Origin of the sequence: Stenotrophomonas nitritireducens, assembly GCF_001700965.1 — a bacterium.
Classification (GTDB): domain Bacteria; phylum Pseudomonadota; class Gammaproteobacteria; order Xanthomonadales; family Xanthomonadaceae; genus Stenotrophomonas; species Stenotrophomonas nitritireducens_A.
Genome location: NZ_CP016756.1, coordinates 2,624,512 through 2,680,986 on the forward strand (window position 1 = coordinate 2,624,512; position 56,475 = coordinate 2,680,986).

A 56,475-nucleotide genomic window follows, 5' to 3' on the forward strand; every position below is an offset into this window, starting at 1 on the left:
CCGATCCGGGGGAATCCCAGGTTGGTAATGATGGTCATGTTGTTTCCTCATTGCTTGGGCATTGAGGAACGAAGGAACCGCGCGGTGCCGCGCGCCTTGCAGCCGCTTCCACCCCGCCAGCGACCTTCGCCCCCGCGGGCGAACCGGTCTCTTGCGTGGAGGCAGCGCAGCACCCGACCGCCTGCCTGTGGCAGACGGCGGCACCGGCAAGCTCCCCGCGGAGATTCCAGGTCGAAACAGGGGACGACACATCCCCTGGCCCAGGCCGGTATTCGGGCTGATGGACACGGGTGCGCCTGCACCCACCTAGTAGCCGTCGCTTCCCGGGTATCACCCCAGTGCTGTTGACGGCGGTCGTTTCCATTCACCGCTGCGGGGCAGCTCCGGAATGGCAGCCATGTGGCCTGCGTCACCGGATTCCCGTTTAAATACATCCCTTCATTCGGATAAAGAGATGTATACCTTGGCGACGCACAAAATAGGCCGCAACCACGGGCAGGTCAAGTGCGGCGCTGCATACCGCCGCTGTATCGCGCTGCACCAGTACCCGGCTGCGTATCAATGCGCCGATGCGCGCGAGAACAGGTTGATCACCAGTACCCCGGCGCAGATCAGGCCGATGCCGATGATGGCGGCCAGGTCGAGCTTCTGTTTGAACACGAACAGCCCGATCAGCGAGATCAGTACGATGCCGACACCGGACCAGATCGCGTAGGCGATGCCGGTCGGGATGGTTTTCATCACCAGCGCCAGCAACCAGAAGCACAGGCTGTAACCCAGCAGCGCGCCGACCGTAGGCCATAGCCGGCTCATGCCGTCGGAGGCCTTGAGCAATGAGGTGGCGGCCACTTCCAGGGCAATGGCGCAGGCCAACAGGACATAGGGATTCATCGGGCAGGCTCAGCGGGGCAGGGGGCATGGATTCTAGCGGGCACGCGCTCGCGCCCGGGTGAGGCGACCACGCTGGCGTCTTACGGTGCGTGGCTACACTCCGCGCACATTTGTCGACGCCGTCAGCCGGGCGCGCGAGGCAGGAGGCCATTGTGGAATCATGGAACGTGCGTGGTTGCAGTATTCGTAGCAGGTACTGTCGTGCGTGCTGGCAGTACCTGTCAGCATGATGCCGATGCTGCTGTTTGACAGCCGCGAAAAGGTTTCCTGTGCTCGGCGTTTTTGCGCTGTCTGTCGCCGAGCCTTGCGGAGTGCATGCCACATGCTGCGCAGGCGTTGCATCTTGCAGATGAAGCGCGGCACAGCTCTGAAGTGCCTGAGAACATCAGCCTCGATGCATTGGCCACGTCACTTGCCCCGATGAAAGTATTGCGGCTTGCCCACGAGACCAACATCGACATGTGCATCGGCGCCGCCAGCATGGCGTACTGCAATGCGCCGGTGGATATCTACACACATGTTGAACGCCTGGCCAAGCATTGCGGCATGACGTTGAAAGCGAGCGGAGTAGTGCACGCCGAAGCGGCCGACCTGGCCTGTATCGAAGTGGACCGCGTATATGTGTTCGCGCGTAGAGCCACTGCAAATGCATGGGTTGCCAGGTGATGCGCGGCCTGCGCAACAGGCTGAGCTCGCAATGCTGGCGCACGTGTCTACGCTGCACCATGGCGGTGATTTCTGTGCGGCGCTGGATGGGCTGCAGCCGCCGCAAGCGCAGCGCCGTTTCACTTGGCGCACCGCATGCGCTTGATGTGCAGCGACTTGAGCCCTTGATCATACATCCGCCGATGCAAGGGGATGGCATCTTCACGGCGACCTCAAAGTAGTGCCAGACTCCCTCCCAGACTTCAAACCTGCCAGCACATGTCCCTGATGCCGTCGTTGTCCATGTTTGTGCTGCTGATCGTCGGCCATGCGCTGGCGGACTACCCCTTGCAGGGCGAGTTTCTGTCCAGGGCAAAGAACCGCTTCACCCCGATGGCCGGCGTGCCTTGGTACCAGGCACTGGGCGCCCACGCGGTGATCCATGGCGGCGCGGTTGGCTGGGTCACCGGCAGCATGTTGCTGGGTGTGCTGGAAGTGCTGGCGCATGCGCTGATCGACGATCTCAAATGCGGCCACCGCATCAGCTACAACGTCGACCAGCTGTTGCACGTGCTGTGCAAGCTGACCTGGGTGGCCCTGCTGCTGGTGTTTGGCCCACTGCCGTAAGCGCGAAAGGCGCAGTGCCGTCGTCGAGCCCGGGTATCACTTCGCTCTGGCGGGGCCGGAACAAGGGCCGGGTAGGGCGCACCGGCGCGCTGAGCGATACCAAAACTGGCCCGCTTTGCTCCGCTCTGCGGACTTTTTCCTGGGTAAACGGCGAGATTCAAGACAGCGCACTGGCGGCCCCGGCACGGCGGGGTTCAGCCCGGTCGTTTACTCTTTGCAGCCCGTTCCCCCGCCGGCGCCCGTTGCGGCCGCGCAGCCACCTGACTTCCGACCCGATCATGTCCCTGCTTTCCGCCACGCCCGACACCCGCTACGCCGACTCCCTGCGCCTGTCCGTTGCCCCGATGATGGATTGGACCGACAGGCATTGCCGGGTTTTCCACCGGCTGCTGGCGCCGGGTGCGCGGCTTTACACCGAGATGGTGCATGCCAATGCGGTGATTCATGGCGACCGCGAGCGGCTGATCGGTTTCAATCCGGTGGAACAGCCGCTGGCGCTGCAGCTCGGTGGCAGCGACCCGGCCGCGCTGGCGCAGGCCGCGCGGATTGCCGCCGATTGGGGCTATGACGAGGTCAACCTCAACTGCGGCTGCCCCTCGGACCGGGTCCAGGCCGGGCGCTTTGGCGCCTGCCTGATGCGCGAGCCTGAACTGGTGGCCGACTGCGTCGCGGCGATGGTGGCGGCGGTGGATATCCCGATCACGGTGAAATGCCGCCTGGGCGTGGACGAGGACAAGGACTACGAGGTGTTTGCCGGCTTTGTGGATCGTCAGGCCCAGGCCGGTGCCGCGATGGTGGTGGTGCACGCCCGCAATGCCTGGCTCAAGGGGCTCTCGCCCAAGGAGAACCGCGAGATCCCGCCGCTGCGCTATGAATGGGCCTACCAGCTCAAGCGCGAGCGCCCGCAGCTGCCGGTGGTGATCAACGGTGGCATCGCCACGGTCGAGGCCGCCCAGCAGCATATGCAGCACCTGGACGGAGTGATGCTTGGCCGCGCCGCCTACCACGACCCCTACGTGCTGCACGCGCTGGACTGTGCCCAGACCGGCCAGCCATTGCGCGGGCGCGAGGAACTGCTGCTGGCGCTGCGCCCGTACGTGGAGGCACAGCTGGACGCCGGGCTGGCCTTGAAGCACATCACCCGTCACCTGCTTGGCCTGTTCCACGGGCAACCCGGTGGGCGTGGCTTCCGCCAGGTGCTCAGCGAGGGCGCGCACCGGCCCGGCGCCGGCTGGGCGTTGCTGGAGCAGGCACTGCAGGTCACCCGCAGCCACGCCGCGCGGGTGGCCTGAACGCCGCACCCGGATGGCAACAAGCTATTTGTCCGGTCATTTTGCTGAACAAGTGCGCATGGCAGGGGCAGGGTTCAGATCGGATTCACCCCTAAAAATCAAGAATTTGGGTCAATTTCGTAAGGTCCGTGGAAAATCTCTCCGGGCCGCCGTTTACGAATTTTGAACGTTGCCTCGCTGTCCGCTAGGATCTGTCACATGCATTCGTTTTCCCGTCGTCGTCTGCTCGTCGCTCTGCTTGCCGCGCTGGTCGTGGCCGGTCCGGGCGTGGTCGTGGCGTCGGCCCAGCAGCCGCAGCCGCCGCGCGCCGATACCGCCCGCGCTGGCGACGGTAGTGAGCGCTTTGCACGCGCGGGCCGGCAGGGGAATGACCGTTCGCTGTCCGATGCGGTGCGGCGGGTGCAACGAGAGACCGGTGGGCGCATCCTTGGCGCAGAACGCGTGCCGTATGACGGCCGCGACATCAATCGTGTCAAATACATGGATGACCGTGGGCGCGTACGCTACATGGACGACCCTTCGCCTTCACGAGACCACCCGCGCGACCAGCGGGCGGAGCTGCCACCACGCGGCGATAACTCCTGAACAGCGATAGTGGTTGTGGGTTTTTGAATACACACGCTGGCCCCTTGGCCGGCCCAAAGTACTAGGGAGAGTTCATGCGTATCCTTCTGGTTGAAGACGAAGCCCCGCTGCGGGAAACCCTTGCGGCCCGCCTCAAGCGCGAAGGTTTTGCCGTGGATGCCGCTCAGGATGGCGAGGAAGGCCTGTATATGGGCCGCGAAGTGCCGTTCGACGTGGGCATCATTGATCTGGGCCTGCCCAAGATGTCGGGCATGGAACTGATCCGCGCGCTGCGTGACGAGGGCAAGAAATTCCCGGTACTGATCCTGACCGCGCGTTCCAGCTGGCAGGACAAGGTCGAGGGCCTGAAGCAGGGCGCCGACGACTACCTGGTCAAGCCGTTCCATGTCGAAGAGCTGCTCGCCCGCGTCAACGCGCTGCTGCGCCGCGCCGCTGGCTGGTCCAAGCCGACTCTGGAATGCGGCCCGGTGGCGCTGGACCTGGCCGCACAGACGGTGAGCGTGGCCGGCAGCAATGTCGACCTGACCAGCTACGAGTACAAGGTGCTGGAGTACCTGATGATGCATGCCGGTGAGTTGGTCTCCAAGGCCGACCTGACCGAGCACATCTACCAGCAGGACTTCGACCGCGACTCCAACGTGCTGGAAGTGTTCATCGGCCGCCTGCGCAAGAAGCTGGATCCGGACGGTGAGTTGAAGCCGATCGAAACCGTGCGTGGCCGCGGCTACCGTTTCGCGATTCCGCGCAACGAGGGCTGAGCCCCGTAGGGGCATTGCGTCATGACGGGCCGTCAGTGGCTATTGAAGCGTTGGCGGCCCCGCTCCCTGCAGGCCCGCCAGCTGCTGGCTGCCTCGGTGGGCCTGGTTGCCTTCCTTGCGTTGGCCGGCTATGCGCTGGATGCCGCGTTCGGCCAGACCGCGCGCGACAACCTCAGCGAGCGCCTGAAGAATTACGCCACCGCCTATGCCGGTGGCATCGATTTCACCCGTGATGGCTCGCTGTACATCCGCGAACAGCCACCGGATCCACGCTTTGATGTGCCCGGCAGCGGCCTGTACCTGCAGGTGGTGATGCCCGGCCATGTCGCCAATTCGATGTCGGCCGAGGGCCCGATGCTGCCGGACGTGAGCGACCACACGCTCAAGCCGCGCGAGGAAGTGTTCGAAGGCCCGCTGCCCATCACCCAGATCGACGGCACCCCGGGCGAGGTCTACCGCTATGGCATGGGACTGGTCTGGGGCGGTGATGGCGCACCCGAATCCGAATTTCCGTACACCATCTACGTGCTCGAGGATTCGCGCGCGCTGGGCATGCAGCTGCGCAGCTTCCGTGCGGCGGTGTGGTTCTGGCTGGGTGTCACCGGCCTGATTCTGCTGCTGCTGCAGACCCTGGTGCTGCAATGGAGCCTGCGCCCGCTCAAGCGCGTGATCAACGAACTGACCCGCGTGCAGCGCGGCGAACGCGAGCGCATGAGTGAACTGCACCCGCGCGAACTGGAACCGCTGACCGAAAGCATCAACGCCTTCATCGAAAGCGAGCGCGAGAACCTTGAGCGCCAGCGCAACACCCTGGCCGATCTGGCGCACAGCCTGAAAACACCTCTGGCAGTGCTGCGTACCCAACTGGAAAGCGGCGCCAGCAACGACACCGAGTTGCGCGAGGAAGTGGGCGTGCAGCTGCAGCGCATGAACAACCTGGTGTCCTACCAGCTGGCGCGTGCCGCATCGTCGGGGCACAAGCTGTTCTCCGCGCCGGTGCCGATCGAGACCACCGCCGAGGAGATCGTGCGCGGGCTGGAAAAGGTCTACGCCAGCAAGGGCGTGCTGTGCGAATTTGAAGTGACGCCGGGCGTGAGCTTCTACGGCGAGCCGGGCGACCTGCAGGAACTGCTGGGCAACCTGCTGGAAAACGCCTTCAAGTGGGCCAATCGCAGGGTACTGCTGACAGCTCGTCCAATCACCGCAGGCAACGGCAAGCGCGCCGGCCTGATGCTGGCGGTGGATGACGATGGCCCCGGCATTGCCGAGGACAACATCGCCAAGGTGCTGCAGCGTGGCGTGCGTGGCGACGAGCGCGTGCAGGGCCATGGCATCGGCCTGTCGATCGTGCAGGATCTGATCAAGGCCTACCGCGGCCAGTTGCAGGTCAAACGTTCCGAGGAACTGGGCGGCGCCCGTTTCGAAGTGACCCTGCCGCCGGGTATCTGATCCCGGAAGGGCTGGGGTTCGCCGGCTGTGTGTGTGTTCTTTGCGCTGGCTGCGTGAGGGGAGCACTAAAGCAAAAGTCAAAAACAAACCCCTCCCCAACCCTCCCCTTGGCTTGCGCCAAAGGGAGGGGGCGAAAGCGCGCGCACTGCTCTCTCCCTTGCGCAGGTGGTGCGTGGGGGAGAGCTGGTTGGCTACGTCAACGGGAGGAGCGAAACACGTGCTTCTGCACCCTCCCTTGCGCACGTAGTGCGTAGGGGAGGGCTGGAGAGGGGTTGGCCGTTGATCCTGCTCTACCGCAGACCACCGTCAACCGGCCCATAAAACCGCCGCAGGTGCGCCGCCACCTCTGGCATCGTCTGCACCAGCAGTTCCGGCGCGGTGAAGTGGTACTCGCTGACCACCGCGAAAAACTCTTCCGGTGCTTCGGCCGCATACGGGTCGATCACGGTCTCCACATCCGCATCCACCTGCGCGCAGAATGCGTCATAGGCCTTCTGGAAATCCCGCGCCCATTGCCGCTGCCATTCGCGTGGCAATGGCGGGGTGCCGTCGATGGCGCCATCGAGCGCATCGATCTTGTGCGCCATTTCATGCACCGCCACGCAGTAGCCGGCCTGCGGTTCGGCGAGGTCGGCCTGCACATCGGCCCACGACAGAATCAGCGGTCCGCTGCCCCAGGCCTCGCCGATCAGTTCGTCGTCCCACTCATGCAGCACGCCGGCCGCATCGGTATGGCTGTGGCGCACGCGGAACGCATTCGGGTAGACCACCAGTTCGGACCAGCCATGCAGGCCTTTGCGGCCGAATTCGATCAGCGGCAGGCAGCACAGCGTAGCCAGCAGCATGCGCTGGCCATCATCCAGTTCCAGCCCGGCAACCGGGGTGATGGTCTTGCGCTGCAGGAACAGTTCCACCAGGGCGCGCAGCCTGCGTTCGCGCTCTGCCGAGACGCCGTGCAGCCACGGGCATTGCCGGCAGGTCTGCTGCCAGAGAGCGTCATCAAGCGGCGGAGGTGTGCGCTGCCACCAGCGCAACAACGACTGGATCAGCGGAACATCCCGGGCAGCAAGCGGTGCCAGCGCGGTGCGCGCAGGCGTGGCAGCAGGTCGTCGTCGCTGCCGCCACCAGCAGCACGCGGGGTAGCGGTTTTGGCCGGGGCTGGGGTTGCAGGTGGGGTGTTGGCGATGCCAACGGCGGCGGCCGGGGCCGCGACCCGCTCCACTTCGGCCGGCGCATAGCTGCACGCACTTTGGCCAGCGCCACCGAGCGCGTCCGAAGCCTGCGCTGCAACTGGCGCCAGCAACAGGATCAGGCAATGAGCGAGGTGGCGCATCGTCAACATCCAAGAGCGGGCTAATTCTCGATTCTAGCCTGCTTTTTCTTCCGGTTTGGGTGGCCGGTGCTGGGCGGCCTGTGAGCCTTGCCGCATAATTTCCCGGTCTGTCGTGAGGAAACTGCTGTGGATGACCGCCAATTGCTGGCCAAGCTGGGTGCCGGGGCGTTGTCCGGCGACGCGCTGGCGCGCGAACTGGGCCTGACCCGGGCGGCTGTCTGGAAGCGTATTCAAGGGCTTCGCGCCGCTGGGGTGCTGATCGAGGGCCGAGCCGGCGACGGTTACCGCCTGGCCCAGCCGCTGGAATTGCTGGACCCGGCAAAGATCCGCGCTGGCCTTCCGGCGGCAGTGCTGGCATTGCTGTCCGATCTGGAAATTGGCTGGACAGTGAGCTCTACCAACACCGAATTGCTGCAGCGCAGCGCGCCTGAGCGCGGAACCGCGGTCCTGCTGGCCGAACGCCAGACCGGCGGCCGCGGCCGCCGCGGCCGGCATTGGGCCTCGCCGTTGGCCGCACATATCTATCTGTCGCTGTCGCATGGCTTCGGCGGCGGCCTGTCGCGGATGGGCGGGCTGAGCCTGGCGGTAGGCGTGGCGGTGGTCGAGGCCCTGCATGCCTTGGGTTTCACCGGCGCCGGCCTGAAATGGCCCAACGACTTGGTCGTCGACGGGCACAAGCTCGGTGGCCTGCTGGTGGAGGGCGGTGGCGAATTTGCCGGCCCGGCGCGGGCGGTGATCGGGCTGGGCTTGAACGTGCGCATGCCTGCGGCCAACGCCGCCGATATTGGCCAGCCATGGACCGATCTGGATACCCTGGCCAAGGCCGAGGTGTCGCGCAATGCGGTGGTGGTGGCCTTGCTGGCTGCCTTGCTGCCGGCCTTGCAGCAGTTCGAACAGCAGGGTCTGGCACCGTTCCTGCCGCGCTACGCGGCGATGGATGTGTTGCGCGGGCGCGCGGTGCGGGTGGAGGAAGCGGGTGTGCTGCACGATGGCGTGGCCTGCGGGCTGGCCGAGGACGGTGCGTTGCGGGTGAGCATTGCGGGGCAGGAGACCTGTTTCCATGCCGGCGAAGTCAGCGTGAGGGCGGCATGAGCGATTGGTTGTTTGACCTGGGGAATTCGCGGTTCAAATTTGCGCCGTTGCAAGGCAACCGTGCCGGCAGCGTGCAGGCCTGGGCGCATGGCGCCGAGGCCATCACCGCCAGCGCGCTGGAGGCCCTGCCGAGGGGCGACACCGCCTGGGTAGCCAGCGTGGCGGCGCCGGCCTTGACCGAGGACGTCATGCAGATCCTGCAAGGCCGCTTCGACAAGGTGCAGGTGGCCAGAACCTTGCCGCGCTGCGCCGGCGTGACCGTGGCCTATGCGCGGCCGGAGAAATTCGGGGTGGACCGCTTCCTCGGCTTGTTGGCCGTCGCGCCAGCGCAAAAATCGGTGCTGGTGGTCGGTGTAGGCACCGCGCTGACCATTGATCTGATCGATGCGGACGGCCTGCACCATGGCGGTCGAATTGCTGCCTCGCCCACCGTCATGCGTGAAGCCTTGCATGCGCGCGCTGTGCAACTGCCTGCCAGCGGCGGCGACTACGCCGAATTCGCCAACGACACTGCCGATGCCTTGGCGTCCGGCTGCGACGGTGCCGCGGTGGCGCTGGTCGAACGTAGCCTGCGCCAGGCGCAGATCCTGCTGGGGGCGCTGCCCGAGCTGGTGATACACGGCGGCGGCGCATTGCCGTTGCTGCCATTGCTGGCCGATGCCGATTACCGGCCTGCACTGGTGCTCGATGGGCTGGCGCGCTGGGCGGTTCACCATGGCGCGTGCGACCGGTAGGATCACCCCATGCTGACCCGTCTCCTTATCGTCCTGCTGGCCATCCTCAACGTGGGCGTCGCGCTTTGGTGGATGACCCCGCGTGCCGAGCCGGTAGCTGCCGTGCCGCGCGCCGAGCCCGGCGTCGCCACTCTTGAAGTGCTGCCATCGCCGGCGGCGGACAACGCTGCCGTCGCCGCTCCGCCCGCTGCCAATGCGGTGGCCGCAACGGCGGAGGCAGCCGCGCTCATTGCGGCTCCGGTTGCCGCCGCCAAACCGGCAGAAGCAGCACCAGCGCCTGTAGCAGCTGTCGAAACCAGCACTGTCCAGGCACCGCCCGCCGAGGCCAAGCCGGCCGAACCGAAACCGGCTGCCGCCGTGCAATGCGCCAGCCTTGGCCCCTACGCCAGCCAGGCCCAGGCGCAGGCGGCGCTGACCGCGTTGGGCGCGGATGTCGCCCGCCCGCGCCTGCGCGAGGTGCCCGGCAAGGCTGCCAGCAGCTACCGGGTGATGATCGCCCCGGCAGCCTCGCGTGAGGAAGCCCAGGCCACGGCCAAGCGCATCGTCGATGCCGGTTTCAGCGATTACTTCATTGTTTCCCAAGGCGAGGAAGCCAATGCCGTCGCCCTCGGCCAGTACCGCAACCGCGAAGGCGCCGAGCGCCGCCTGGCCAGCCTCACCGCCGCCGGCTTCCCGGCCAAGCTGGCCGCCAGCGGCACCGAAATCGCGCCCAGCTGGTGGGTGGACACTGCTACTGCTGGCACCGCCACCCCGGCCAGCTTGAAGCAGCGTGCCGCGGCCGCCCAGCAACAGTCGTTGGATTGCGCGCGTCTGCGGTAGAATGGCGCGCCCCGCCACGGCAGGGTTCGGGAAGCGCCGGGTTCAGAACCGGCTTCCCACCGGTTGCAGCGCCACCATCGCGCAACCGCAGCACGCAATACGTCTTGCCGCTTTAGCTCAGTTGGTAGAGCAACTGTCTTGTAAACAGTAGGTCATCCGTTCGATTCGGATAAGCGGCACCATCGCCTGATACCAGGGCGTCCAAGCAAGTCCAGAATTCATACTAAGCCCGCAGAAATGCGGGCTTTTTTGTGCGAGTTGGTCCGAACTTTTCCACGGACATCCAGCGACGTTGTGGGTAGAAGTGGGGGTACATTTCGGAAAGTGGCGCGGCCAACGCTAACGCTGCGCTGAGCCTGCCTGGAAAGAATCTGCCGGTAGGTACACGAGCTGTAATCCGGGTCCAGACGGGTAGCCTTGTACTCGTTCAACACATTCCCCGCTCCAGCCGTGATGGCCAGCTTTACGGCCATGGGCGCCCTGACAAAGGTTGGGCGTCCCGGTCATGACTTGGAGCGTGCCGCTGTTACTGCACTCCGGAATGCTGTTCCCCGGTTTTTGAGTATCCCTGCATCTGCAGTCGTGGCGGGGTTGGGGCAGACCGGCATGCCAGCCACTCACTGCCATAGGTCAATTTGCTTGTGCAGGCGGACCAGTAGCAGCTGTCGGCTCCGCTTCCTGCTGATCCCAGTAGCGCCTTATTTTAAGGATTTCCGGCAAGCATTTTCCGAAGGCGTCCACCATGTGCGGATCGAAGTGAGTGCCGCGACCTTCCAGTATCTTCTCGACGACGGCATTCATCGGCCACGGCTCCTTATACGGGCGCCTGCTTGCCAAGGCATCGAACACATCTGCGATTGCCACGATGCGGGCCGATTCCGGGATGCAGCTGCCGGTCAGACGGTGTGGATAGCCTGTTCCGTCCCAGCGTTCGTGATGATTTAGGGCGATCTCCGCTGCCAGTTCGAACAAAGGAGCTGTGCTGCGGCTGAGAATCTCAAACCCGATAAGCGTGTGACGCTGCATGATCTCCCACTCACCGGCGTCCAGCTTGCCCGGCTTCTTCAGGATCGCGTCAGGAATTCCGATTTTGCCGGTGTCATGCATCGGTGCGGCCTGTTCGAGGAGCTTTGCCTTGGGAATCTCCCAGCCCACTGCTTCGGCAAGAACACGGGCATAGGCGGCCATGCGCCAGATATGCGCGCCGGTATCCGAATCGTTGTAGTGTCCGGCCACGCTTAGCATCTGAATGGCATCCTGGTAGCTGCTGCTCAATGCGGAGGCACGAACAAGCGACAGGTGCGTGTTCACGCGCGCGCGCAGGATGAACGGCGAAACGGGCTTGGTGATGTAGTCCACACCGCCACAGGCGAAGCCCGCGCGCTCGTCCACTTCGCGGTTCAGCGCGGTGACAAAGATCACAGGTATATGTTCAGTGGCGGCATTCGCTTTGAGCGCGGCCGCCACTTGGTAACCATCCATGCCTGGCATCTCCACGTCCAGCAATACCAGGCTTGGTGCATGCTTGCCGGCAACATGCAGCGCCTGTTCGCCATCACGCGCAAACACCAGTTTGTAATCGTCACCAAGGATTTGGCGAAGAAGCGCCAAATTGTTGGGTTCGTCGTCCACACAGAGGATGGGTCCGCTGGGCATGTCCATCAATCCTGGGGTGATGATTGGATAGAAGTTGAATTGGGTTTGATGTTCTTCAACAAGGCGCGGACATCATGTTCGGCAGCGCGGTAATCAAATTCCTCGATGCACAGCAGGATGCGCTGCCGGACATCTTCGGGCAGCCCGGCAGGTAGGCCGGTGAGTGCGCGTTCAATCGCTTCGGGGCTGTCGCTGTCCAGTGCAGCAAGCAGTTCCTCAAGCGCGCTGACAGGATTGATATCTGGATAGGGGCTGGAGGGGTGAAGATCGATAGCACCGGCTTGCATGTAGTGCTGCAGGCTTTCCAGTGTTTTTGCGAGCACGGATGCCATTCTCTGTAGCGCATCGGCGGCGTCTGATCTCTGTGCCAGACATTCCTCGACTTCGGCGCATGCGGCAGCCAGGCGCAACATCGCAAGCACTGCGGCCGCGCCACGCATGCGGTGCAAGTCGGCGCCTGCCTGTTGTATGTCATGCCGGGCCAGGCAGGTTTGGACTCCCTCCACCGAATTTTCGTAGCGCCTTGCGAACAACGCCAGATTTCGCTTGTAAGGGCCTGTCTCTCGCCAGTAGGTCAGGCCTTTGTCGACGTCGAGCAGCGGAATGCTGGCTGGATCTGACACCGATCCGGTCGTCAGGTCCGGAACCGCTCGCAGCCGGTCTGGACGCGGCATGCGCAGCTGCAGAGCAGTATGTGTAGATCGCAGGATGGCCGCGATCAAATCAGGTACCTCGAAGGGCTTCGCCACGAAGGCATTCATGCCCGCCGACAGCGCAGCATCCTGCTGTGATTTGAAGGCCCCCGCGGTCAGCGCGATGATGGGCATCCCAACGAGCATGGGCGATGCCCGGATATGGCGGGTAGCTTCATAACCATCCATCACCGGCATCTGCACGTCCATCAGCACGGCGTCGCAACGCTCGGGCCTGTCGCGCAGCAGGTTCAGGGCCTCGCGACCATCGCAGGCCTGCTCCACAACGGCACCCTCGTCTTCCAAGATGCGTTGTGCCACTTCACGGTTGATCTCGCTATCGTCGACGACGAGGAGACGATAGCCCTCCAGTCGATGGCTGGAGGGAGCTGCGCTGTTTCGCGTACGCAATGCGGGATTTCGTAAGGAGAGTGTTTCGTTGATTGTGTTGTAGAGCACCGATGCGGTGACCGGTTTGGTCAATACAACGTCAACCGCAGCACGGTCTACCTCATCATCAACCAGTTTTCGTTCGAAGGCAGTGACCATGATGATGATGGGTTGCTGTGCGGTTTTTACCCGACGGCGAATGTCTGCTGCGGCGGCAAGCCCATCCATTCCGTGCATCTGCCAGTCCATCAGGACGACATCACAGTGTTTGGCGTTAGTCGTCGTGACACGCTCGACTGCCTCTCCGCCGGATACGACCTCCTCGGTTGTCCAGCCGAATCCGTTGATGAGGGTACTCAGGTGCTCCCGCGCCAGATCATGATCATCTGCCACCAGCACATGCCAAGGGCCCTGTATCGGTAGTTTGTCGCCCGGCGCGCTTGCCAGCGGAAAGTCGAGCGTGAAGAAAAAGGTGCTGCCTCGGCCGGGGCTGCTTTCTACTTCGAGAGTGCCTCCCATCAATGTCACCAGCTTCCGGCAGATACTCAAGCCCAGGCCAGTGCCACCAAAACGTCGAGTGGTCGATGAATCGACCTGCGAGAACGGAGAGAAGACCATGGATTGCTTCTCCTGCGGAATGCCCATGCCGGTGTCGAAGACGGAGAAGCGCAGGCGGATCTTGTGTGCGTCACTGCAGGGAAGCCGCGAGACGCGCAGCCCGACCTCGCCGCGCTCGGTGAATTTGATGGCGTTGCTGACCAGGTTCACAAGCACCTGGCCCAAGCGCAGGGCGTCGCCCCGCAGGTAGCGTGCACCCTCCGGCGTCGGCGAAACCAGCATTTCCACTGACCGCGTATCAACTGCAGATGCCATGAGCGTGGCGACGTTGTCGAGCACCTCGGCCAGATCAAAGGGGGCATGCTCCAATTCGATCCGCCCGGCTTCGATCTTCGAGAAATCCAGCACATCGTTGATGATGCTCAGCAACGAGCGCGCCGCCACATTGATCTTGCGAGTCATGTCCTTTGCGGCAACAGGCAGATCTGCGCGGTCCAACAGGTAGAGCATGCCCAGGATGGCGTTCATGGGTGTGCGGATTTCATGACTCATGTTTGCCAAGAAATCGCTTTTGGAGCGATTGGCCTGCTCCGCTGCGGTGATGGCATGGTGCAATGCTGAATCGCGCTGCTTCTGCTCGGTTAGGTCCGAGGCCATTATCAGGAAGCCGGATGCCTCATCCTGGTCGTCCTGTAACGTACTCACATTCAGCGCGACGGGAAGTCGGCTGCCGTCGGCACATACATACGTCCACTCGGCAATGTCGCTTCCCTTGCACGTGGTGAGGGCGGCAATCTGCGCAAAGGAGGCGCTGACTTTGCTGTGGTGCTGCGTCGACAACGCGGAAGCGCGGGAGCGGAGTTCTTCTCGGTCATGCAGCCTATCGGCGTTGGTATCGCTGGAGGTGACTTCGTTGGCTTCATACCCCAGCATGCGTTCTGCGGCGGGATTGAAGAGCGTAATACGACCCCGCAGGTCAGTTGCGATGATGGCATAGCCGGCATGCTGCAGGATGGCTCCCAGACGTGAGGAGTAGGTACGTATCTGCTCGGTTCGCTCCAGCACCTGCTGTTCGAGCGTAGCATTGAGGCGCATGATGCCTTCCTCATGCCGTTTGCGCTCGGTTATGTCGATGATGAAGGCGAGCGCGAAACGACCTTCTGCGGTGTTTATGGGGTTCAGGCCTATCTCGACCGGTACCCGCGCACCGTCGCGCCGGAGCCCGTAGAGGTCGCGGCCCGCGCCCATCGCGCGTGCCTGAGGTTGTTGGAAGTAGCGTTCAATGTAGCCGGCGTGGTGGCCACGCGTCTCAACGGGCAGAAGACGATCCATGGTCTTGCCCAACAGCTCTTCTCGTGGATAGCCAAACAATTCCTCGGCTTTTGCATTAGCCAGTTGGATGCCGCCAGCTTCATTCACCATCAGAATCGCACTGGGGGAGGCCTCCACGACCCGCCTGAACTGCTCCTCCGCGCGAAGATGGTGCGAGATGTCGTGCAGGAAGAATGACGCGCCCTGCATGTGGCCGGCCGGGTCGCGGATGACCGAGAGGCTGGCGAGCACATCGGCCAATCCTAGGTCCTTGCGGCGCAACTGATGCGGTTCACCGATGATGTCCGTGGAAAGATCATCGAAGACGGGGTCACCTGCTTCGTCAACGAGCATGCCGTTGACATTCCGGCCAAGCGCTTCGCCCGGTGTATAGCCCAGGGTTTTCTCTGCGGCCGCATTCCATAAGGTGATGCGTCCGAGAGGATCACAAGCGATGATGGTCTCACTTGAGCCTGACACCAGCGCCAGCAGCTGTGCGTGATCGAGGAACGCCGCGCGTCGACGCACGCGTGCCGTGGTCACCAGGTACCAGACCGCGACGCTCAGCAGCCCCAGCCCGGCGGCCACAAGCGAAACCAGCCAAGGCGTAGGGAGGCCAAGGCCGGGGACGAAGGCCGTTCGCGCCTTGAACTGCACGCGCCAGTCACGCCCATAGATGTTCATGTGGCGTACCGACTGCGGCGCAGCGGAGTCCAGCGAGTCAAAATCGGGGCTGGTATAGAACGGACCGCTACTGGCATTTTCGCCAACATCCGTAAGCGCAATCGCGTAGGGGCGTTCTTCATGCTCCAAGCGATCGAGGACGGCATCTATCGTCAGCGGCGCGACCACCCAACCTCGCACGTCCATCCATCGCTCCTCTGCCGTTCCCGGGGTGTTGTGTGAGGCGTAGATCGGCAGCAGAAGCAAGAAGCCATGCCGTTTCAAGCCTGCCTCCTGCACCAATGTGATTGGCGGAGTGAATGAGGCTTGGCCACTTCTTGCCGCAAGTTCCGCCGCCGCACGTCGCACAGGGTCGGAAGCAATATCCAAGCCGAGAGCAGCCTCGTTGTTCACCATCGGCTCCATGTAACGAATGACGAAGCGTTCGCCATCGTTGGGAGCAAGTGTGTGCACTTTGAAATCCGGCATGCCGTCGGTGCGGGCGGCCTCGATGAACGCGTTGTGGTCCTCCGCTGCTACACGCTGGATGTATCCATAACCGCGTATGCCTGGGAACTCGCGTGCATAGTCACGCGAGGCGCTGTAGGCACGGAAGCGGTCCCGGTCCAGTTGGGGGCCGGCGGCAATGATTGCTCCCCTGGCACCGCGCAGCCCTTGGTCGAACATCGCGAGTTGTGTCTGCAGCATGGCGGTGGCTGCATCGGTGACCTGATCGAACCGTTTGCGTTCGTGTTGCTGGTTATCGCGATGCTGCATGACGCCAACAAGCGCCGACAGTGCAATGCCCAACAGGCCTAAGCCACAGGCAAGCCACCGACGATCCAGGGATCGCCGGGTAAAAGGTTCGTGCGCCTCTCCCTCTTCCATGTACTCCCCCCTCACATGTCTCCAAGACAGTGGCCCTTCTGACGCAAAGGGCGCGGCAAGCACGCTCGGCGCACTCTATGACAGTAAGGAATGAGTCTCAAGGGACCACGGCCAAATACTTCCAATACCGCTGTTCATGCGCAGAAGCCTTGCGAATGCGGGAAGGTATGGGCGGTCCGAACGCCACGGCCGGGGGATGCAGGGGTCCCTTGAGGGCGGGCTCCCCGCGGGTGAAGGCTTCACGGACGGATCAGGAGTCCTGGTTAGCCGCTCCTTGGCCGGCTCTTACGTTGCGAAGCGACGAAACCAAGTCCCCGGGGGCCGTCTCTGGATGTTCAAAGCTGCTCCCTTCCAACCGCAGGCGCCCTGCCGAAGACCGCGCTCTTGTGTATACGCAGTGTTTCGTCGATGAGAGGCATCCATTGTCCGGCAAGGTCCGAACGCATTCATTCAATCAGGCGTAGATGTGGGGTATTTCATTTCCAAAATTAAATATTTATTCAATAGAAAATTTGGTTGTATCGACCGATTTGGATCGAATAAGCGCCATCGCAATCGCGCCACGCTTGAACGCTGCGCCGAATTTCCCTGGCTTCGACATGAGCACTCCGCAAGGCCTCGGCCGGGCTTCTCGCAAGTGCCCGTGAAGCGAGTTGAATCCCTTCGTCAACGGCAGCTCAGCCGCACCCGTTACGCGCCGTGGCTTGCGATAGAACCCGGCGGGGTCGACGCCGGGGTATCAGCTCAGGTCGCTAGCTTGGGTTCTGTTGGCTTGGGAGCGGCTGGCCCATCGGTTGTCGCGGGGTAAGGCATGCGGCCATTGGTCGCGGGCTTCGCAACAGGTGGTTTCCACCGGAAGGGTGTGTTGCCGAGTACTTCAATTTTGCCGCCGGATGTTTGAAATTCCGCGACATCTTCCGCGATGCGGTCGCGGCTTAGATCATTGGTATGGATCTTCGGCGCGTAGACGGAGTCCGATCTTGTAGCAGGGTAGGGGCCTTTAGTACGCTTTGGTGCCGTCATGACGTGTTCCTCCGATGAGTTTCATTTCGATGAGGCGAGCTGTCTGCTGGGCATGTTCATCACGTTCAGCGCGACAGTAAGGCCCGCCTACAGCAAAGGACCTGCAGACGGCGGGTCTGCTGGCGTAAATGCGACAATTCATCTTCTGCCCATCCAGTGCCACGCACCATCCGTCCTGATCCTTGGCCATCACGCGCAAGCCGCCGGCCTGATGGGTTGTCAGATGGGCAGGCACTGAATCTTCCTTACCCAAAATTACGGTGAGCCTGCAGCACAGTGCATCGCAGGAAGTGCATGTGATCTTGGCGTTGCTTTCGCGCTCTGCACGGTTCATGTCGCAGCACAGCTCATGTTGCGCGAGTAGTGCAACAGCTGGCCGCGATAGGGCTCCGGGTCGGCGTCGTGCATTCGACATCTTGTCGATTTGAGGGCGAAGCGTTGCTTGCCCAGCATCCGGCTGAATTCCTCGCTGCTACTCAAGCCCGGGTCTATTATCACCACCTCGGCGCTGGGCTTGGCATGGCGCAATACGACGTTCGCCATGACCTCGGCCTGTGATCGATCCTGTAGAACGTCACTGGCTATGAACAGGTCAAAAGTGCCGAGTGCGGAAAGCTCCTGTCCATGACGAAGCTGATGAAACCGAACCGGCGGCAATCCGTTGAGGGCGGCATTGTGCGCCAGGAAGGGCTCGGCCAATGGATGTTCGTCGCAGGCAATCACCTCGACGCCGCGTCGCATCAGCACAATGCTGGCAAGCCCGATTCCACAGGAAAACTGAAGTATGCGTTTGCCCTCGATGTCGAAACGGCACATTGCCTGGGCAAGCAGTTGGCCCGATGGCCAAAGCTGGCCGAACAAACCCCATTGCGCCGAGGAAATATGGAGACGCTTGCCATGCCCCTCCAGGTCGCTGAGCTGTTGTTTGTCGCTCAGCACGCGTAGCAGGTAGGAGTCGCCACCGATGGTGACTTTCACGTTGCGTGTCTTGAAGCCGGGCATTGCGCACTCCCGTCGAGCGACCACCCATGGATCTGGGCAGGTAACGCATGAGAAGGAGCGATGTGCGCAACCAACGAAAGGGCTGCGCCGAGCGCGAAGCAGGCTGAGCCTGTGCTCCGATCCTAGCACGTCGAAGGATGGCTCAGCTGCCCGCCAAGGTGTTGCAGCACTGAATTCAGCACGCGGGCTCGGCATGGGGCCATTCATTGTCTTTGACGATCACCCCGCTACGCCCTGGTGGATATGGGCGATTCGTGGAGATGAAGGCAGCGGTTATCTCAAGCAGGATGAAGCAGGTTGAGAAATATGCCTGCGGCGCGCTTTCAGCGCACGAAGAAGCTTTGGACCGGCGAAACCAATCTCACCGCGGGTAAGGTCTCAGTGCGCACTGAATTCGTGGCTGATCCGTGCGCGAAGTGCGCGGTTGAGCCGCCGCTGTGGACGCTTTCCAACTTTGCCTGTGTGACGATGTTGGAGAGGGCTGGGCGTCGGTGCTTCCACGACGTCCACGCCTGAATTTTTCGGTTGCTTGTGCGGGAATCGATTTCGTCATGCCGTGGCCCGCGGAAGATTGGATCGAGGCGTTGCGGCGCAGTGCCGCTCGTACCCAATCGCCGACGGACAACCATTACGGAGCTGGCGAGCGTGGTTGCGCTGATGCCCGTGCATATTGTCTGCACGGGTCGGCCTGCACGCTCGCCCTCGGCTCAGTGTGCGGCGGTGTAGATGTCCTGCAGCACCGCTTTCTCGAGCTCCAGATCGCTCAGCAGGTTCTTGACGATATCGCCCAGGCTGAGCACGCCGACCAGCTTTGAGGCCTCGGTCACCATCAGGTGGCGGTGGCGCGAGTACGTCATCAGCGCCATGGCCTGCTTGAGGGTAGCGTCGGGTGAGATGACCTCAAGGCCGGTCGAGGGCAGGCTGGAGATTACCCGGCGTACCGCTTGCGGGCCATCGTCGGCCACGCTGCGCACGATGTCCTTTTCGGAAATCATGCTTACCGGTGCGTCGTCCTTCATCACCACCAGTGCGGCGATCTTGTTCGCACTCATTTTGTGTGCGGCGGCGCCGATGGTGTCTTCAATGTCGATGGTGATGACGGTTTGCTTCTTGGACTGCAGGAGTTCGCGGACGTTCATTGATGTTTCCTGTTGCAGGTTGCTCAATCGGAAAAGTTCGCTTGGCTGTCAGCAGGGCTGGCCGCCGTGATGCCGTGATGTCCTCGGCGCTTCGATTCTACGAGCGGGAAGCTCGCGTGGTATTTGCGTGGTTGGGATGGTTCGTCATGGATATGGGGTGATTGGCAGCATCTCAGTTTCAGCAAAACCGGTGCTGAACGTCGCGGGGCTGTGCCTAGCGGATGGGCTGCGTACGCGCTACCGCCATCGCCTGCATGCCACACGCAAGGGGACAGTGACGGCGACTGGTTGACCTTCCGCGCGCCCGTCGCACCCTGCACCAGGCAGAGTGCTGCCGACTGCAGTTGACGCGGCATCCAAGTGGTTGCACAGAGCACCAACCGGCACGACCACACATGGCGAACGCATCCCGACGCCGGCAGCCGCAACGACGCTGTCCAGCGATGCGGCCAGAGCTGTCAAGGAAGTGCCATGGCTGCGCCGCGCGAGCGGTTCCCTGCTCATGTCACCACCGCGCCAGCCCGCGATGATTGACCCCGGGCACAGCTGGCGTACCTTGCTCGTGTGGGCGGGGCCGGGCTGGGTTGTGTTTGAAAGGGCGCTGGGGCGCTGCATCCGTCCAGCGGGTAATCATCTCTTCGTGCGAGGTGGCAGAACGATGTCCCGAAACAGTCGCGGTGTGCGTGCCTTGTTCCGCCGGGTGGGCTGCAGTGCGCTGGCGCTGGTGGCAATGTGCCTGCTGTGCTTGTCTGCGCCGTTGCCAGCGCGCGCCGCGGACACCGTGGCCACGACCGATGCGCCGGCACCGGCAACCGTGCGCTATTACAACCGTGACATTCTCACCTTCCGTGGTGCCTTCATGGGGCGCTCGCCACTGCAGCGTGCCGACGTCACCGAGTTCAACATCAAGCGGATTGTCGATGAGCCGGGCCTGCCCGGCATCAGTTTCAAGGACACGGTGGACGGCACGATCCTGCTGCTCGGCGGTGAAGTGGTCACCATGATCACGCCTGAGGATGTAGACAGCGCGCAGGGCCAGAGCATGGCGCAGGTGCGTGACGAGGTGCGCCGCCGGCTTGCCGACGCGGTAGCCGCCGCCGAGCGGGAGCGGGCGCCGGGCAGGGTGCTGCGTGGGGTAATGCACAGCCTGATGGCCACCGTGCTGGCGGTCGCGCTGATCTGGTTGATGGCGTGGGGCGCGCGCCGGCTGCGTGCATTGATGCTGGCGTGGGTGGGCGAAAAAGCCGGCACCCTGCGCAGCGCGCCATTGCGGCAGGTGCTGACCGGTGCCAACGCCGTGGCCGACTGGTTGTCCCGTGCAGTGTTGCTGGTGGCGGTATTGGTACTGGCTGAGGAATGGCTGCGCTATGTGTTCCGCCAGTTCGATTACACCCAGCCCTGGGCCACGGCGATGACGGCATGGCTCGCCGCGCAGGCCAAACTGTGGCTGGTGGCGGCGGTGGGGGCGATACCGGGAATCGTCACTGCGGTGATCATCTTTCTGCTGGCAAGGCTGTGCAGCCAGATCGTCGGCATGCTGTTCCGTGGCGTGCAGAATGGCCGCTTCAAGATTTTCGGCATTGACCGGCAGTTGGCCGAACCCAGCCGCAAGCTCACTGTGGCCGGCATCTGGTTGTTCGCGCTGGCGATGGCCTATCCGTATCTGCCCGGGTCCAGCAGTGATGCCTTCAAGGGTTTGAGCGTGCTGCTGGGCGTGATGATTTCGCTGGGCGGGTCGAGCGTCGTCGGTCAGGCCGCGGCCGGCTTCACCCTGCTCTACGCACGGACCATGTCGGTGGGTGACCTGGTCAAGGTTGCCGATGTGGAAGGCCAGGTGCTGCAGATCGGCTTGTTCACCACCCGCATCCGCACCATCACCGGGGTGGAGGTCAGCATTCCCAACATGCATGTGCTCAACGACAAGCTGCTCAACTATTCACGTGACCCGCAGGCCGCCGGCATGTGGCTGGAGACCAGCGTCACCATCGGCTACGACACGCCATGGCGGCAGGTGCACCGGCTGCTGCTGGAGGCGGCCGGCAACACCGCGCACGTGCAGCGCATCCCTGCCGCCCATGTGTTGCAGACCGCCTTGAACGACTTCTATGTTGCCTATGTGCTGCGCGTGCACACCATTCAACTGCCGCTGCGGGCACAGATACTCAGCGAGCTGCATGCCAACATCCAGGATGCCTTCAATGCGGTCGGGGTGCAGATCATGTCGCCCAACTACATCGCCGACCCGGAGCTGCCCAAGGTCGTGCCACCCGACAACTGGGACCCGAAAACTCCGGCCGACTGACGCCGGCACACCGCCATGGGAGTCGCGGTGCGGGGATGGACTGGAAGCGCGCAGGGCTGACATCTGACGGCGGTAAGCTGCCGCCCGGTCGCACCGGCGCCTGCATGAATACAGTGCTGGGTGATGCGCACTGCTGCGTTGCCGCAAGGCCTTTGTGCGGCCGCTCGCTAAACTGCTTTCATTTGCAACGGAGGTGGTATGACTGGTTTTCGTCCGGTGTCGCTGATTGGCGTACCCACCGATGTTGGCGCCGGCGCGCGTGGCGCGCGGCTGGGGCCCGAAGCCCTGCGTATTGCCGGGCTGCCCGAGGCCTTGGCCGGGCGTGGGGTGGACGTGCGCGATGTCGGCAACCTCGATGGCCCGCGCAACCCGTGGACCGGCCCGGTGCAGGGCTACCGCCATCTCGATGAAGTGGTGGCATGGAATCACGCGCTGATGGAAGCCACCTATGCCGAGTTGAGCGAAGGACGCCTGCCGATCATGCTCGGCGGCGACCATTGCCTGGGCGTGGGCTCGATCACCGCCGTGGCGCGCTGGTGCCGTGAGCAGGGCAAGCAGCTGCGCGTGCTGTGGCTGGATGCCCACTCGGATTTCAACACGTCCGACGTCACGCCCTCTGGCAATATCCATGGCATGCCGGTGGCCTGCCTGTGCGGGCTTGGCCCGCAGGGCCTGACCCACCTGGGCGGTTCCGCGCCGGCAATCGCGCCGTGGCAGGTGCACCAGATCGGCATCCGCTCGGTCGATCCGGAAGAGAAGCGGCTGATCAAGCAGCACCGCGTGGATGTGTACGACATGCGCCATATCGACGAGGCCGGCATGAAGCGCACGGTTGAAGCGGCGCTGCACGGCATCGACGCCAACACCCATCTGCACGTCAGTTTCGACGTGGATTTCCTCGATCCAAGCATCGCTCCGGGCGTCGGCACCACCGTGCCGGGTGGCGTGAATTACCGCGAAGCGCAGCTGGTGATGGAGATGATTGCCGACACCGGTTTGATGGGCTCGCTGGACATCGTCGAGCTCAATCCGCTGCTGGATCACCAGAACCGCACCGCCGAGCTGGCCGTGGACCTGGTGGAGAGCCTGTTCGGCAAATCCACCCTGATGCGCGATTGACGCAGCGGCGACATCGCTGAACGCGGGCTGCGCGGCTTCACGCGGAGCACACAGCCCAGCCGCCAGATTCGTCTTCACGCGGAGTGTCTGCCGCCGGTCACCGGCCACGGCAGCCGTATTCAAGGGAGGAGACAAGATGATGAAGCGAGTGATGATGTTGGCCCTGGTGGGCGCGTTCTCGGTTGGCATGCTCAGCGGCTGCAATACCGTCGCCGGCGCCGGCAAGGACATGCAGAAGGCCGGTGAGAAGGTCGAAGACAAGGCCCAGGATTGTAAAGACGGCAAGTGCTGATGAATATGCGGTCCCACGCGGACCGTGTCGATGAAAACCACCACAGGAGAATCCTATGAAGCGTTTGGTCGCCCTGATGTTGTTGTCGCTGTTTTCGGTTGCGGTGCTGTCTGGCTGCAATACCGTGGCCGGTGCCGGCAAGGATGTGCAGAAGGCTGGTGAGAAGGTTGAGGGTGCTGCCAAGGGTCATTGATCCGGCAGCCTCTTGCAGATGAACGAAAAGGCCGGCTTTTGCCGGCCTTTTTCATGCGCGTCTTTCAGCAGCGGCTCAAGCTGAAGCGATGTTCATGGAGGTCAGCACATCTCAACGAAACATGGACCCTGCAGCAACACCCTTGCAGAGATGATGGCCCCACGCGAATCAACCGCGTATCCCACAAGGAGCAACGTTATGAACAAAGACATTATTTCCGGCAAGTGGACCCAGCTCAAAGGCAAGGTACAGGCCAAGTGGGGTGACATCACCGATGACGACATGAAGGTCGCCGAAGGCAATGCCGAATATCTGGCTGGGCGCCTGCAGGAGCGCTATGGCTGGGCCAAGGATCGTGCTGAAACAGAGGTGCGCGATTTCCAGAAGTCCCTGCACGATGAGTATCCGGACTACCGTTGATCAACCTCGGTTGAACGGTGAAGGATTGAGAGCAAAGGGCCGCGAAAGCGGCCCTTTGTTTTTTGTTTTTTCTCAGGTTTCCACGGCCTGTCGGCTGCGGCAGCCTCAAACACCGCCGGCACCGTGCACTCCGGGCGCGACGTCAGTCTTGCATCGGATTGTTTGGGGGTGCTTTGTGGGAGCGGCGTAAGCCGCGAAGCAGGGGAATTATCAGATGGCACAACTGGCTAGGGCCTTGGCGTGGTCAGCTTCGCGGCTTACGCCGCTCCCACAAACACAAACACAGACGCAGACAGTCGGGTCAGCGACCTGCCAAATCAGCGCCCGCGCGCCGGCGGATCCGGCACGAAGCCACTCGGGAACGCTTGCGGCGCGTTATCCACCCGCGGGTAACCGCGCGGCAGGATGCCCATTGCCACCAGCCGCTGCCGTGAGTCATAGCGGATTTCACTTGCCTGCATCGGCGTGCGGCTGGCACGTTCGAAGTTGGTCAACGACGAACTGGACCACTCGCGCTCGCCGTGGCCGGTGCCCAGCCGCTGCCGCGACTCGCTTTTGGCCATCGCGCTTGGCGCCGCGGCTTCGGCGGCACGGCTGCTGGCATTGGCACTGGCCTCGGCGCGGTCTTCATACTGCGGCAAGGGCCGCGGTGTCGGTCGTGGCATCGGCAGCGGGCGCACGTCATACACCGGCCGGCGCGCCTCGTTGAACACCGCGATGCCGATCACCCCCACATTGGCCGGGCGGCCGGTGCGGCTGGCGTAGCTGTCACTGGAACGGGTGAAGACGAACTGCGCCACCTCGGCATTGGATTTGCGCCAGCCGGTGATCTCGCTGCTCTGCCAGGGCTCAAGCACGTAGCCGGACTGGCTGGGCGAGGCGGTCTGGCCGGTGATGGCGTTGACCCCATCCACCGACAGCACCACCAACACCCGCTGGCCGCTGCGGTTTTCCATGCGCACGCTGTAACGGTGGCCCGGCTCGCCGGCCACCCACTGCTGGCCACGGTAGGGATGGGTTTCCAGCTCGGTATCGCGGTCGCGGTCGATCACCGACAGCAGCACCGGGCCTTCATCGGCCGGCCGGACCGGGCTGAACCCGCAAAGCGCAACAACCGACAACACACTGGCAATCAAACGGTACATGGCTGGCTCCTGGGCGGGGTACGAGGCCTTGAACGGCCGGACGCGGGCAACGGGGTTGAGGGCGGGGACAGGCGAGGGCGGTTACACTGGCCCGGTTCATCCGCTCGTCAGCTTGGTTTTCATGACTACCCGCGTCCTTACCGGCATCACCCCTTCCGGCACTCCCCACCTCGGCAACTACGTCGGCGCGATCCGGCCGGCCATTGCCGCCAGCCGCGCCTCGGATATCGAGAGCTTCTTCTTCCTGGCCGACCTGCACAGCCTGATCAAGGCGCAGGAGCCCGAGCGCACCCAGCGTTCGACCCTGGAGATCGCGGCCAGCTGGCTGGCCTGCGGCCTGGACCCGGACAAGGTGTGGTTCTACCGTCAGAGCGACATCCCGGAAACCACCGAGCTGATGTGGTTCCTGACCGCAGTGGCCAGCAAGGGCATCCTCAACCGTGCCCATGCCTACAAGGCCGCGGTGGACAAGAACCGCGAAGAGCAGCTCGACGACGATGCAGGCGTCAGCGCCGGCCTGTTCATGTACCCGGTACTGATGGCCGCCGATATCCTGATCTTCAACGCCAACAAAGTGCCGGTGGGTCGCGACCAGATCCAGCACATCGAGATGGCGCGTGATTTCGCCCAGCGCTTCAATCACGTCTACGGCAAGGAATATTTTGCCCTGCCGGAAGTGGTCATCGACGAACAGGTGGCCACCCTGGCCGGCCTGGACGGTCGCAAGATGAGCAAGAGCTACAGCAACACCATCCCGCTGTTTGTACCGCGCGATGAGCTGAAGAAGTTGGTGTTCTCCATCCTCACCGACTCGCGCATGCCCGGCGAGCCGAAGGAAACCGAAGGCTCGGCACTGTTCCAGATGTACCAGGCCTTCGCCAGCCCGGAGCAGACCGCCGCATTCGCCAAGGCCTTTGCCGACGGCATCAGCTGGGGCGACGCCAAGCAGCAGTTGTTCGAGCGCATCGATGCCGAGTTGTCGCCGCTGCGTGAGCGCTACAACGCGCTGATGGCAGAACCCGAAAAGATCGAAGCCATCCTGCGCAGGCGTGGGCAGCAGCTGCGCGAGCAGTTCGCCATCCCGCTGCTGAAGGAGCTGCGCTACGCCGTTGGCCTGCGCGATCTGTCCGCCGCCGGTGACAAGCCCAAGGCCGCAGTCGCTGCCAAGGCGGCGTTGCCGTTGTTCAAGCAGTACCGCGAAAAGGACGGCCGCTTCTACTTCAAGCTGCTCGATGGCGAAGGCGAACTGCTGATCCAGAGCGAAGGCTTTGATTCACCGCGCGATGCCGGCCAGCTGATCGCCGTTCTCAAGCAGGCCGAGCAGGGCGATGCGCTGCAGAGCGAGCTGTTCAAGGTTGAAGTGGAAGTGGAGCCGGTGCTGGCAGCATTGCGCGAACTGCGCGAGGCTGCGGCAAAGGAATGATCCCCCGGGGAGGAGCACGTCGATGGCCTGGTTGTCGTTGTTGTTGTTTCTCCCCTGGTTCTGCGTGATGGGGGCGCTGTACTGGTGGTTTCCGCGCCAGCCGCGTAGCCGCAGGCGCAGACTGTTTGATACCGCCATGCTGGTGCTGGCCCTGGTGGCCAGCATCGGCTTCATGCTGTGGGGCTATCAGGTGGGTGCAGCCGAGGTCCCCGAGGGCCTGTGGAAGCAGATCCTGGCGGTGCTGTATGCCTATGGCGGCTTCCTGGCGGTGATGGTGCTGGCGCTGCTGCTGCGCCCACGCGTGCTGCAGCCTTAGGCCGACGCGGCTGCGACAAAAGTCCGGGTTGAGTGCGGCGGTGGAGGCTGGCAGGCTGGAAGCCAGTATCTGCCGGAGTTCTTGCATGTCCATTGCCCATGGCATCCACACCATCGATACCGCGTTCCAGCGCGATCACTTCGATGCGGCCTATCTGATCGTGCAGGACGGGCGCGGCGCGTTCGTTGATTGCGGCACCAGCCACTCGCTGCCGCATCTGCTGACCTGCATCGCGCAGGCCGGCCTGCAACCTGCCGACATCGACTGGTTGATCCTCACCCACGTGCATCTGGACCACGCTGGCGGCGCCGGCGCGTTGATGCAGCAGCTGCCCAATGCCAAGCTGCTGGTGCACCCGCGCGGTGCCCAGCACATGATTGATCCGGCCCGGCTGATTGCCGGTGCCACCGCGGTGTATGGGCAGGACGAGATGGCGCGCAGCTACGGCGAGATCGTGCCGGTGCCGGCCGAACGGGTGGTGGTGGCCGAGGACGGGCACAGCGTTTCGCTGGCTGGCCGTACGTTGGTCTGCGTGGATACGCCGGGGCATGCACGTCATCATTTCTGCGTCTGGGATGCGACCAGCCGCAGCTGGTTCAGCGGCGATACCTTCGGCCTGTCCTATCGCGAGCTGGATCATGCCGGTGGTGCTTTCATCATCCCAACCTCCTCGCCGGTGCAGTTCGAACCGGAGGCGATGCATGCCTCGATCGAACGGCTGATGCGCGAGGCGCCCGAGGCCATGTACCTGACCCACTACGGTCGAGTCGAAGGCACGGCGCGCTTGGCGAAGGAACTGCATGAGCAGATTGATGCGATGGTCGCCATCGCACTGCGTTGCAAGGGCGAACCGGAGCGGCATCGCCTGCTGGTGGATGCGCTGGGCGCGTTGTACGTGGCCCGGCTGAGGCTGCAGGGTAGCCCGCTGGATGCGGCGGAAGTGCTGCGTGTGCTGGCGATGGATATCGAGCTCAACGCGCAAGGCCTGGCCTGCTGGCTGGACCGCGAAAAACGTTGAAGGCCGGCGGTTTTCCGGTAGTGCCGAGCCACGCTCGGCAAGAGCTTTCCGTAGTGCCGAGCCATGCTCGGCAGAGGCTTTCCAAGCAATGCCGCAGTGCAATGTAGGAGCGGTGTAAACCGCGAAGCAACGATCAGAACAGAAGCGGTGGAGCTCACCCCTCCCCAACCCTCCCCTTCACCTTCGGTGAAAAGGGGGGGGGGGGCGGTAGTGCCGAGCCATGCTCGGCAAAGACCTTCCGTAGTGCCGAGCCAGGCTCGGCAGGGGCCTTCCAGGCCATGCCGCAGCTCAATGCAGGGGCGGTGTAAGCCGCGAAGCCAACATTGCCGGAATCACGGATTGGCCCGCAATCTGCCAGATCCCTGGCTTCGCGGCTTACGCCGCTCCTACAAGGCAATGCCGGTTAGAATTTGCCATTCATCCTGTCGTTGGTAGTTGCCTTGAATCCGATGCGCATCCTGCTGCTTTCTTCCTGCCTGTTCGTCGGCGGCGTCGCGTCGGCGGCCAATGACCTGCCGGGCGGTGGCATCGATCCGGAAGCGCTGTCGCGGCATGTGCGCATTCTTGCTTCCGATGAGTTCGAGGGCCGTGCACCCGCAAGCAAGGGCGAACAGCGTACCATCGACTATCTGGTCGAAGAGTTCCGCAAGGCCGGCCTGCAGCCGGGCGGCAAGGACGGCAGCTGGGTGCAGGAAGTACCGCTGGTACGCGCAACGGTGAACGGTGAGGTCGCTGCCAGTCTGTCGTTGAATGGCAAGGCCCAGCCGCTGGTCAACGGTGAAGACATCACCTTGCAGAGCCTGAGCCCGTTGGGTGTGGTCGACCAGCAGGACGTGCCGCTGGTATTCATCGGCTACGGCATCTCGGCACCGGAGCGGCACTGGGACGATTACAAGGACATGGACCTCAGCGGCAAGATCGCGGTGGTGCTGATCAACGATGCCGATTTCGAGAGCGAGGCGCCGGGCGCGTTCGATGGCAAGGCCGTTACCTACTACGGCCGCTGGACCTACAAGTTCGAGGAAGCCGCGCGCCGCGGTGCCGAAGGCGTGCTGATCGTGCACGAGACCGCACCGGCCGCGTATCCGTGGGCGACGGTGAAGGCATCCGGTACCTCGCCGCTGTTCGATATCGAGCGCAGCCAGGAAGAAGCGCTGGCGGCGCATACGCCGGTGCGTGGCTGGATGCAGCGGGCCTTGGCCGAGCGCATCTTCAGTGCGGCCGGCTTGGATTTCGAGGCCGAGAAGCGCAAGGCGATGCGCGCCGATTTCCAACCGGTGGCGCTGGGCGATGCGCAGCTTTCCACCAGCTTCTGGGTGGACCGCGAGCGCGTGGTGAGCCGCAACGTGGTGGCCAAGCTGGAAGGCAGCAGCCATCCGCAGGAATCGGTGATCTTCTCCGCCCATTGGGACGCCTTCGGTATCGGCCAGCCGGATGCAAACGGCCAGACCGTGCGTCATGGCGCCATCGACAACGCCACCGGCGTGGCTTCGGTGCTGGAGCTGGGCCGGGTGTTCGCGGCCGGCCCGCGCCCGCAGCGTTCGCTGTACTTCATCGCCCTGACCGCCGAAGAGAAGGGCCTGCTGGGTGCCAGCTATTACGCCGCGCATCCGCTGGCACCGCTGGAGACCACCGCGGCGGTATTGAACATCGAGATGTTCAGCCCGGATGGCGAGACGGCGGATATCGCCACCTGGGGCAATGGCCGCGTCTCGCTGGAGAACGATGTGCAGCGCGTGGCGCAGGCACGTGGCCGACGCTGGTCGCCGGATCCCAATCTGGAAGCCGGTTTCTTCTACCGTGCCGATCATTTCGCGTTTGCCCGCAAGGGCGTACCGGCGATCACCGTCGGCGCTGGCCTGGACAAGCTGGACGGTGGTGTTGCCGCCGGTCGCGCGCTGCGCGATGCCTACTTCGCCAAGTGCTACCACCAGGCCTGCGATGCGTGGACTCCGCAGTGGGATGCGCGTGGCCTGGCCGCCGATACCCTGCTGGTCTACGACCTGGGGCTGGAACTGGCCAACAGCCGGCAGTGGCCGTCCTGGCAGAAGGGTGCGGAGTTCGAGGCTGCGCGCGAAGCCAGCGATGCAGCCCGGCGCTGAGTGATGGGCGACGGGCTGCTCTGTGCAGCTCGTTCCTGCCGATCTGGCGCTGCCGCCTTTGCGGTCTGCGCTCGTTCCCGCATCAGCAGGAACAAGCGCGCAGGCCGGAAATCAAAACGCTGAAGCAGGCCCTGCGGACTTACTGGCGGGTACCGTCCAGCCAGTTTGGTCCCTTGTTCTTCAGGAAGAACACGTAGACCACCAGCGACACCGCGATCACCGCGGTCACGTAGATGGCAAACGTATCCACGTGGCCGGTTTTCAGTGCGCCCTGGTAGAGCAGCGGCGCGGTGCCGCCAAACAGCGAGTTGGCCATCGCATAGCCAAAGCCCACGCCCAGGGCGCGGACATGGGTGGGGAACAGCTCGGCTTTCACCACGGCGTTGATCGAGGTGTAGCCGGTGAGGATGACGAAACCGATTGCCAGCACCAGGAAGGCCTTGAGCGCATCATGCTGCTGCGGCAACGCGGTGATCATGTACCAGCTGTAGAGCACGCCGCCGACGCCGAAGAAAACCAGCAGGCTCTTGCGCCCGACGATATCCGACAACCAACCGCCGACCGGCTGCAGCAGCATCAGGAAGGTCAGCACACCGAGGTTGATCAGCGTGCCGGTCATCACGTCATTGCCGGCGAAGGCACTCTGGATCATCTTCGGCCCGTTCACCGAGTAGGTGTAGAACGCCACCGTGCCGCCGGCGGTGATCAGGAAGCACAGCAGCAGCGGCCGCCACTGGTGTACGAACAATTCATACATCGAGCCGGAGGCCTTGGCGCGGCCTTCCTTCGCGGCCTCGATCTGGTCCTGGTTGAGTGACTCATCCATGCTGCGGCGCAGCCAGAACACCACGATGGCGGCAATGCCGCCGATGCCGAAGGCAATGCGCCAACCCCAGGCCGAGATTTCGGGTTTGTCCCACAACAGCAGCATGGCCAGCAGGGTGAGCTGGGCCAGCACATGGCCGCCCACCAGCGTCACGTAGTGGAAGGAGGACAGGAAGCCGCGGCGGCCGGGGATGGCCGCTTCGGACATATAGGTGGCGCTGGTGCCGTACTCACCACCGGTGGCAAAGCCCTGCGCCAGTCGCGCGATCAGCAGGATCAGGGCCGCTGCGCCGCCAATCTGAGTGGCGGTCGGGGTAATGGCGATCAGGAACGAACAGGCGGCCATCACTGTCACCGACACGGTCAAGGCGCGGCGGCGGCCGTAGCGGTCGGCGAAGCGGCCGAAGTACCAGGCACCGATCGGGCGCATCAGGAAGGTGGCGGCGAAGATCGCCCACACATAGATCGTGGAATTCTTGTCGGCGGCCGAGAAGAACTGTGATTCAAAGTAGACCGCGAACACCGAGTAGACATAGACGTCGTACCACTCCACCAGGTTGCCGGCAGAGCCTTTCAAGGTGTTGGAAATGGAACGGCGCAGCGCGGCGCGATCGGAGGCTGCCGGTGCGGTGGCGGTGGGGGTGTTCATGCAGTCGGTGTCCTCGCGGGGTGGCCAACGGCCCGGCGATGCATGCATCGGGCCTGACGGATGGCTTCACCCTACCGCAGCCAGCGTCTGCATGACGTAGGCGATCTTGCCAGGCGAATACAGCATGCTGTTTTTCAGACTGATCTCTGTGCCTGTGTGGCCTAGAATCCACCTTCCCCCGAATGGTGGCACCGCCTCATGTCCTCCCCCGAATCCGCGCCGGCTGCTCCTCCCAGGGGTGGCCTTGTCGTTCTGGCCCTGTTCCTGGTCTACGTGGTGTGGGGGTCGACCTATCTCGGCATCCATCTGGCGCTGGAAAGCGGCCTACCACCGTTGACGGTGATTTCCGGTACGCGCTTCATCATCGCCGGCAGCGTGCTGTACGCCTTGCTGCGCTGGCGCGGTGTCGCCGCGCCCACCCGTGCGCAATGGAAGACCCTGGCGGTGATGGGGCTGTGCCTGCTGTTCCTGGGCAATGGCATGGTGGTGCTGGCCGAGCGTGACGTGTCATCCGGACTGGCCGCGGTGGCGGTGGCCTCGGTGCCACTGTGGATGGCGCTGTTCTCGGCCATCCGCGGCGAAAAAGTCACCGCCGGCGAATGGCTGGGCATCGCCGTTGGCTTCGTCGGCGTGGTCTGGCTCAATGCCGGCAGCAGCCTGACCGCCACCCCCACCGGCTTGATCCTGCTGCTGATCGCGCCGCTGGGCTGGGCCGCCGGCTCGATCTGGTCGCGCGGCCGTGACCTGCCATCGCCGTTCATGACCGCTGCCGGGCAGATGCTCTGCGGCGGGCTGATCCTGGTCAGCGCCGGCCTGTTGCGTGGCGAACGCATCAACGCCTGGCCCAGCCTGCAGGGCCTGTTGTCGGTGAGCTACCTGACTGTGTTCGGCTCGATCATCGCCTTCACCGCCTATGTGTGGCTGCTGCATAACGTGCGGCCGGTTCTGGCCAGCAGCTATGCCTACGTCAACCCGGTGATTGCGGTGGCGTTGGGTGTGTGGATAGCGCATGAGCACTTCAGTGTTTCCGATCTCGGCGCGATGGCGGTGATTCTTGCCGGCGTCGTGGTCATCACGCTTGCAAGGTTGCGTCGCGCATGAACACCAACAACGACACCCGCAATGGCCTGTGGGCCACCACCCTGGCGTTCGTCATATGGGGGCTGTTCCCGCTGTACTGGCACCTGCTCAAGGAGGTGCCGTCGTTCATGATCATTGCCCACCGCATTGTCTGGAGCGCGGTGCTGCTGGTCGGCGGGCTGGGGATCGTGCGTGGCTGGGGCTGGTTGCAGGAGGTGTGGGCAACGCCACGGCGGTTCTGGCTGCTGGGTCTGTCCAGCCTGCTGATCGCGCTGAACTGGAGCCTGTACATCTGGGCGGTGAATGCCGGCCACGTCGTGGAAACCAGCCTGGGCTATTTCATCAACCCGCTGTTGAGCGTGCTGCTCGGGGTGATGGTGCTGGGTGAGCGGCTGGGCAAGCTGCAGTGGCTTGCGGTGGCACTGGCCGCCCTCGGCGTGGCCTGGCTGACCTGGCAGAGCGGGCGCCCGCCGTGGATCGCCATCGGCCTGTCCATCACCTTTGGCCTGTACGGCTTGCTGCGCAAGGTGGTGGTGGTGGATGCGGTGAGCGGGCTGGGCGTGGAAAGCCTGTTCATGGTGGCGCCGGCGCTGGCCTATGTGATCTGGGCCGAGAACGGTCATGGCGGCGGTTTCATTTCCGGCTGGGGGCTGGGCAACGACGCGTTGCTGGTGCTGGCTGGCGCGGTCAGTGCGATACCGCTGATTGCCTTCGCCTTTGGCGTGCGGCGGGTTCCGCTGACGGTGGTGGGCTTGCTGCAGTACATCGCCCCGACCCTGCAGTTCCTGGTGGGCGTACTGGTATTCCGCGAGGCCTTCAATGCCAATCAGCTGGTCGGCTTCTGTCTGATCTGGGCCGGCCTGGTGGTGTTTGCGGTGGCCGGCGTGCGCAAGGCGCGGATGGCGCGCGCGGTCTCGCCGGCGGCATAAACAGCGCCGCGGTAGCCCGGGTAAGCGAAGCGCACCCGGGGCCGTTGGCGCACAGCTGATCCGTCTGTCCCGGGTGCGCTGCGCTTACCCGGGCTACGCTGCTGTTGGCAGTACAGCGGCCGGCTCAGCGGTTGATGACAGCCTCGATGCGATGGCCATCCGGGTCGATCAGGAACGCTGCGTAGTACTGCGCGCCATAGTCCGGGCGCAGTCCCGGCGCACCGTTGTCACGGCCACCGATGGCCAGTGCCTTTGCATGGAAGTGATCGACAGCCGCCTGATCGGGCGCGGCGAAGGCCAGGTGAAAGCCGGCGCTGGGCGCACTCACCTCGTTGCGCAGTTTCAGGCAGAACATGTCCTGGTCGTCGACCAGGCCATAGCCGATGGCGGTCTCATCCTCGAACACGCGACGGAAGCCCAGGGCACCCAGCGCCGCATCGTAGAACGCACCGCTCAGTGCAAGGTCGGTGACCGGGAAGGAGACGTGATGCAGCATTGGAACCGACCTGCCGATTGTTGAGGATGTGCTGACGTTAGCGGCTCGGCGGCGATGTGTCTGCTGTTGGCTTGCGCAGCCGTGGAATCTCGGTAGCCCGGGTAAGCGCAGCGCACCCGGGGCTTTTGGCGCACAGTCTTAGTGAAATCGTATCGCTGGCTCCTGTAAGCCAACGCCCCGGGTGCGCTGCGCTTACCCGGGCTACGGTGATGCCGGCGGATCCCGCTGGGACCTGCACTTATCTCTGAAGAATCAAAACAAAAACGGCGCCCAAAGGCGCCGTTCCTGTTTGCTACCAGCAGCGGCTTACTTGGCCGCGTTGCTGTCCTTGTTCTTCATCATCGCGTCGCGGTTGGCCTTGAACGGATTGCCTTCATACCAGTTCGGCCAGGCATCGCCGCCGGCCAGTTGCTGGCCAACGCCGTACAACAGCTCCAGGTCTTCGATGGTGCCATCGAGCTTCCAGGTGGCCGGGTCGTACTCATCCTTGGGGCTGTGGTAACGATCCTTGCCATAGGCCTCGGCCGCGCGCTTGCCGGCTTCGACGCCGCCATCGAGCAGGTCTTCGCCGCCATCGGCATACAGCGCCGGCACGCCGGCCTTGGCGAAGTTGAAGTGATCGGAGCGGAAGTAGAAACCACTCTGCACCGAGCTTTCCGCGTGCAGGCTACGGCCCTGCTTGGCGGCCAGCGGCTTGAGCAGGTCTTCCAGCTCGGAGCTGCCAAAACCGGTGACGGTGAGGTCACGCGCGCGGCCATTGACCGACATCGCATCGATGTTGATCACGCCGGCAATCTTGTCCAGCGGGAAGGTCGGGTGGTTCACGTAGTACTGCGAACCGAGCAGGCCCGATTCCTCCAGCGTCACCGCCAGGAACACCACCGAGCGTTCCGGCGGTGTCTGCTGGTGGGTCATGGCGTCGGCCACTTCCAGGATGCCGGCCACGCCGGTGGCGTTGTCGACTGCACCGTTGTAGATGTTGTCGCCGGTTTCACCCTCATGCTTGCCCAGGTGGTCCCAGTGCGCCATGTACAGCACGGCTTCGTCGGCGCGCGTGCTGCCCGGCAGGACGCCGACCACGTTGCGCGACTTCTTCTGCGCGATGGTGCTCTTCAGGTCCAGCGACAGCTTGGCCTTCAGCGGCACCGGCTTGAAGCCACGCTTGCTGGCGTCCTTGTAGGACTTGTCCAGGTCCAGCCCGGCATCGGCAAACAGTTTGCGTGCAGCCTCGGCGCTGAGCCAGCCCTGTGCCTGCAGGCGCGGCTGCTTGTCTTCAGCAGCCGGCAGGTCGTACTGCGCGCCGCCCCACGAGTTCTTCACCACGTCCCAGCCGTACGACGCGCCGGCGCTGTCGTGCACGATCAACGCGGCGGCGGCGCCCTTGCGTGCGGCTTCCTCGAACTTGTAAGTCCACCGCCCGTAATAGGTCATGCGCTTGCCATCGAACAACGTGGCGTCGTCGGTGTGGAAGCCGGGGTCGTTGACGAACATCACCACCGTCTTGCCCTTCCAGTCCTGGCCGGTGTAATCGTTCCAGTTCTGCTCGGGCGCATCCACGCCGTAGCCGACGAAGATCAGGTCGCTGTTGTCGATCCTGATTTCCGGCTGGCCGCTGCGGGTGCCGATCACCATGTCGGTGCCGAACGCCAGGTCACGGCTGGTGTCGCCCTGCTGGATCTTCAGCACGGTGTTCGGATCGGCCGTGGTTTCGGTCATCGGCACTTCCTGGAACCAGCTGTCGCCGTTGCCCGGCTGCAGGCCGATGCGCTGCATCTGGTCGCGGATGTAGTTGACCGTCAGCTCCTCGCCGTTGCTGCCTGGCGCGCGGCCTTCGAACTCATCGGAGGCCAGGTGCTTCACCAGCTCGCCGAAATCGGCCGCGTTGATGCCACCGGCAAAGGTATGCGCCGGGGCCGGTGCAGGGGCGGGTGCGGAGGCCGCCGGTGCCGGGGCCTCCTGCTTGCAGGCGGCCAGGGCCGCGGTAGCGGCCAGGCACAACAACAGTTTGCGTTGCATGAAAACTCCGGGTTGCAAGGTCGAACCCGGATTCTAGGCAGGATTGGCCTGCAATGCGCGTTCAGCGCGGCGCGGTTTCACTGTCGAAACGCTGCGGCGTGGCGCCGGTGACCGGGCCGATCTTGGCCGAGTCGTGCACCAGCAAGGTGACTTCGCGCTCGAACACCAGCTGGCCTTCGACCACGGCGTTCGGGCCGATCACGATGCGCGGCTTGCGCGGCGCGGTCAGCGAGATGCCAAAAGAAGGGCGATTGACCTTGATGCCGCCTTTGACCACCGAGTCGATGCCGACGGTGATGTCGCCATTGACGGTTTCGATGTCGCCGTCCAGCTGTACGCCGACCAGGCCGATGCTGCCGTTGACGGTTTCGACATCGCCGCCGATGCGGCTGCCACGGTCGACATAGATGCCGCCGTTGACGGTGTCCAGGCCGCGCGCCAGCACCAGGTTGCGGCCGGTGCGGATGCCGCCGTTGACCGTCTCGATGTTGCGCGCCTGCACATTGTCTTCGGCGCTTACGCTGCCGTTCACGGTTTCAACGCCGCGCGCCTGTACCCCGGCGGCCAGCTTGATGCTGCCATTGACCGTTTCCAGGTCGCCGTAACTGGCGCCGGCATCGGTCTGGATGCTGCCATTGACCTTGCTGATGTCGTCAGCGGCCACCGCCAGCGGGGGCGCCGCGCTCAGCAGCAGGAGCAGAAATATACGTTTCATGAGATCTCCGGGATGGAAATACTGATGGACAGGCCGGCATAGCATCATGCTTGGGTACAATCCGCATCTGCCTGAAGTCACTGGAACCTCTTTGCGCCAGCCCAGTCACCAGCCTCGCCCCCAGCGGCTTGCGGCCCAGCCGCAATGGCGCGGCAGTTGCCTGCTGGTCCTTGCGCTGCTGGCCGGGCCGCTGTTGGCACAGAACAACCCGCGCGAGGCCGAGAAGAAGCTGCAGCAGCTGCGCGGCGAGCTCAAGAGCGTGGCGCAGGAGCGTCGCCAGCTGGAAGGGCAACGTGGCGAGGCCAGCCAGCGCCTGCGCGAGGCCGACCAGAAGGTGGCCCGCAGCGCCCGCGCGGTGGCCGAGGCCGAGGCTGCCGTGCAGCGCGAACAACAATCGCTGAGCGCCCTGCAGCAGCGCCGGGCCACCCTTGAAAGCGGCCTAGCCCAGCAGCGCCAGCAACTGGCCACGCTGCTGCGCGGCGCCTATCAGCTGGGCAATCACGCGCCGCTGAAACTGCTGCTGTCGCAGGACACCGTGGCCAACGCCAACCGCGAACTGGCCTATCACCGCTACCTGCAACGCGAGCGCGCCCGCGCCATCACCCGCCTGACCACCGATCTGCAGGCGCTGACCACCACCGAGCAGCAGATTGCCGCGCGCAGCCTGGAGTTGCAGCAGGCCCGCGAACAACAACGCCAGCAGGCCGCCGCGCTGGCCCAGGACCGTCGCCAGCGCGCAACCGTGCTGACCGAGCTGGATAGCCGCTACCAGGACCGCAGCCAGCGCGAGCAAGCTCTGGGCAAGGATGCGCGCGCGCTGGAACAGGTGCTGGCCAGCCTGCGCGCGGCCGCCGCCCGCGCCGAGGCCGAGCGCCGTGCGGCCGCCCGTCGCGCCGCCGAGCAGGCACGCCAGGCCGCGGCCGCCAGCAGCGGTTCGACCCGCAGTCCGGCCCGCGCCGCACCGGGCAAGACACCGCCACTGGTCGTGGCCAACGCCCCGGCACCACGGGTAGGCGGGCTGGGCTGGCCGCTGTCGGGCAATCTGCTGGCCCGTTACGGTGGCCGCCTGCCGGATGGCCGCAGCAGCGCCGGTGTGCTGATCGGCGCCCCCGCCGGCAGCACGGTGACCGCCGTGGCCGATGGCACCGTGGTGTTCTCCGACTGGATGACCGGCTACGGCATGATCCTGATCGTCGACCACGGCAACGGCTACATGAGCCTGTACGCCCACAATGACACCCTGCTCAAGGATGCCGGTGCCACCATCAAGCGCGGCGATGCGGTGGCCAAGGTCGGCAATTCCGGTGGCCAGGGCGTGACCGCGCTGTACTTTGAACTGCGTCGCAACGGCCAGCCGGTGGACCCCTCGACCTGGCTGCAGCGGCAGTAACCGCGGCTGAGCGCTGCTGCCGTCGTTCGCGCGGATTCAACGGGAATTTAGCCATGCTTCGCGCATAATCGGGGCCTGCGTGATTGCTGCGCATCGGTTTTCTCATGGAGTGGTTCATGCGTGTAGCCCGTCTTGCTGCTGCCCTGCTGTTGGCCCTGTCACCGGCCCTGGCACTTGCCCAGAGCGCCCCGGACAAGGCGTCCAAGGCAGACGACCCGGATGCCAAGGAATCGGTCACCTCACGCGTGCCACTGGATGAGATCCGGCGTTTTGTCGGCGTCTACAACGCCGTGCGCGCGGCCTATGTGGATCCGGTCGATGACAAGAAGCTGATGCAGTCGGCCGTGCGCGGTCTGCTGCTGGAGCTGGACCCGCACAGCACCTACTTCGACAAGGAAGACGCCGAAGCCTTCGATGAGCAGACCAGCGGTGCCTACGAAGGCATCGGTGTGGAGGTGCTGCAGCAGAAGGACAACACCTTGAAGGTGGTGTCGCCGATCGACGGTACACCGGCGGCCAGGGCCGGGCTGCAGGCCGGCGACCTGATCGTGGCCATCGATGGCACCCCGATCAATTCCATCGACGCCAGCGAACCGCTGCGCGGCAAGGCCGGCAGCGCGGTGGTGCTGACCATCGCCCGTGGCGACCAGAAACCCTTCGATGTCAGCGTCATGCGCGAGACCATCCGCGTCACCAGCGTGCGCAGCAAGATGCTGGAGCCGGGTTATGGCTATATCCGCATCAGCACCTTCCAGGCCGACACCGGCGCGGACTTCCAGAAACAGTTGAACCAGCTGCAGAGCCAGGCCGGCGGCAAGTTGAAGGGGCTGGTGCTGGACCTGCGCAGCAACCCCGGCGGCCTACTGACCGCCGCCGTGCAGGTGGCCGACGACCTGCTGGAGAAGGGCGGCATCGTCAGTACCCGTGGCCGCATTTCAATCAGCGACGCCAAGTTCGATGCCACCCCCGGCGACCTGCTCAAGGGCGCGCCGCTGGTGGTCTTGGCCGATGCCGGCTCGGCCAGCGCCTCCGAAGTGTTGGCTGGGGCCCTGCGTGACAACGGCCGCGCCCGCGTGGTTGGCAGCCGCACCTTCGGCAAGGGCTCGGTGCAGACCGTGCTGCCGCTGGACAACGGCGATTCGGTCAAGCTGACCACCGCCCGCTACTACACCCCCAGCGGCCGCTCGATCCAGGCCACCGGCATCCTGCCTGATGTGGAACTGGCACAGGATCCGGCCGACGTGCCGAGCGATCTGCCGGCCAGCCTGAGCGATTACAGCGAGGCCAAGCTGCCCGGGCACCTGCGTGGTGATGACGAAGCGGTAGGTAGCAAGGCCGGCGTGGTATTGCCGGGCGATGCGCCGATCCAGTCGGCGCTGCAGGAGCTCAAGCAGCCCGGCTCGGTCGCGGCAGCGCAGGCGGCGGCGAAAGCCAAGGCCAAGCCCGCCAGCGCCGAAGTGAAGCCAGCGGCGCCGGCCGAGGCTGCGAAGCCGGCAGCACCGGCAGAAGCTGCCAAGCCGGCAGCTGTCACGCCGGAAGCAAAGCCGGTCGAGGAAGAAAAGCCCCTGTAGTGCCGAGCCATGCTCGGCAGGGGCCTCACCGGCAATATCGCAATATCGCCGCGTAGTGCCGAGCCATGCTCGGCAGGGGCTCTACCGGTAAGGCCGCAGCCGAACGTGATTCGGCTTTACCCCGGCGCCCCGCTGCCTGCGATCTGATGGATCGCCGGCTTCGCGGCTGACGCCGCTCCTACAGAACAACAAGCCGGCTAGAAACCCTTGCGCTTGCGCAACCGCCGGGCGATGGCGGCGCGGACGTACAGGCCGTAAACAACGCCAAACAGAAAGCCGGCCACATGCGCCGACCAGGCCACCATGCCGAAGCTCGGGCCGATATAGGCGAACACCACCTGCAAGGCGGCCCACACGCCGATCAACAGGAAGGCCGGCGCCCGCACGAACTCCAGGAAGAGGCCCAGCGGCAGCACCACGCCCAGCTTGGCGCGCGGGAACAAGGTCAGATAGGTGCCCATCAAGGCCGACACCGCGCCGCTGGCACCGATGATGCTGCGCTCCGGCGAACCGATCACGTATAGCGCGGCGAGGTTGGCGCTGGCACCGCCGAACAGGAACAGCAGCAGCAACCGCCACGGCCCCAGCACCCGCTCGGCGGGCAGGCCGAAGATCAGCAGGAACACCAGATTGCCCAGCAGGTGCGACCAGTCGGCGTGCAGGAACAGCGCGGTGAACAACCTTAATACGCTGCCATCACGCAGCGCCGCCCACCAGTCATGGCTGCTGCCCAGGCCGGTTGCCAGCGCTCCCCAAGCCAGCCACAGCGAGCGCCGCGCTTCATCCGGGCGCGAGGTTGACCATAGAAACGCCGCAAGCAAGGCCACGCACAGCAGCGGCACGGCCCAGCGCAGGCCTGTCTTATTTCTGGAAGGAATGGAGACGAACATGAGTCCGGAAGCCTAACCCGGGACCGCCCGGGAGGGGCTGGGAATATGTCTTTCGTCGTTATTGTTTAGTTAACCAGCGTGGGTGATACTGCATACGGCGTCGTATGTCGGGAGGGGTCTCCGGCGCACCGTCAAGCGGCTCGGCTGCTTGGTGGTGCAGGCGCAAAACGACAATTACCGTTTACGGAGAGAGCTTCCACTATGACCGCTTCTGCTATTGCCCGCGTAACCGCACTTGCTGTCGGCATCGCCGGCACCCTCGCTTTCAGCCACGCCAATGCTGCTGCCTTCCAGCTGAAGGAAAACAGTGCCAAGGGCCTAGGCCGCGCTTTTGCCGGTTCCACCAGTGCATGGGACGACGCTTCGGTGGTCGCCACCAACCCGGCCTCCATGCGCTTGCTCGATGGTCGCCAGTTCCAGGCTGACCTGAGCGCGATCAGCTTCTCGGCTGATTTCAAGAAGGCCTCCGGCCGCAACTCCGGCCCGGGCGGCCCGGGTACCGGCACCGAGATCACCGGTGGCAACGGCGGCGACGCTGGCATGATCGCGCCGGTCCCGGCTGCGTACTTCCACCTGCCGTTCGGCGAGAACGACAACATGCATTTCGGTCTGTCGCTGACCGCGCCGTTCGGCTTCAAGACCGATTACGACCGTAACTGGGTTGGCCGCTACAGCGGCGTGACCACCGACCTGAAGGCCATCGACCTGGGCGCGGCGTTCTCTTACGATGTCAACCCGTACGTGTCGTTCGGCGCGTCGGTGTTCGTTGAGCACCTGACCATCGAGCTGTCCAATGCGCTGGACATGGGCGCCGTGGTCAACGGTGCCGCCCAGCAGAAGGCCGCAGATGCCGCCGCTGCCGCTGGCCGTACGCCGGCGCAGATTGCCGCCGCAGCAGCAATGGCTGGCCAGGCCGCTGCAGCGGGTGGCTTCTTCCCGGGCAGCGCCGATGGTTTCGTGACCATCGAAGGCGACAACAACGCCGTCGGCTACGTGCTCGGCACCACCCTGAGCCCGACCGAAAACACCAACATCGCCTTCAGCTACCGCTCCAAGGTCGAGCACAAGATCACCGGTGGCAAGGCCAACTTCACCGTGCCGCAGAACGTGTCGGTTGCTCTCGGCCAGCCGGGCAGCGGCCTGTTCGTGGACACCTCGGGCAAGGCCACGGTGACCCTGCCGGCCTCGCTCTCGATGAGCATCACCCACCGCATCAACGACCGTTGGACCGTGATGGGCGACGTGTCGCGTACCGCATGGAAGACCGCGTTCGACAAGGTGACCGTCGACTTCGCGTCGAACCAGCCGGACAACACCCTGGGCTTCTACTACAACGACACCACCTTCGGCTCGATCGGTACTGAGTACAAGCTGTCCGACACCATCACCCTGCGTGGCGGTGTGGCCTATGACGAGTCCCCGACCAGCATCGAGCACCGTGACGTGCGCGTGCCGGACGTGACCCGCAAGTGGCTGTCGGTTGGCCTGGGCTGGACCCCGTCGGAGAAGACCGAGTTCAACTTTGGTTACACCCACCTGTTCACCAGTGAGCCGGGCATCAATGTCACCTCGGCCACCGGCAATGTGGTCAAGGGCAAGTACGACGTGGGCGGCGACATCCTCGCTGCTTCGGTCAACTACAAGTTCTGATCGAACCTGTAGCTGATGCATGCAGAAAGCCCCGCGCAAGCGGGGCTTTTTGTTTGTGGGCGCAGCCTTGTAGGAGCGGCGTAAGCCGCGAAGCTGGCGTCGATGAAATCATCGGTTCCATTGCAACCTGATGGTCCATCTGCTTCGCGGCTTACGCCGCTCCTACAAGGCACGGGAGTGATTGGTTGCCGGGAAGGCCTCTGCCGAGCATGGCTCGGCACTACATGCTCCCTCCCTTTCGCGTGGCGAAGGGGAGGGTTGGGGCGGGATAGTTTTTGACTTTGTTTGTGGCCCTGCAAGGTGATGAGCTGTGCACTTGTGGGAGCGGCGTCAGCCGCGAAGTCGGCATCAATCAAGCTGCGAGCGCCGCTGCAGTCTGATGGTCCATCTGCTTCGCGGCTGATGCCGCTCCCACAAGCCACTAGGCGGATGTATTACCGGGAAAGCCTCTGCCGAGCATGGCTCGGCACTACACGCTCCCTGCCTTTCGCGTGGCGAAGGGGAGGGTTGGGGCGGGATAGTTTTTGACTTTGTTTGTGGCCGTGCAAGGTGATGAGCTGTGCATTTGTGGGAGCGGCGTCAGCCGCGAAGTCGGCATCAATCAAGCTTCGAGCGCCGCTGCAATCTGACGGTCCATCTGCTTCGCGGCTGACACCTCTCCCACAAGCCACTAGGCGGATGTATTACCGGGAAAGCCTCTGCCGGGCATGGCTCGGCACTACACGCTCCCTCCCTTTCGCGTGGCGAAGGGGAGGGTTGGGGCGGGGTAGGTTTTTCGCAGTGCAAAGAAAAACCCCGCTTTCGCGGGGTTTTTCTCGCTCACCAAGCGGCTGGAATCAGTCGCCCAGGGTCAGCAGCGAGGCGTTGCCGCCGGCTGCGGTGGTGTTCACCGTCACCGTCTTCTCGGTGGCGAAGCGCAGCAGGTAATGCGGGCCGCCGGCCTTGGGGCCGGTGCCGGACAGCCCTTGGCCGCCGAACGGCTGTACCCCGACCACCGCGCCGATCTGGTTGCGGTTGACGTAGACGTTGCCGACGTTGACGCGCGAGGCGATGCGGTCAACGGTTTCGTCGATGCGCGAGTGCACGCCCAGGGTCAGGCCATAGCCGGTGGCGTTGATCTGGTCGATGACTGCATCGAGCTGATCGGCCTTCCAGCGGATCACGTGCAGCACCGGCCCGAAGATCTCCTGGTGCAGCTGGCCCAGATCCTTCAGCTCGTACGCGCGCGGTGCGAAGAAGGTGCCGTGTGCGGCAGCCTCGGACAGCGGTGCGGTGGCGATCAGGCGGGCTTCGCGGTCCATGCGCACGGCATGGTCCTTGAGGATCTGCAGCGCGTCGGCGTCGATCACCGGGCCGACGTCGGTGGACAGTTCACCCGGGTCGGCAACCTTCAGTTCGGCCATCGCGCCGGCCAGCATGCCCATCACCTTGTCGGCGATGTCGTCCTGCACGAACAGCACGCGCGCTGCCGAGCAACGCTGGCCGGCAGAGGTGAAGGCCGAGCCGATGGCGTCCTTGACCAGCTGTTCCGGCAGCGCAGAGGAGTCGGCGATGAAGGCGTTCTGGCCGCCGGTCTCGGCGATCAGCACGCCGATGGCGGCATCACGCGCGGCCATGGTGCGGTTGATCAGGCGGGCGGTGTCGGTGGAGCCGGTGAAGGCGACGCCGGCCACGCGCGGGTCGGCGGTCAACGCGGCGCCCACCACCGAGCCGGAGCCCGGCACGAACTGCACCACGCCTTCCGGTACGCCGGCATCAAGCAGCAGCTTGACCGCGTAGTAACCGATCAGGTTGGTCTGTTCGGCCGGCTTGGCGATGACGCTGTTGCCGGCGGCCAGGGCGGCAGCCACCTGGCCCATGAAGATGGCCAGCGGGAAGTTCCACGGGCTGATGCAGACGAACACGCCACGGCCGTGCAGCTGCAGCTCGTTGCTTTCGCCGGTGGGGCTGGGCAGCTTCTCGCCGGCGCCGAACTGGTCACGCGCCTGCTTGGCGTAATAGCGCAGGAAATCCACCGCTTCGCGCACTTCGGCGACGCCGTCGGGCAGGCTCTTGCCAGCTTCCTTCACGCACAGCGCCATGAACTCGGCGATGCGGGCTTCCAACTGGTCGGCGGCGTGCTCGAGGATGGCAGCGCGGCTGGCGGCCGGGGTGCGGTTCCAGGCCGGCTGTGCGGCCACGGCATTGGCCAGCGCCTTCTCCACGGTGGCGGCATCGGCAGCCTGCCAGTGACCGACGACCTGGCGGTTGTCGGCCGGGTTGGTCACTGCCTGGGTGGCACCGCTGGTGCTGGCGCCGGGTACCAAGGGGGCGGCCTGCCATGGCTTGATGGCGGCGTTGAGCTGCTCGGCCAGGGCGCGCAGTTCGTTGTCGTTGGCGAGGTTGATGCCCATGGAGTTGGTCCTGTCGTGGTTCTGGCTGCGCAGCAAATCAACCGGCAGCGGGATCTTGGGGTGAGGAATGGAGGCGAACGAGGACACGGCTTCGACCGGATCGCGGATCAGGTCGTCGATGGACACGTCTTCATCGGTGATGCGATTGACGAAGCTGGAGTTGGCGCCGTTTTCCAGCAGGCGACGTACCAGGTAGGGCAGCAGGTCTTCGTGCGAACCGACCGGCGCGTACACGCGGCAGGGCACGTTCAAGCGGTCGGCCGGAATCACTTCGGCGTACAGGTCATCACCCATGCCGTGCAGCTTCTGGTGCTCGTAGATGCCGCCCTTGGCGATCTGTTTGATCGCGGCGATGGTGGCCGCGTTGTGGGTGGCGAACATCGGGTAGATCGCGTCGCTGTGGCCGAACAGGCGCTTGGCGCAGGCGATGTAGGACACATCGGTGTTCTGCTTGCGGGTGAATACCGGGTAGCCGGGCAGGCCCTCGATCTGCGCGCGCTTGATCTCCGCGTCCCAGTAGGCGCCCTTGACCAGACGCACCTGCAGCTTGTGGCCGATACGACGTGCAAGATCGGCCAGGTAATCGATCGTGTACGGCGTGCGCTTCTGGTAGGCCTGCACGACGATGCCGAAGCCTTCCCAGCCCTTCAGCGAAGGATGGCTGACCACGCGCTCGATGATGTCCAGCGACAGTTCCAGGCGATCGGTTTCTTCAGCGTCGACCGTGCAGCCGATGCCGTAGGACTTGGCCAGCTGCGCCAGTTCCAGCACGCCCGGCACCAGGTCCTTGAGCACGCGCTCGCGCTTGGCGTGCTCGTAGCGCGGGTACAGCGCCGACAGCTTGATCGAGATGCCGTGCGACTTGGTCACGTCACCGTCGGCCTTGCCGCCGCGGGCGATGTTGTCGCCGCCGATGGCGTGGATGGCGCGGCGATAGTCTTCCAGGTAACGCAGCGCATCCTTCATGGTCAGCGCACCTTCGCCGAGCATGTCGAAGGAATAGCGGTAGTTGCTGTTGTCGCCCTTGTGCGAGCGCGACAGCGCTTCGTCGATGGTGCGGCCCATGACGAACTGGTGGCCCATGATCTTCATGGCCTGACGCACGGCCAGGCGGATCACCGGCTCACCAACGCGGCCAATCAGCCGCTTGAAGGCGCCATGCACGTCGCGCTTGGTGGCATCGGCCAGATCGACCAGGTGGCCGGTCAGCATCAGGCCCCAGGTCGAAGCGTTGACCAGCACCGAGTCGGACTGGCCCATGTGGCGTTTCCAGTCGGCTTCGCCGAGCTTGTCGCGGATCAGTTTGTCGGCCGTTTCCTGGTCCGGAATGCGCAGCAGGGCTTCGGCCACGCACATCAGCAGCACGCCTTCCTCGCTGCCCAGGTCGTATTGGCGCATGAACGCCTCGATCGCGCCCTGGTTTTTTGCGCGCGCACGCACGCGCTGTACCAGGTCGGCGGCTGTTGCCTGTACCTGCGCCTGCTCGGCGGCCGGCAGACGGGCCTGCTCCAGCAGTTCGCGTACATGGCTGGCTTCATCTTTCAGCCAGGCATCGGTGATGGCCTGGCGCAGCGCTGGCGGTGCCGGCGGAAGCTCGGGCGCCAGCAACGGCGGGGCTGCTGACGTTGGGGAGGCGACTTCAGGAGAAGGTGTTGCGTTCATGCGCTCGGCCACGGTTGGATTCGGCCATTTTAATCTTCGCCGGCCGTTTTCCTAGTCCCATGTGGACATCCTTTAGTGGGGCGAAAGCACTGGCCTGTGGGCGCTTGCGCAATATTCAGCAAGCCGGTTTTTATTGTGCTGATTCCGGCAATTAAATCGACGTGCTTGGGCGATATCAGGCGACTTTTGGTGTGCACTGCAGCATTGAAGACGTTGATGAATGGAAGCTTGCCGGGCGTGCGCAGGCAGGGCTACCATCGAACTCGATTTCCGCGATGGACGCGGCTGCGATGATCCAGGTGCTTCGGCAAGATTCCGATGGCTCAGGGACGCAGTTGTTACTGCACCCCCCACGGGCGCTTAGTGCCCGGCAGTTCGTCCAGTTGTTTGCGGCGTTGGCAGGATTGATGGTGTTCGCGGCCGGCCTGGCTTGGCTGGCCGGCAACCGCCTCGCTCCGGTCTTCGCGTTGTTGCATGGCTTGCTGGTGGCTGCTGCCCTGCGCGCGTGTTGGCGCAGCAGCAATCGCCGGGAAGAGATCCGGGTAGGGCCGGACTGCGTGGAAGTGATTCCCGCAGCCGGAGTTTCGCCGGTATTCCGCGCACACCCGTATTGGGTGCGGGTGGTGACCGGGAAGGAACGGGTCCTGCTGGTTTCCAGCGGCAAATGGGTGGAAGTGGGGAGTTTCCTCGCGCCCGTGGAACGTCGGGAACTTGCGGTGACACTTGAAGGCTTGCTCGCTGCCAGCAGTGGTGGCAACCGATGACGTCAAGGGTCTAGGCAATGAAGCAAAGCAGCGTGTGGGGCGCGAAGTTGAAACACGGTTTGGCAGCGGCAGCGATGATGTTGTCGGCGCAGGCAGCATGGGCGCAATCGGCCGATCCAAAGGAATGGCAGCTCAACATGGGCAAGGGCGTCACCCATACCTCGCGTATGGCGTGGGACGCGCACATGGTGGCGTTGTGGGTGTGTACCGTCATCGGCGTGCTGGTATTCGGCGCGATGGCCTACGCCATCTTCAAGTTCCGCAGGTCCAAGGGTGCGGTGGCCAAGCAGTTCAGCCATAACACCAAGGCGGAAATCATCTGGACCGTCATTCCCATCCTCATCCTGGTGGTGATGGCCTGGCCGGCCACGGCCAAGCTGATCGCCATGTACGACACCCGCGATTCCGAGATGACGGTGAAGATCACCGGCTATCAGTGGATGTGGAAGTACGAATACCTCGGTGAGGATGTCGCCTTCACCAGCCGCCTGGACCGCAAGTCCGACGAGGTGCGGCAGAGCGGCAGCGTGCCGACCATGGCCAGCGACCCGCATTACCTGCTGGACGTGGACAACCCGCTGGTGCTGCCGGTGGATACCAAAGTCCGCTTCGTCATCACCTCCGACGACGTGATCCATGCGTGGTGGGTGCCGGCACTGGGCTGGAAGCAGGACGCCGTGCCCGGTTTCATCAATGAGCGCTGGACCAATATCGAAACCGAAGGCGTGTACCGCGGCCAGTGTGCTGAGCTGTGCGGCAAGGATCATGGCTTCATGCCGATCGTGGTCAAGGCCGTGTCCAAGGACGAGTTCAAAACCTGGCTGGCCTCGCGCAAGCCGGCGCCCGCTACGCCTGCCGAAGCGGCGCCCGCACCTGTTGCCGAACCGGCACCGGCAGCGACGCCTGAAGCAACCCCGACTGTCGCTACACCCGCCGCGCCTGCGGCGGCCGGTGCCTGATACCACTGCGTGCCGGTGCTGCCGGCGCGATGCCTGAAAACGGATAACGAGGTGTAGTTGCAATGGCGAATACCGCAGTGGACCACTCCGATCACCACGGGCACCAGCAAGGTTTCTTCGAGCGTTGGTTCTTCTCGACCAACCACAAGGACATCGGCACGCTCTACCTGCTCTTCAGCTTCACGATGTTCATCGTCGGCGCGGCGATGTCGGTGCTGATCCGATGGGAGCTGATGGAACCCGGCCTTCAGCACATGAAGCCGGAGTTCTTCAACCAGATGACCACCGTGCATGCACTGGTGATGATCTTCGGTGGCGTGATGCCGGCCTTCGTCGGCCTGGCCAACTGGATGATCCCGCTGCAGATCGGCGCGCCGGACATGGCCCTGCCGCGCATGAACAACTGGTCGTTCTGGCTGCTGCCGGTGGCCTTCGGCATGCTGCTGGTGACCTTGTTCCTGCCCGGTGGTGCACCGGCCGGTGGCTGGACCTTGTACCCGCCGCTGTCGCTGCAGGGCGGCTACAACGTGGCCTTCAGCGTGTTTGCCATCCACGTCGCCGGCGTCAGCTCGATCATGGGCGCGATCAACATCATCGCCACCGTGCTCAACATGCGCGCACCTGGCATTGATCTGCTGAAGATGCCGATCTTCTGCTGGACCTGGCTGATCACCGCCTTCCTGCTGATCGCGGTGATGCCGGTGCTGGCCGGTGCGGTGACCATGCTGCTGACCGACAAGTTCTTCGGCACCAGTTTCTTCAACGCCGCCGGTGGCGGTGACCCGGTGATGTACCAGCACATCTTCTGGTTCTTCGGGCACCCCGAGGTCTACATCATGATCCTGCCGGCGTTCGGCGTGGTCAGCGAGATACTGCCCACCTTCAGCCGCAAGCCGCTGTTCGGCTACCAGGCGATGGTCTACGCCACTGCCGCCATCGCCTTCCTGTCCTTCATCGTGTGGGCGCACCACATGTTCACGGTGGGCATGCCGCTGGGTGGCGAGATCTATTTCATGTTCGCCACCATGCTGATCTCGATCCCGACCGGGGTGAAGGTGTTCAACTGGGTCAGCACGATGTGGGAGGGCTCGCTGACGTTTGAAACGCCGATGCTGTTCTCCATCGCCTTCGTGATCCTGTTCACCATCGGCGGCTTCTCCGGCCTGATGCTGGCCATCGTGCCGGCCGACTACCAGTACCACGACACCTATTTCGTGGTGGCGCACTTCCATTACGTGCTGGTGACCGGCGCGGTGTTGGCATTGATCGCGGCGGTGTATTACTGGTGGCCGAAGTGGACCGGCCGGATGTACAACGAGTTCTGGGGCAAGGTGCATTTCTGGTGGACGATGGTGTTCGTCAACCTGCTGTTCTTCCCGCAGCACTTCCTCGGCCTGGCCGGCATGCCGCGGCGTATTCCGGACTACAACCCGGTATTCGCCGACTGGAACCTGATCAGCTCGATTGGTGCCTTCGGCATGTTCGTCACCCCCTTCATGATGGCGGTGATCCTGCTGTCCTCGCTGCGCAACGGCAAGCGTGCCGAAGCGCGCGCCTGGGAAGGTGCCAAGGGCCTGGAGTGGACCATTCCCTCGCCGGCACCTGCACATACCTTCACCGTGCCACCGGTGATCAAGCCGGGCGATCTGGCCCATGACGACGTGAGCCACTGAGGAGGCCGGCGATGAACAGCAACGAGCATTTCCAGGCTGAGGAGATGGCGCTGCGCAAGCGCCGTTCGCGCCGTACCGCGCTTATCGTCGGTTTGATCGCGGTCGCGGTCTATGTCGGCTTCATCCTGTCCGGGGTGCTGGCGAGTTGACCACGCCGGCGCCCGCACCCAAGCCCAAACCCAATGCCGGCCTCGGCCGGCTGATCGGCGTGGCCTTTGCGGTGTTCGTGCTGACCTTCTCGCTGGTGCCGCTGTACCGCATCGCCTGCGAAAAGGTATTTGGCGTGCGGCTGGAGCGCGGCGCCACCACGCATGAAACCAAGGCACATGCGGCCAACAGCAAGCGCACGGTGCGGGTGGAGTTCGATGGCGGCGTCAATTCCAAGCTGCCCTGGGCCTTCCACCCGGAAAAGCTGACGATGGACGTGGTGCCGGGCGAGTTGAACGAGGCCCTGTACTTTGCCCGCAACGACAGCGAGCGCGCATTGGTCGGCAGCGCGGTGCCGTCGGTGGCACCGGCGCGGGCCTCGGGCTACTTCAACAAGACCGAATGCTTCTGCTTCACCGCGCAGACCCTGCAGGCGGGGGAGAAGCGCGAGATGCCGGTACGTTTCATCGTCGACCCGGACCTGCCGGCCGACGTCAACACGATCACCTTGTCCTACACCTTCTACAAGAATGATGCGCTGACCGAGCAGCTGGCCCCGGCAACCGCCGCGACCGCTGCCCACGCAGCTCCCTGATCACGGACCCGGAAGCAACGCCATGGCCCATAACGCCCCTGATGCCAACGTCTACTTCGTGCCTAGCAGCAGCAAATGGCCGTTTGTAGGATCGATCGCGATGCTGGTGATGATGGTCGGGGTAGCCAGCTGGCTCAACGACGCCAGCTGGGGCCGTTGGACCTTCTTCACCGGCGTGGCGATGCTGGTGTTCACCCTGTTCCTCTGGTTCGGCGATGTGATCCGCGAATCGGTGGGCGGCAACTACAACCGGCAGGTGGACGGCTCGTTCCGGATGGGGATGATCTGGTTCATCTTCTCCGAGGTGATGTTCTTCGCCGCCTTCTTCGGTGCGCTGTTCTACACCCGCAACATGGGCCTGCCATGGCTCGGTGGTGAAGGCCATGGCGTATTGACCAACGAATACCTGTGGGACGGCTATTCGGCTGCCTGGCCGACCAACGGCCCGGCCGATATCGGCGGCGCTTTCCAGACCATCCCGGCCTGGGGCCTGCCGCTGATCAACACCCTGATCCTGCTGACCTCCGGCGTCACCCTGACCATCGCCCATCACGCGCTGAAGGCGGGCAACCGCAAGCAGCTGCTGATCTGGCTGGGTCTGACCGTCGTGCTGGGCTGCGTGTTCCTGTTCTTCCAGGCCGAGGAATACATCCACGCCTACAAGGAATTGAACCTGACCCTGGGCTCGGGCATTTACGGCTCGACGTTCTTCATGCTGACCGGCTTCCACGGCGCACACGTGCTGCTGGGAACGATCATGTTGACGGTGATGTGGTTCCGCGCCGCCAAGGGCCACTTCACCCGCGACAACCACTTTGGTTTTGAAGCAGCCGCGTGGTACTGGCACTTTGTCGACGTGGTGTGGCTGATGCTGTTCCTGTTCGTCTACGTGCTGTAACCACGATCAGCGGCCGCGCTGCAGGGCAGTGCGGCCGTTGCGATGCTCAGCCGCCCACGCCGTGCGGTCTGATCCAGCCGGTATAGATGCCCAGGGCGACCAGCAGGATCAGCACCACTGACAACGCGATACGCCGCGTCAACGCATTGACCGTCCGTTTGGTCTGGCCGCGATCGATCATCAGGTAATAGAGGCCGGCTCCAAGATTCCAGACGATGACGATCAAGAACGCGATCACCAACAGGGTCTTCAACGAATCATTCATGCGTCGCTCGTTCGGTGGGAAGGCAGTGCTATATCACCCGCTTGGCGGCAGCTTGTCATGACGCGACAGCACACGGCCATCTTCGGCTGGAGCCTGGCGCTGCTGGTAGCGGCGGTGTTCTGCGCGCTGGGCGGTTGGCAGCTGCAGCGCATGCACCAGAAAGAAGCCCTGCTTGCGCAGCTGCCGCCCAGCCGGGCCGCGGCCGTCAGCCTGGCCCAGGCCGCCGCCGCGCCGGACGCCCTGCATTGGGTGGCGGACCAGTTGCAGTTCCTGCCGGCCACGGTGCTGCTGGACAACCAGCTGCGCGAAAGCCGCGCCGGCATCAAGGTTTACCAGCCGGCGCGCGCCGCCAATGGCGCCGTGGTGCTGGTGGATCTTGGCTGGCTGCCGATGCCGGCAGACCGCAGCCTGCCGGCAATCACTCCGCTGCAGGGCACGCAGGCCGTGCAGGGGCTGTGGGCGCCGGCACCGGCGAGCGGCATCGCCCTGGGCCCGGCCTTGACCGCAACCACGCAGCCGCAGACCTGGCTGGCGACGCGTATCGACTTGGCCGCGATTGCCGCGCAGTTGAAGCTGGGCAACAGCGCGCTGGCGCCGAGGGTGCTTCGCCTGGATCCGGCAATGCGGCTGGGTTATGCGCGTGATCTGGACCTGCTGCCCAATACCCTGCCGCCGTCGCGGCACCTTGGCTATGCGGTGCAATGGTTCGCGATGGCCCTGGCGGTGTTGTTGATTGCGTTGGTGTTGCAGTTCAAGAGGCGCAGGAAGGCGGGAGTTGGGAATGGGGGGTAGGTTGGAGCTAGGGCAGAGCCAAGGCCAGAGCCAGGGCACCCCTCCCCAACCCTCCCCTTGGCTACGCCAAAGGGAGGGGGCAGATCGCCATCGCTTTGGCCTTGGCCTTTGCCGTTGCCGTTGAGTTCCCCCTCCCTTTCACCGAAGGTGAAGGGGAGGGCCGGGGAGGGGTGCTTTCAGCCTTTGCTCCAGTTCCTGCACCAGCACCAGCACCAGCACCAACTCCAACTTTTGCTCCCAGCCACTCCCCATTGCCAGCACTAAAAGACCCCAGCCATGAACGCACTCACCCCCGACCAGCTCGCCACCCGCAATCGCGGCCGCAGGGTGTTGCTGCTGATCTTCGCCATGTTCTTCGGGTCGATGGCGCTGGCCGGCATCCTGCGCTTCTCCGGGTGGACACCGCAGATCAATCGCCACCATGGCGAGCTGCTGCAGCCGGCGGTCGACCTGCGCAGCGAGCAGCTGCATCTGGCCAATGGACAGGCTTATGACTGGAACCCCGGCGAGCGCCACTGGCGCATCCTGCTGGCGCCGCCGGCAGATTGCGCACCTGCCTGCGTCACTTTGTCGCAGCAATTGGACAAGGTGTGGCAGTTGTTCGGGCATAACGCGGATAATGTCGAGATATTGTGGCTGGGCACGCCGCCTGAACAGGTGGCCGCCACGCCGGCACTGAAGGTGCTGCAGCCCCAGCCTGCGTTCCGGGCCAAACTGCCGGGTGTTGATGACCCGGCCGGTACCCCGGTGTATGTGATTGATCCCAATGGCTTTGTGGTATTCCGCTATGCGCCGGGTTTTGAACCGGGTGGATTGCGGGCTGATCTATCCAAGCTGTTGAAACTGATGTGAGTTCCGTTCGATGAATGCCACTGCGCGTCCTGCGCTGTACCGCAATTTCCACCGATTGGCGTGGTTCGCACTGATCATGACGGCGAGCACGATCATGTTCGGCTCGTTCGTGCGCCTGTCCGATGCCGGCCTGAGCTGCCCGGATTGGCCTACCTGCTATGGCCGCGTGACCTGGCCGCAGACGCAGATGGAAGCGGCACAGCACGTGGCCAGCGAGATCCGCCCGCTGGAAACCCACAAGGCCTGGCGCGAGCAGGTCCACCGTTTCCTGGCCGGCCTGCTCGGTGTGGAAGTGTTGACCCTGGCGCTGCTGGCGGCACGCAAGCGCAAGCGTGGCATCGCCCAGATCGTCACCGCCTCGGTGCTGGTGGCCATAGCCATACCGCTGTACATGCGCGGCGAGCACGTCGCCGCGAGCGTGCTGGCCATCGGCGGCGAGGCGATCCTGCTACTGGCGGCGCTGCGCTGGTCCAACATCGATCTGGCGCGCGCGGCAGTGCTGACCCTGGCGGTGGTGATCTTCCAGGCCCTGCTCGGCATGTGGACGGTGACCTGGCTGCTCAAGCCGATCGTGGTGATGGGGCATCTGCTGGGCGGCATGGCGATGTTCTCGCTGCTGGTGTGGATGGCCTGGAAAGCCACGCACCTGCCGATCACCCTGGCCGAGGCACCACGCCTGCGCTGGTGGCTGCGCGCGGCGGTGGCGATGGTGGTGCTGCAGATCGCCCTCGGCGGCTGGGTCAGCGCCAACTACGCAGCCTTGGCCTGCGGCGGCGGCAGCGCCTCGCTGGACAACTTCCCGCGCTGCGTCAGCCAATGGTGGCCGCAGCAGAACTACAGCGAAGGCTTCACCCTGTGGCGCGGCATCGGCGTGGACTACGAAGGCGGCGTGCTCGATGGCGCCTCACGTATCGCCATCCAGATGGCGCACCGGATGTTCGCGGTGCTGGTGGCGCTGTATCTGCTGGTGTTGTCGGTACGCATGTTCCGTTTGCCGGGCATGCGCGGTTGGGCAACTACGCTGATCGCGTTGGTGCTGTTGCAGGTCACGCTGGGCGTGCTCAACGTCAAGCTGGCGTTGCCGCTGGCAGTAGCCGTGATGCACAGCGGCGGCGCGGTTGCCCTGTTGTTTGTATTGGTCACGCTGCTGGCGCGGCTGCGCGCTCCGGAGTGAATGATGCGTACAACATGGCGTGATTACTGGGACCTGACCAAGCCGAAGGTGGTGGCACTGATTGTTTTCACCGCCCTGGTCGGCATGTGCCTGGCCATTCCCGGCCTGCCGACCACCGCGCAGGTGGTGACCGGTCTGCTGGGTTTCCTCGGCATCTGGTTGTCGGCATCGGCGGCGGCAGCCATCAACCAGCTGCTGGATGCGCGCATCGACGCACAGATGGCGCGTACATCATGGCGCCCGCTGGTGGTCGGCAAGGTCTCGCCGCGGCAGGTGCTGGTGTTTGCCGGCGCGTTGACCGCGTTGTCGATGACCATCCTGGTGCTGTGGGTGAACGTGATCACCGCGGTGCTCACCTTCGCCTCGCTGATCGGCTATGCGGTGATCTACACCGTCTACCTGAAGCGTGCGACCTCGCAGAACATCGTCATCGGCGGCCTGGCTGGCGCAACGCCGCCGCTGCTGGGCTGGGCGGCAATCACCGGCATGCAGGGCAGCTCGGATTGGGCCTACGCCTCGCTGCTGGTGCTGATCATCTTCATCTGGACCCCGCCGCATTTCTGGGCACTGGCGATCTTCCGTCGCGTTGATTACGCCAAGGCGGAGATCCCGATGCTGCCGGTAACCCACGGCGTGCCACATACCCGCAAGCAGATCCTGGCGTATTCGGTGGTGCTGGCGGTGGTGACGCTGCTGCCGGTGGCGATCGATATGAGCGGCATGTTCTACCTGGGCGGTGCCACGGTGCTGAACATCGTGTTCCTCTGGTACGCATGGAAGATGCAGGACCCGCCGGACGAGATGTTCAACATGAAGATGTTCGGCTATTCCATCGTCTACCTGATGGCGCTGTTCGCCTTCCTGCTGGTCGACCACTGGCTGCTGCCTTGGTTGTGATCCAGTACTGAAAAGGCCGGCGAATGCCGGCCTTTTCATTTAAACACCAGCAACTGCGATTGTAGGAGCAGCCGTGGCTGTGGGAGCGGCGTCAGCCGCGAAGCTGATGGCGTTTCCGTTTGCGGTTGGATCTGCAACCGCAGAATGTTTGATTGCAGCTCGCGCGTGCATCGAACGCATGGCCAGCTTCGCGGCTGACGCCGCTCCTACAAAGCTGGTGCCGCTTATTGTTGCGTTGTTCCTGCGTTCTGCTTCGCATACCGCTGCGCCACCACCGAGCAGACGATCAGCTGGATCTGGTGGTAGATCATGATCGGCAGCACGATCGCGCCGAGGCTGCCGCCGGCAAACAATACCTTGGCGATCGGTACGCCGGTGGCCAGGCTCTTCTTGGAACCGCAGAACACGATGGTGATTTCATCCGCGCGGTTGAAGCCCAGCTTGCGGGCCAGCCAGGTGATGCCCGGCATGGCAATGGCCAACAACACCACCGCGATCAAGGCCGCCGCCAGCAGGGAAAGCGGCGGCGTCTTGCTCCACAATCCTTCGCTTACCGATTCGCCAAAGGCGGCGTAGACCACAAGCAGCACCGTGCCCTGGTCGGTATAACGCAGCAGTGGCCGTTGCCGGTCGACCCAGCGGCCTATCCACGGCCGCAGCAGGTGGCCGAGCACGAACGGCACCAGCAGCTGCAGCATGATCGCGCCCACCGCATGCAGCGGGTTGGTCATGCCGCCCTGCGAGCCGGCCAGCACCGTCATCAGCAACGGGGTCAGGAACACGCCGAGGATGCTGGACAGCGACGCCGCACAGACCGCAGCCGGCACGTTGCCACCGGCCATCGAAGTGAAGGCGATCGAGGACTGCACGGTGGATGGCAGTGCGCACAGGAACAGCACGCCGATATACAGCTCCGGCGTCAGCACCCAGCCGGACAGTGGTTTCATGGCCAGCCCGAACAGCGGGAACAGCACGAAGGTGCAAGCCAGGATGGTGATGTGCAGGCGCCAGTGCAGCAGGCCGGCGATGATGGATTCACGTGGCAGGCGCGCGCCGTGCAGGAAGAACAGGGCGGCGATGGCGACGTCGGTGAAGCGGTCGAAACCCTGGGCGGCGGCACCGCTCAGCGGCAGCACGGTGGCCAGGGCGACGGTGGCAAGCAAGGCGAGGGTGAAGTTGTCCGGTCGCAGTCGCGACCACCAGCGGGTCATGTCGGCAAAGCCTCCTGATCAGGGTGTGGGTACTTCCAATGCAGCGCGTGCAGCCGGTTCCAATGACGTCATGCCGGCGTCACGGCCGAGTTTGAGTGCGTTGTC

General features: G+C 64.1%; 52 protein-coding genes, 1 tRNA gene and 1 riboswitch (2 of these 54 cut by a window edge). Of the genes, 34 read left to right on the forward strand and 19 right to left on the reverse strand.

Annotated features, from left to right (window positions below; genetic code table 11):
• Both metE and BCV67_RS10970 read right to left on the reverse strand, forming a co-directional pair.
• Positions 1–38 carry the 5' end (the start) of a 5-methyltetrahydropteroyltriglutamate--homocysteine S-methyltransferase gene (gene metE, locus BCV67_RS10965; RefSeq protein WP_062170430.1) on the reverse strand. Its footprint begins 2,251 nt before the window's first position, so the window shows 38 of its 2,289 coding nt (coding positions 1–38); it begins with the start codon at positions 36–38; its stop codon lies off the left edge, out of view.
• A 208-nt stretch (positions 39–246) separates the two neighbouring features.
• Positions 247–481, reverse strand: a riboswitch (cobalamin riboswitch).
• A 77-nt stretch (positions 482–558) separates the two neighbouring features.
• A complete protein-coding gene (locus BCV67_RS10970) occupies positions 559–891 on the reverse strand; it encodes an SMR family transporter (protein WP_062170428.1) in 333 nt (110 codons plus the stop codon).
• A 372-nt stretch (positions 892–1,263) separates the two neighbouring features.
• Here BCV67_RS10970 and BCV67_RS10975 point away from each other — a divergent pair, with 372 nt between their 5' ends.
• From BCV67_RS10975 to BCV67_RS11000, 6 genes are all read left to right on the forward strand, one after another.
• Entirely contained in the window at positions 1,264–1,557 is a 294-nt protein-coding gene (locus BCV67_RS10975; protein WP_156455890.1) for a hypothetical protein, read from the forward strand.
• Between the two features lie 258 nt (positions 1,558–1,815).
• Positions 1,816–2,163, forward strand: a complete 348-nt coding sequence (locus tag BCV67_RS10980; protein ID WP_062170423.1) for a DUF3307 domain-containing protein — start codon at positions 1,816–1,818, stop codon at positions 2,161–2,163.
• A 278-nt stretch (positions 2,164–2,441) separates the two neighbouring features.
• Complete coding sequence (gene dusA / locus BCV67_RS10985) at positions 2,442–3,455, forward strand: tRNA dihydrouridine(20/20a) synthase DusA (RefSeq protein ID WP_062171890.1); 1,014 nt, start codon at positions 2,442–2,444, stop codon at positions 3,453–3,455.
• A 198-nt stretch (positions 3,456–3,653) separates the two neighbouring features.
• Positions 3,654–4,040: a PepSY domain-containing protein gene (locus tag BCV67_RS20340; protein ID WP_062170421.1), complete on the forward strand. Its 387-nt coding sequence runs from the start codon at positions 3,654–3,656 to the stop codon at positions 4,038–4,040.
• 74 nt (positions 4,041–4,114) lie between these two features.
• Positions 4,115–4,798 (forward strand): response regulator transcription factor, encoded by a 684-nt coding sequence (locus tag BCV67_RS10995; RefSeq protein ID WP_057627010.1) that lies wholly within the window; start codon positions 4,115–4,117, stop codon positions 4,796–4,798.
• A 21-nt stretch (positions 4,799–4,819) separates the two neighbouring features.
• Complete coding sequence (locus BCV67_RS11000) at positions 4,820–6,247, forward strand: ATP-binding protein (RefSeq protein WP_062170419.1); 1,428 nt, start codon at positions 4,820–4,822, stop codon at positions 6,245–6,247.
• A 290-nt stretch (positions 6,248–6,537) separates the two neighbouring features.
• Here BCV67_RS11000 and BCV67_RS11005 read toward each other — a convergent pair whose 3' ends face one another.
• Both BCV67_RS11005 and BCV67_RS11010 read right to left on the reverse strand, forming a co-directional pair.
• Positions 6,538–7,326 (reverse strand): zinc-dependent peptidase, encoded by a 789-nt coding sequence (locus tag BCV67_RS11005; protein ID WP_062171887.1) that lies wholly within the window; start codon positions 7,324–7,326, stop codon positions 6,538–6,540.
• Positions 7,293–7,589, reverse strand: a complete 297-nt coding sequence (locus tag BCV67_RS11010; protein WP_062170417.1) for a hypothetical protein — start codon at positions 7,587–7,589, stop codon at positions 7,293–7,295. The genes BCV67_RS11005 and BCV67_RS11010 overlap by 34 nt, the downstream gene beginning before the upstream one ends.
• A 117-nt stretch (positions 7,590–7,706) precedes the next feature.
• On the opposite strand from BCV67_RS11010, the gene birA reads away from it, so the two are divergent.
• The 4 genes from birA (at position 7,707) to BCV67_RS11030 (ending at position 10,407) form a co-directional block, all read left to right on the forward strand.
• Positions 7,707–8,672, forward strand: coding sequence for a bifunctional biotin--[acetyl-CoA-carboxylase] ligase/biotin operon repressor BirA (gene birA / locus BCV67_RS11015; protein ID WP_062170415.1), 966 nt, complete (start codon positions 7,707–7,709; stop codon positions 8,670–8,672).
• A complete protein-coding gene (locus BCV67_RS11020; RefSeq protein WP_062170413.1) occupies positions 8,669–9,406 on the forward strand; it encodes a type III pantothenate kinase in 738 nt (245 codons plus the stop codon). The genes birA and BCV67_RS11020 overlap by 4 nt, the downstream gene beginning before the upstream one ends.
• Before the next feature lie 9 nt (positions 9,407–9,415).
• Positions 9,416–10,225, forward strand: coding sequence for an SPOR domain-containing protein (locus BCV67_RS11025; protein ID WP_062170412.1), 810 nt, complete (start codon positions 9,416–9,418; stop codon positions 10,223–10,225).
• 106 nt (positions 10,226–10,331) lie between these two features.
• Positions 10,332–10,407, forward strand: a tRNA-Thr gene (locus BCV67_RS11030).
• Positions 10,408–10,855: 448 nt separating this feature from the next.
• Here the strand turns inward: BCV67_RS11030 and BCV67_RS11035 are convergent.
• From BCV67_RS11035 to BCV67_RS11055, 5 genes are all read right to left on the reverse strand, one after another.
• On the reverse strand, positions 10,856–11,881 hold the full coding sequence (locus BCV67_RS11035; protein WP_062171885.1) for a response regulator: 1,026 nt from the start codon (positions 11,879–11,881) through the stop codon (positions 10,856–10,858).
• Between the two features lie 5 nt (positions 11,882–11,886).
• A complete protein-coding gene (locus tag BCV67_RS11040) occupies positions 11,887–16,305 on the reverse strand; it encodes a PAS domain-containing hybrid sensor histidine kinase/response regulator (protein ID WP_065868107.1) in 4,419 nt (1,472 codons plus the stop codon).
• A 1,078-nt stretch (positions 16,306–17,383) separates the two neighbouring features.
• On the reverse strand, positions 17,384–17,740 hold the full coding sequence (locus BCV67_RS19570) for a YkgJ family cysteine cluster protein (RefSeq protein ID WP_082746641.1): 357 nt from the start codon (positions 17,738–17,740) through the stop codon (positions 17,384–17,386).
• Positions 17,737–18,408, reverse strand: a complete 672-nt coding sequence (locus tag BCV67_RS11045) for a class I SAM-dependent methyltransferase (RefSeq protein ID WP_062170408.1) — start codon at positions 18,406–18,408, stop codon at positions 17,737–17,739. The genes BCV67_RS19570 and BCV67_RS11045 overlap by 4 nt, the downstream gene beginning before the upstream one ends.
• Before the next feature lie 707 nt (positions 18,409–19,115).
• Positions 19,116–19,547: a CBS domain-containing protein gene (locus tag BCV67_RS11055; protein WP_062170404.1), complete on the reverse strand. Its 432-nt coding sequence runs from the start codon at positions 19,545–19,547 to the stop codon at positions 19,116–19,118.
• Between the two features lie 658 nt (positions 19,548–20,205).
• On the opposite strand from BCV67_RS11055, the gene BCV67_RS11060 reads away from it, so the two are divergent.
• The 5 genes from BCV67_RS11060 to BCV67_RS11080 all read left to right on the forward strand — a co-directional run bounded on the left by BCV67_RS11060 (position 20,206) and on the right by BCV67_RS11080 (position 23,873).
• Positions 20,206–21,849, forward strand: a complete 1,644-nt coding sequence (locus BCV67_RS11060; protein WP_065868108.1) for a mechanosensitive ion channel family protein — start codon at positions 20,206–20,208, stop codon at positions 21,847–21,849.
• 198 nt (positions 21,850–22,047) lie between these two features.
• Positions 22,048–22,968 (forward strand): arginase, encoded by a 921-nt coding sequence (rocF, locus tag BCV67_RS11065; protein WP_062170401.1) that lies wholly within the window; start codon positions 22,048–22,050, stop codon positions 22,966–22,968.
• A 139-nt stretch (positions 22,969–23,107) separates the two neighbouring features.
• A complete protein-coding gene (locus tag BCV67_RS11070; protein ID WP_062171871.1) occupies positions 23,108–23,260 on the forward strand; it encodes an entericidin A/B family lipoprotein in 153 nt (50 codons plus the stop codon).
• Between the two features lie 55 nt (positions 23,261–23,315).
• Complete coding sequence (locus BCV67_RS11075) at positions 23,316–23,453, forward strand: entericidin A/B family lipoprotein (RefSeq protein WP_062170399.1); 138 nt, start codon at positions 23,316–23,318, stop codon at positions 23,451–23,453.
• A 198-nt stretch (positions 23,454–23,651) separates the two neighbouring features.
• On the forward strand, positions 23,652–23,873 hold the full coding sequence (locus tag BCV67_RS11080) for a CsbD family protein (protein WP_062170397.1): 222 nt from the start codon (positions 23,652–23,654) through the stop codon (positions 23,871–23,873).
• Between the two features lie 317 nt (positions 23,874–24,190).
• Here BCV67_RS11080 and BCV67_RS11085 read toward each other — a convergent pair whose 3' ends face one another.
• Positions 24,191–25,018, reverse strand: a complete 828-nt coding sequence (locus BCV67_RS11085; protein ID WP_062170395.1) for a hypothetical protein — start codon at positions 25,016–25,018, stop codon at positions 24,191–24,193.
• Between the two features lie 121 nt (positions 25,019–25,139).
• Here BCV67_RS11085 and BCV67_RS11090 point away from each other — a divergent pair, with 121 nt between their 5' ends.
• From BCV67_RS11090 to BCV67_RS11105, 4 genes are all read left to right on the forward strand, one after another.
• Complete coding sequence (locus BCV67_RS11090; protein ID WP_062170393.1) at positions 25,140–26,441, forward strand: tryptophan--tRNA ligase; 1,302 nt, start codon at positions 25,140–25,142, stop codon at positions 26,439–26,441.
• 22 nt (positions 26,442–26,463) lie between these two features.
• Positions 26,464–26,757, forward strand: coding sequence for a hypothetical protein (locus BCV67_RS11095; protein WP_062170391.1), 294 nt, complete (start codon positions 26,464–26,466; stop codon positions 26,755–26,757).
• 85 nt (positions 26,758–26,842) lie between these two features.
• Positions 26,843–27,775, forward strand: a complete 933-nt coding sequence (locus BCV67_RS11100) for an MBL fold metallo-hydrolase (RefSeq protein WP_062170389.1) — start codon at positions 26,843–26,845, stop codon at positions 27,773–27,775.
• Positions 27,776–28,224: 449 nt separating this feature from the next.
• Positions 28,225–29,877, forward strand: coding sequence for a M28 family metallopeptidase (locus tag BCV67_RS11105; protein WP_062170387.1), 1,653 nt, complete (start codon positions 28,225–28,227; stop codon positions 29,875–29,877).
• 139 nt (positions 29,878–30,016) lie between these two features.
• Here BCV67_RS11105 and BCV67_RS11110 read toward each other — a convergent pair whose 3' ends face one another.
• Positions 30,017–31,351 (reverse strand): MFS transporter, encoded by a 1,335-nt coding sequence (locus BCV67_RS11110; RefSeq protein ID WP_062171869.1) that lies wholly within the window; start codon positions 31,349–31,351, stop codon positions 30,017–30,019.
• A 198-nt stretch (positions 31,352–31,549) separates the two neighbouring features.
• Here BCV67_RS11110 and yedA point away from each other — a divergent pair, with 198 nt between their 5' ends.
• Together yedA and rarD are read left to right on the forward strand one after the other, a co-directional pair.
• Complete coding sequence (yedA, locus tag BCV67_RS11115) at positions 31,550–32,452, forward strand: drug/metabolite exporter YedA (protein WP_062170385.1); 903 nt, start codon at positions 31,550–31,552, stop codon at positions 32,450–32,452.
• On the forward strand, positions 32,449–33,360 hold the full coding sequence (gene rarD, locus BCV67_RS11120; RefSeq protein ID WP_062170383.1) for an EamA family transporter RarD: 912 nt from the start codon (positions 32,449–32,451) through the stop codon (positions 33,358–33,360). The genes yedA and rarD overlap by 4 nt, the downstream gene beginning before the upstream one ends.
• 124 nt (positions 33,361–33,484) lie before the next feature.
• Here the strand turns inward: rarD and BCV67_RS11125 are convergent, their stop codons facing one another.
• From BCV67_RS11125 to BCV67_RS11135, 3 genes are all read right to left on the reverse strand, one after another.
• Positions 33,485–33,856, reverse strand: coding sequence for a VOC family protein (locus tag BCV67_RS11125; protein WP_062170381.1), 372 nt, complete (start codon positions 33,854–33,856; stop codon positions 33,485–33,487).
• Positions 33,857–34,162: 306 nt separating this feature from the next.
• Positions 34,163–35,872, reverse strand: coding sequence for a M28 family metallopeptidase (locus tag BCV67_RS11130; RefSeq protein WP_062170379.1), 1,710 nt, complete (start codon positions 35,870–35,872; stop codon positions 34,163–34,165).
• A gap of 61 nt (positions 35,873–35,933) precedes the next feature.
• Positions 35,934–36,587 carry a hypothetical protein gene (locus tag BCV67_RS11135; RefSeq protein WP_062170377.1) on the reverse strand — a complete coding sequence of 218 codons (654 nt, stop codon included), beginning with the start codon at positions 36,585–36,587 and terminating at the stop codon, positions 35,934–35,936.
• A gap of 46 nt (positions 36,588–36,633) precedes the next feature.
• Between BCV67_RS11135 and BCV67_RS11140 the strand changes: the two genes are divergently transcribed.
• The gene (locus BCV67_RS11140; protein ID WP_082746640.1) at positions 36,634–37,977 is read left to right on the forward strand and encodes a peptidoglycan DD-metalloendopeptidase family protein; all 1,344 of its coding nucleotides are present in this window, start codon (positions 36,634–36,636) and stop codon (positions 37,975–37,977) included.
• Positions 37,978–38,093: 116 nt separating this feature from the next.
• Positions 38,094–39,548, forward strand: a complete 1,455-nt coding sequence (locus tag BCV67_RS11145; protein ID WP_062171866.1) for a S41 family peptidase — start codon at positions 38,094–38,096, stop codon at positions 39,546–39,548.
• Between the two features lie 197 nt (positions 39,549–39,745).
• On the opposite strand, the gene BCV67_RS11150 is transcribed toward BCV67_RS11145, so the two are convergent.
• Positions 39,746–40,438, reverse strand: coding sequence for a rhomboid family intramembrane serine protease (locus BCV67_RS11150; protein ID WP_062170373.1), 693 nt, complete (start codon positions 40,436–40,438; stop codon positions 39,746–39,748).
• A 201-nt stretch (positions 40,439–40,639) separates the two neighbouring features.
• On the opposite strand from BCV67_RS11150, the gene BCV67_RS11155 reads away from it, so the two are divergent.
• On the forward strand, positions 40,640–42,088 hold the full coding sequence (locus BCV67_RS11155) for an outer membrane protein transport protein (protein ID WP_062170371.1): 1,449 nt from the start codon (positions 40,640–40,642) through the stop codon (positions 42,086–42,088).
• An 836-nt stretch (positions 42,089–42,924) separates the two neighbouring features.
• Here the strand turns inward: BCV67_RS11155 and putA are convergent.
• Positions 42,925–46,143 (reverse strand): bifunctional proline dehydrogenase/L-glutamate gamma-semialdehyde dehydrogenase PutA, encoded by a 3,219-nt coding sequence (putA, locus tag BCV67_RS11160; RefSeq protein ID WP_062170369.1) that lies wholly within the window; start codon positions 46,141–46,143, stop codon positions 42,925–42,927.
• 290 nt (positions 46,144–46,433) lie between these two features.
• On the opposite strand from putA, the gene BCV67_RS11165 reads away from it, so the two are divergent.
• From BCV67_RS11165 to BCV67_RS11185, 6 genes are all read left to right on the forward strand, one after another.
• On the forward strand, positions 46,434–46,907 hold the full coding sequence (locus tag BCV67_RS11165) for a DUF2244 domain-containing protein (RefSeq protein WP_062171863.1): 474 nt from the start codon (positions 46,434–46,436) through the stop codon (positions 46,905–46,907).
• 17 nt (positions 46,908–46,924) lie between these two features.
• Entirely contained in the window at positions 46,925–47,866 is a 942-nt protein-coding gene (coxB, locus tag BCV67_RS11170) for a cytochrome c oxidase subunit II (RefSeq protein ID WP_062170368.1), read from the forward strand.
• Between the two features lie 62 nt (positions 47,867–47,928).
• Positions 47,929–49,539, forward strand: a complete 1,611-nt coding sequence (gene ctaD, locus BCV67_RS11175; RefSeq protein WP_062170365.1) for a cytochrome c oxidase subunit I — start codon at positions 47,929–47,931, stop codon at positions 49,537–49,539.
• A gap of 11 nt (positions 49,540–49,550) precedes the next feature.
• Positions 49,551–49,688: a hypothetical protein gene (locus tag BCV67_RS20345; protein WP_172837739.1), complete on the forward strand. Its 138-nt coding sequence runs from the start codon at positions 49,551–49,553 to the stop codon at positions 49,686–49,688.
• On the forward strand, positions 49,685–50,281 hold the full coding sequence (locus BCV67_RS11180; protein ID WP_062170363.1) for a cytochrome c oxidase assembly protein: 597 nt from the start codon (positions 49,685–49,687) through the stop codon (positions 50,279–50,281). Before BCV67_RS20345 ends, BCV67_RS11180 begins: the two co-directional genes overlap by 4 nt.
• 22 nt (positions 50,282–50,303) lie before the next feature.
• Complete coding sequence (locus BCV67_RS11185) at positions 50,304–51,179, forward strand: cytochrome c oxidase subunit 3 (RefSeq protein ID WP_062170361.1); 876 nt, start codon at positions 50,304–50,306, stop codon at positions 51,177–51,179.
• A 46-nt stretch (positions 51,180–51,225) separates the two neighbouring features.
• Here BCV67_RS11185 and BCV67_RS11190 read toward each other — a convergent pair whose 3' ends face one another.
• Positions 51,226–51,444, reverse strand: a complete 219-nt coding sequence (locus BCV67_RS11190; protein WP_057630479.1) for a twin transmembrane helix small protein — start codon at positions 51,442–51,444, stop codon at positions 51,226–51,228.
• A 57-nt stretch (positions 51,445–51,501) separates the two neighbouring features.
• On the opposite strand from BCV67_RS11190, the gene BCV67_RS11195 reads away from it, so the two are divergent.
• From BCV67_RS11195 to cyoE, 4 genes are all read left to right on the forward strand, one after another.
• A complete protein-coding gene (locus BCV67_RS11195) occupies positions 51,502–52,236 on the forward strand; it encodes an SURF1 family protein (RefSeq protein ID WP_062170359.1) in 735 nt (244 codons plus the stop codon).
• A 276-nt stretch (positions 52,237–52,512) separates the two neighbouring features.
• Positions 52,513–53,088, forward strand: coding sequence for a hypothetical protein (locus BCV67_RS11200; RefSeq protein WP_062170357.1), 576 nt, complete (start codon positions 52,513–52,515; stop codon positions 53,086–53,088).
• Positions 53,089–53,098: 10 nt separating this feature from the next.
• Positions 53,099–54,262, forward strand: coding sequence for a COX15/CtaA family protein (locus BCV67_RS11205; RefSeq protein WP_062170356.1), 1,164 nt, complete (start codon positions 53,099–53,101; stop codon positions 54,260–54,262).
• Positions 54,263–54,265: 3 nt separating this feature from the next.
• Positions 54,266–55,159, forward strand: coding sequence for a heme o synthase (gene cyoE, locus BCV67_RS11210; RefSeq protein ID WP_057630494.1), 894 nt, complete (start codon positions 54,266–54,268; stop codon positions 55,157–55,159).
• Positions 55,160–55,383: 224 nt separating this feature from the next.
• Here cyoE and BCV67_RS11215 read toward each other — a convergent pair whose 3' ends face one another.
• Together BCV67_RS11215 and BCV67_RS11220 are read right to left on the reverse strand one after the other, a co-directional pair.
• Positions 55,384–56,370, reverse strand: a complete 987-nt coding sequence (locus BCV67_RS11215; RefSeq protein WP_062170355.1) for a bile acid:sodium symporter family protein — start codon at positions 56,368–56,370, stop codon at positions 55,384–55,386.
• Between the two features lie 18 nt (positions 56,371–56,388).
• A protein-coding gene (locus tag BCV67_RS11220) for a beta-lactamase hydrolase domain-containing protein (protein ID WP_062170354.1) crosses the window boundary here: on the reverse strand, positions 56,389–56,475 show its final stretch. Its footprint extends 405 nt past the window's final position; only the last 87 of its 492 coding nucleotides appear in the window; its start codon lies off the right edge, out of view — the gene reads right to left on this strand; its stop codon occupies positions 56,389–56,391.

Coding starts and splice junctions, on each gene's coding strand:
- BCV67_RS10970 (WP_062170428.1), bottom strand. CDS start 891: ATGAATCCCTATGTCCTGTTGGCCTGCGCCATTGCCCTGGAAGTGGCC.
- BCV67_RS10980 (WP_062170423.1), top strand. CDS start 1,816: ATGTCCCTGATGCCGTCGTTGTCCATGTTTGTGCTGCTGATCGTCGGC.
- dusA (WP_062171890.1), top strand. CDS start 2,442: ATGTCCCTGCTTTCCGCCACGCCCGACACCCGCTACGCCGACTCCCTG.
- BCV67_RS20340 (WP_062170421.1), top strand. CDS start 3,654: ATGCATTCGTTTTCCCGTCGTCGTCTGCTCGTCGCTCTGCTTGCCGCG.
- BCV67_RS10995 (WP_057627010.1), top strand. CDS start 4,115: ATGCGTATCCTTCTGGTTGAAGACGAAGCCCCGCTGCGGGAAACCCTT.
- BCV67_RS11000 (WP_062170419.1), top strand. CDS start 4,820: ATGACGGGCCGTCAGTGGCTATTGAAGCGTTGGCGGCCCCGCTCCCTG.
- BCV67_RS11010 (WP_062170417.1), bottom strand. CDS start 7,589: ATGTTGACGATGCGCCACCTCGCTCATTGCCTGATCCTGTTGCTGGCG.
- BCV67_RS11020 (WP_062170413.1), top strand. CDS start 8,669: ATGAGCGATTGGTTGTTTGACCTGGGGAATTCGCGGTTCAAATTTGCG.
- BCV67_RS11025 (WP_062170412.1), top strand. CDS start 9,416: ATGCTGACCCGTCTCCTTATCGTCCTGCTGGCCATCCTCAACGTGGGC.
- BCV67_RS11035 (WP_062171885.1), bottom strand. CDS start 11,881: ATGCCCAGCGGACCCATCCTCTGTGTGGACGACGAACCCAACAATTTG.
- BCV67_RS19570 (WP_082746641.1), bottom strand. CDS start 17,740: ATGAACCGTGCAGAGCGCGAAAGCAACGCCAAGATCACATGCACTTCC.
- BCV67_RS11045 (WP_062170408.1), bottom strand. CDS start 18,408: ATGCCCGGCTTCAAGACACGCAACGTGAAAGTCACCATCGGTGGCGAC.
- BCV67_RS11055 (WP_062170404.1), bottom strand. CDS start 19,547: ATGAACGTCCGCGAACTCCTGCAGTCCAAGAAGCAAACCGTCATCACC.
- BCV67_RS11060 (WP_065868108.1), top strand. CDS start 20,206: ATGTCCCGAAACAGTCGCGGTGTGCGTGCCTTGTTCCGCCGGGTGGGC.
- rocF (WP_062170401.1), top strand. CDS start 22,048: ATGACTGGTTTTCGTCCGGTGTCGCTGATTGGCGTACCCACCGATGTT.
- BCV67_RS11070 (WP_062171871.1), top strand. CDS start 23,108: ATGAAGCGAGTGATGATGTTGGCCCTGGTGGGCGCGTTCTCGGTTGGC.
- BCV67_RS11075 (WP_062170399.1), top strand. CDS start 23,316: ATGAAGCGTTTGGTCGCCCTGATGTTGTTGTCGCTGTTTTCGGTTGCG.
- BCV67_RS11080 (WP_062170397.1), top strand. CDS start 23,652: ATGAACAAAGACATTATTTCCGGCAAGTGGACCCAGCTCAAAGGCAAG.
- BCV67_RS11085 (WP_062170395.1), bottom strand. CDS start 25,018: ATGTACCGTTTGATTGCCAGTGTGTTGTCGGTTGTTGCGCTTTGCGGG.
- BCV67_RS11090 (WP_062170393.1), top strand. CDS start 25,140: ATGACTACCCGCGTCCTTACCGGCATCACCCCTTCCGGCACTCCCCAC.
- BCV67_RS11095 (WP_062170391.1), top strand. CDS start 26,464: ATGGCCTGGTTGTCGTTGTTGTTGTTTCTCCCCTGGTTCTGCGTGATG.
- BCV67_RS11100 (WP_062170389.1), top strand. CDS start 26,843: ATGTCCATTGCCCATGGCATCCACACCATCGATACCGCGTTCCAGCGC.
- BCV67_RS11105 (WP_062170387.1), top strand. CDS start 28,225: ATGCGCATCCTGCTGCTTTCTTCCTGCCTGTTCGTCGGCGGCGTCGCG.
- BCV67_RS11110 (WP_062171869.1), bottom strand. CDS start 31,351: ATGAACACCCCCACCGCCACCGCACCGGCAGCCTCCGATCGCGCCGCG.
- yedA (WP_062170385.1), top strand. CDS start 31,550: ATGTCCTCCCCCGAATCCGCGCCGGCTGCTCCTCCCAGGGGTGGCCTT.
- rarD (WP_062170383.1), top strand. CDS start 32,449: ATGAACACCAACAACGACACCCGCAATGGCCTGTGGGCCACCACCCTG.
- BCV67_RS11125 (WP_062170381.1), bottom strand. CDS start 33,856: ATGCTGCATCACGTCTCCTTCCCGGTCACCGACCTTGCACTGAGCGGT.
- BCV67_RS11130 (WP_062170379.1), bottom strand. CDS start 35,872: ATGCAACGCAAACTGTTGTTGTGCCTGGCCGCTACCGCGGCCCTGGCC.
- BCV67_RS11135 (WP_062170377.1), bottom strand. CDS start 36,587: ATGAAACGTATATTTCTGCTCCTGCTGCTGAGCGCGGCGCCCCCGCTG.
- BCV67_RS11140 (WP_082746640.1), top strand. CDS start 36,634: ATGCTTGGGTACAATCCGCATCTGCCTGAAGTCACTGGAACCTCTTTG.
- BCV67_RS11145 (WP_062171866.1), top strand. CDS start 38,094: ATGCGTGTAGCCCGTCTTGCTGCTGCCCTGCTGTTGGCCCTGTCACCG.
- BCV67_RS11150 (WP_062170373.1), bottom strand. CDS start 40,438: ATGTTCGTCTCCATTCCTTCCAGAAATAAGACAGGCCTGCGCTGGGCC.
- BCV67_RS11155 (WP_062170371.1), top strand. CDS start 40,640: ATGACCGCTTCTGCTATTGCCCGCGTAACCGCACTTGCTGTCGGCATC.
- putA (WP_062170369.1), bottom strand. CDS start 46,143: ATGAACGCAACACCTTCTCCTGAAGTCGCCTCCCCAACGTCAGCAGCC.
- BCV67_RS11165 (WP_062171863.1), top strand. CDS start 46,434: ATGATCCAGGTGCTTCGGCAAGATTCCGATGGCTCAGGGACGCAGTTG.
- coxB (WP_062170368.1), top strand. CDS start 46,925: ATGAAGCAAAGCAGCGTGTGGGGCGCGAAGTTGAAACACGGTTTGGCA.
- ctaD (WP_062170365.1), top strand. CDS start 47,929: ATGGCGAATACCGCAGTGGACCACTCCGATCACCACGGGCACCAGCAA.
- BCV67_RS20345 (WP_172837739.1), top strand. CDS start 49,551: ATGAACAGCAACGAGCATTTCCAGGCTGAGGAGATGGCGCTGCGCAAG.
- BCV67_RS11185 (WP_062170361.1), top strand. CDS start 50,304: ATGGCCCATAACGCCCCTGATGCCAACGTCTACTTCGTGCCTAGCAGC.
- BCV67_RS11190 (WP_057630479.1), bottom strand. CDS start 51,444: ATGAATGATTCGTTGAAGACCCTGTTGGTGATCGCGTTCTTGATCGTC.
- BCV67_RS11195 (WP_062170359.1), top strand. CDS start 51,502: ATGACGCGACAGCACACGGCCATCTTCGGCTGGAGCCTGGCGCTGCTG.
- BCV67_RS11200 (WP_062170357.1), top strand. CDS start 52,513: ATGAACGCACTCACCCCCGACCAGCTCGCCACCCGCAATCGCGGCCGC.
- BCV67_RS11205 (WP_062170356.1), top strand. CDS start 53,099: ATGAATGCCACTGCGCGTCCTGCGCTGTACCGCAATTTCCACCGATTG.
- cyoE (WP_057630494.1), top strand. CDS start 54,266: ATGCGTACAACATGGCGTGATTACTGGGACCTGACCAAGCCGAAGGTG.
- BCV67_RS11215 (WP_062170355.1), bottom strand. CDS start 56,370: ATGACCCGCTGGTGGTCGCGACTGCGACCGGACAACTTCACCCTCGCC.